This window comes from Brevundimonas sp. P7753 (assembly GCF_013386595.1).
GTDB lineage: Bacteria > Pseudomonadota > Alphaproteobacteria > Caulobacterales > Caulobacteraceae > Brevundimonas > Brevundimonas bullata.
This window is the reverse complement of record NZ_JACARP010000045.1, coordinates 1-55122: the sequence shown is the minus strand read 5'-3', so window position 1 is coordinate 55122 and position 55122 is coordinate 1. Positions and strand designations below refer to the sequence as shown.

The 55122-nt window shown below is 66.6% G+C and carries 58 protein-coding genes and 2 tRNA genes (1 of these 60 only partly in view); 30 read left to right on the top strand and 30 right to left on the bottom strand.

The genetic code is table 11. The features are described from left to right. The 5 genes from HX774_RS10170 to HX774_RS10150 form a co-directional block, all read left to right on the top strand. Nucleotides 1–706, top strand: partial view of a dihydrodipicolinate synthase family protein gene (locus HX774_RS10170; RefSeq protein ID WP_178826526.1) — the 3' portion only. Its footprint begins 224 nt before the window's first position; the window shows 706 of its 930 coding nt (coding positions 225–930); the start codon falls outside the window, past its left edge; its stop codon occupies nt 704–706. 12 nt (nt 707–718) lie between these two features. Further along, a complete protein-coding gene (locus HX774_RS10165; RefSeq protein WP_178826525.1) occupies nt 719–1717 on the top strand; it encodes a 4-hydroxyproline epimerase in 999 nt (332 codons plus the stop codon). Between the two features lie 35 nt (nt 1718–1752). After that, the gene (locus HX774_RS10160; protein WP_178826523.1) at nt 1753–2505 is read left to right on the top strand and encodes a GntR family transcriptional regulator; all 753 of its coding nucleotides are present in this window, start codon (nt 1753–1755) and stop codon (nt 2503–2505) included. A gap of 120 nt (nt 2506–2625) precedes the next feature. Beyond that, nucleotides 2626–3801: a Xaa-Pro peptidase family protein gene (locus HX774_RS10155; RefSeq protein ID WP_178826522.1), complete on the top strand. Its 1176-nt coding sequence runs from the start codon at nt 2626–2628 to the stop codon at nt 3799–3801. Further along, on the top strand, nt 3798–5054 hold the full coding sequence (locus HX774_RS10150) for an FAD-binding oxidoreductase (RefSeq protein ID WP_178826520.1): 1257 nt from the start codon (nt 3798–3800) through the stop codon (nt 5052–5054). Before HX774_RS10155 ends, HX774_RS10150 begins: the two co-directional genes overlap by 4 nt. On the opposite strand, the gene HX774_RS10145 is transcribed toward HX774_RS10150, so the two are convergent. Both HX774_RS10145 and HX774_RS10140 read right to left on the bottom strand, forming a co-directional pair. Then, nucleotides 5051–6844: an aminopeptidase P family protein gene (locus tag HX774_RS10145; protein WP_178826518.1), complete on the bottom strand. Its 1794-nt coding sequence runs from the start codon at nt 6842–6844 to the stop codon at nt 5051–5053. The genes HX774_RS10150 and HX774_RS10145 overlap by 4 nt on opposite strands. A gap of 33 nt (nt 6845–6877) precedes the next feature. Further along, nucleotides 6878–7879, bottom strand: coding sequence for a proline racemase family protein (locus HX774_RS10140; RefSeq protein ID WP_178826516.1), 1002 nt, complete (start codon nt 7877–7879; stop codon nt 6878–6880). A 252-nt stretch (nt 7880–8131) separates the two neighbouring features. Here HX774_RS10140 and HX774_RS10135 point away from each other — a divergent pair, with 252 nt between their 5' ends. The 4 genes from HX774_RS10135 (at nt 8132) to HX774_RS10120 (ending at nt 10970) form a co-directional block, all read left to right on the top strand. Continuing rightward, nucleotides 8132–9574, top strand: coding sequence for a peptide MFS transporter (locus tag HX774_RS10135; protein ID WP_178826514.1), 1443 nt, complete (start codon nt 8132–8134; stop codon nt 9572–9574). A gap of 106 nt (nt 9575–9680) precedes the next feature. Next, on the top strand, nt 9681–10211 hold the full coding sequence (locus tag HX774_RS10130; RefSeq protein ID WP_178826513.1) for a MarR family winged helix-turn-helix transcriptional regulator: 531 nt from the start codon (nt 9681–9683) through the stop codon (nt 10209–10211). Then, entirely contained in the window at nt 10211–10552 is a 342-nt protein-coding gene (locus HX774_RS10125) for a DUF6616 family protein (protein WP_178826511.1), read from the top strand. Before HX774_RS10130 ends, HX774_RS10125 begins: the two co-directional genes overlap by 1 nt. Nucleotides 10553–10580: 28 nt before the next feature. Then, entirely contained in the window at nt 10581–10970 is a 390-nt protein-coding gene (locus HX774_RS10120; protein WP_178826509.1) for an SH3 domain-containing protein, read from the top strand. A gap of 30 nt (nt 10971–11000) precedes the next feature. On the opposite strand, the gene HX774_RS10115 is transcribed toward HX774_RS10120, so the two are convergent. The 6 genes from HX774_RS10115 to HX774_RS10090 form a co-directional block, all read right to left on the bottom strand. Continuing rightward, a complete protein-coding gene (locus tag HX774_RS10115) occupies nt 11001–11342 on the bottom strand; it encodes a hypothetical protein (RefSeq protein WP_178826507.1) in 342 nt (113 codons plus the stop codon). 21 nt (nt 11343–11363) lie between these two features. Further along, complete coding sequence (locus HX774_RS10110) at nt 11364–12125, bottom strand: class I SAM-dependent methyltransferase (protein WP_178826505.1); 762 nt, start codon at nt 12123–12125, stop codon at nt 11364–11366. A 68-nt stretch (nt 12126–12193) separates the two neighbouring features. Beyond that, nucleotides 12194–12796, bottom strand: a complete 603-nt coding sequence (locus HX774_RS10105) for a TetR/AcrR family transcriptional regulator (protein WP_178826503.1) — start codon at nt 12794–12796, stop codon at nt 12194–12196. Between the two features lie 174 nt (nt 12797–12970). After that, a complete protein-coding gene (locus HX774_RS10100; protein ID WP_218650365.1) occupies nt 12971–14224 on the bottom strand; it encodes a hypothetical protein in 1254 nt (417 codons plus the stop codon). A 201-nt stretch (nt 14225–14425) separates the two neighbouring features. Further along, nucleotides 14426–14515, bottom strand: a tRNA-Ser gene (locus HX774_RS10095). A 119-nt stretch (nt 14516–14634) separates the two neighbouring features. Next, nucleotides 14635–15564: a DMT family transporter gene (locus tag HX774_RS10090; RefSeq protein ID WP_178826499.1), complete on the bottom strand. Its 930-nt coding sequence runs from the start codon at nt 15562–15564 to the stop codon at nt 14635–14637. A 131-nt stretch (nt 15565–15695) separates the two neighbouring features. Here HX774_RS10090 and HX774_RS10085 point away from each other — a divergent pair, with 131 nt between their 5' ends. The 5 genes from HX774_RS10085 to HX774_RS10065 are packed head-to-tail and all read left to right on the top strand — an operon-like array spanning nt 15696 to nt 19740. Further along, nucleotides 15696–16511: a septal ring lytic transglycosylase RlpA family protein gene (locus HX774_RS10085; RefSeq protein WP_178826497.1), complete on the top strand. Its 816-nt coding sequence runs from the start codon at nt 15696–15698 to the stop codon at nt 16509–16511. A 37-nt stretch (nt 16512–16548) separates the two neighbouring features. Continuing rightward, the gene (tmk, locus tag HX774_RS10080) at nt 16549–17175 is read left to right on the top strand and encodes a dTMP kinase (RefSeq protein WP_178826495.1); all 627 of its coding nucleotides are present in this window, start codon (nt 16549–16551) and stop codon (nt 17173–17175) included. Continuing rightward, nucleotides 17172–18152 (top strand): DNA polymerase III subunit delta', encoded by a 981-nt coding sequence (locus tag HX774_RS10075; RefSeq protein ID WP_178826493.1) that lies wholly within the window; start codon nt 17172–17174, stop codon nt 18150–18152. Before tmk ends, HX774_RS10075 begins: the two co-directional genes overlap by 4 nt. Next, nucleotides 18149–18934 (top strand): TatD family hydrolase, encoded by a 786-nt coding sequence (locus HX774_RS10070; RefSeq protein WP_178826490.1) that lies wholly within the window; start codon nt 18149–18151, stop codon nt 18932–18934. Before HX774_RS10075 ends, HX774_RS10070 begins: the two co-directional genes overlap by 4 nt. Beyond that, nucleotides 18931–19740, top strand: a complete 810-nt coding sequence (locus HX774_RS10065) for an MBL fold metallo-hydrolase (RefSeq protein ID WP_178826488.1) — start codon at nt 18931–18933, stop codon at nt 19738–19740. Before HX774_RS10070 ends, HX774_RS10065 begins: the two co-directional genes overlap by 4 nt. A 107-nt stretch (nt 19741–19847) precedes the next feature. Here HX774_RS10065 and HX774_RS10060 read toward each other — a convergent pair whose 3' ends face one another. Both HX774_RS10060 and HX774_RS10055 read right to left on the bottom strand, forming a co-directional pair. Continuing rightward, nucleotides 19848–20036 carry a DUF4169 family protein gene (locus HX774_RS10060; protein ID WP_178826486.1) on the bottom strand — a complete coding sequence of 63 codons (189 nt, stop codon included), beginning with the start codon at nt 20034–20036 and terminating at the stop codon, nt 19848–19850. After that, nucleotides 20036–20629 (bottom strand): glutathione S-transferase family protein, encoded by a 594-nt coding sequence (locus HX774_RS10055; protein ID WP_178826484.1) that lies wholly within the window; start codon nt 20627–20629, stop codon nt 20036–20038. The genes HX774_RS10060 and HX774_RS10055 overlap by 1 nt, the downstream gene beginning before the upstream one ends. 88 nt (nt 20630–20717) lie before the next feature. Here HX774_RS10055 and HX774_RS10050 point away from each other — a divergent pair, with 88 nt between their 5' ends. Then, the gene (locus HX774_RS10050; RefSeq protein WP_114817012.1) at nt 20718–20951 is read left to right on the top strand and encodes a DUF2171 domain-containing protein; all 234 of its coding nucleotides are present in this window, start codon (nt 20718–20720) and stop codon (nt 20949–20951) included. A gap of 99 nt (nt 20952–21050) precedes the next feature. Next, nucleotides 21051–21443: a YccF domain-containing protein gene (locus HX774_RS10045; protein ID WP_178826482.1), complete on the top strand. Its 393-nt coding sequence runs from the start codon at nt 21051–21053 to the stop codon at nt 21441–21443. A gap of 6 nt (nt 21444–21449) precedes the next feature. Here HX774_RS10045 and HX774_RS10040 read toward each other — a convergent pair whose 3' ends face one another. Together HX774_RS10040 and fumC are read right to left on the bottom strand one after the other, a co-directional pair. Further along, nucleotides 21450–21767 (bottom strand): hypothetical protein, encoded by a 318-nt coding sequence (locus HX774_RS10040; RefSeq protein WP_178826480.1) that lies wholly within the window; start codon nt 21765–21767, stop codon nt 21450–21452. A gap of 5 nt (nt 21768–21772) precedes the next feature. After that, nucleotides 21773–23176, bottom strand: coding sequence for a class II fumarate hydratase (gene fumC / locus HX774_RS10035; RefSeq protein ID WP_178826478.1), 1404 nt, complete (start codon nt 23174–23176; stop codon nt 21773–21775). 85 nt (nt 23177–23261) lie between these two features. Between fumC and HX774_RS10030 the strand changes: the two genes are divergently transcribed. After that, complete coding sequence (locus HX774_RS10030) at nt 23262–23864, top strand: peptidylprolyl isomerase (protein ID WP_218650364.1); 603 nt, start codon at nt 23262–23264, stop codon at nt 23862–23864. Beyond that, complete coding sequence (locus HX774_RS10025) at nt 23861–24214, top strand: RusA family crossover junction endodeoxyribonuclease (RefSeq protein ID WP_178826475.1); 354 nt, start codon at nt 23861–23863, stop codon at nt 24212–24214. Before HX774_RS10030 ends, HX774_RS10025 begins: the two co-directional genes overlap by 4 nt. 141 nt (nt 24215–24355) lie before the next feature. On the opposite strand, the gene gltA is transcribed toward HX774_RS10025, so the two are convergent. Together gltA and gltX are read right to left on the bottom strand one after the other, a co-directional pair. After that, nucleotides 24356–25657: a citrate synthase gene (gltA, locus tag HX774_RS10020; RefSeq protein ID WP_114817016.1), complete on the bottom strand. Its 1302-nt coding sequence runs from the start codon at nt 25655–25657 to the stop codon at nt 24356–24358. A 65-nt stretch (nt 25658–25722) separates the two neighbouring features. Continuing rightward, a complete protein-coding gene (gene gltX / locus HX774_RS10015) occupies nt 25723–27138 on the bottom strand; it encodes a glutamate--tRNA ligase (protein WP_178826473.1) in 1416 nt (471 codons plus the stop codon). Nucleotides 27139–27217: 79 nt separating this feature from the next. Between gltX and HX774_RS10010 the strand changes: the two genes are divergently transcribed. Next, nucleotides 27218–29311, top strand: a complete 2094-nt coding sequence (locus tag HX774_RS10010) for a ComEC/Rec2 family competence protein (protein ID WP_178826471.1) — start codon at nt 27218–27220, stop codon at nt 29309–29311. Here the strand turns inward: HX774_RS10010 and lexA are convergent. Continuing rightward, nucleotides 29292–29984: a transcriptional repressor LexA gene (gene lexA, locus HX774_RS10005; protein WP_178826469.1), complete on the bottom strand. Its 693-nt coding sequence runs from the start codon at nt 29982–29984 to the stop codon at nt 29292–29294. The genes HX774_RS10010 and lexA overlap by 20 nt on opposite strands. A gap of 208 nt (nt 29985–30192) precedes the next feature. Here lexA and HX774_RS10000 point away from each other — a divergent pair, with 208 nt between their 5' ends. Then, the gene (locus HX774_RS10000; RefSeq protein WP_178826467.1) at nt 30193–30609 is read left to right on the top strand and encodes a hypothetical protein; all 417 of its coding nucleotides are present in this window, start codon (nt 30193–30195) and stop codon (nt 30607–30609) included. 40 nt (nt 30610–30649) lie between these two features. On the opposite strand, the gene trpC is transcribed toward HX774_RS10000, so the two are convergent. Genes trpC through HX774_RS09985 form a run of 3 tightly spaced genes read right to left on the bottom strand, consistent with a single transcriptional unit; the run spans nt 30650 to nt 33073 of the window. Continuing rightward, nucleotides 30650–31447 (bottom strand): indole-3-glycerol phosphate synthase TrpC, encoded by a 798-nt coding sequence (trpC, locus tag HX774_RS09995; RefSeq protein ID WP_178826465.1) that lies wholly within the window; start codon nt 31445–31447, stop codon nt 30650–30652. Beyond that, complete coding sequence (gene trpD, locus HX774_RS09990; protein ID WP_178826463.1) at nt 31444–32478, bottom strand: anthranilate phosphoribosyltransferase; 1035 nt, start codon at nt 32476–32478, stop codon at nt 31444–31446. The genes trpC and trpD overlap by 4 nt, the downstream gene beginning before the upstream one ends. Before the next feature lie 4 nt (nt 32479–32482). Beyond that, nucleotides 32483–33073 (bottom strand): aminodeoxychorismate/anthranilate synthase component II, encoded by a 591-nt coding sequence (locus tag HX774_RS09985; protein WP_178826461.1) that lies wholly within the window; start codon nt 33071–33073, stop codon nt 32483–32485. A gap of 109 nt (nt 33074–33182) precedes the next feature. Between HX774_RS09985 and HX774_RS09980 the strand changes: the two genes are divergently transcribed. Further along, nucleotides 33183–33371 carry a hypothetical protein gene (locus HX774_RS09980; protein ID WP_114817024.1) on the top strand — a complete coding sequence of 63 codons (189 nt, stop codon included), beginning with the start codon at nt 33183–33185 and terminating at the stop codon, nt 33369–33371. On the opposite strand, the gene trpE is transcribed toward HX774_RS09980, so the two are convergent. After that, a complete protein-coding gene (gene trpE, locus HX774_RS09975) occupies nt 33368–34909 on the bottom strand; it encodes an anthranilate synthase component I (RefSeq protein WP_178826459.1) in 1542 nt (513 codons plus the stop codon). The genes HX774_RS09980 and trpE overlap by 4 nt on opposite strands. Then, nucleotides 34906–36834 (bottom strand): peptidylprolyl isomerase, encoded by a 1929-nt coding sequence (locus HX774_RS09970; RefSeq protein ID WP_178826457.1) that lies wholly within the window; start codon nt 36832–36834, stop codon nt 34906–34908. Before HX774_RS09970 ends, trpE begins: the two co-directional genes overlap by 4 nt. A 131-nt stretch (nt 36835–36965) precedes the next feature. Between HX774_RS09970 and tpiA the strand changes: the two genes are divergently transcribed. The 3 genes from tpiA to HX774_RS09955 all read left to right on the top strand — a co-directional run bounded on the left by tpiA (nt 36966) and on the right by HX774_RS09955 (nt 40014). Next, complete coding sequence (gene tpiA / locus HX774_RS09965) at nt 36966–37715, top strand: triose-phosphate isomerase (protein ID WP_178826455.1); 750 nt, start codon at nt 36966–36968, stop codon at nt 37713–37715. A 105-nt stretch (nt 37716–37820) separates the two neighbouring features. Then, on the top strand, nt 37821–38240 hold the full coding sequence (gene secG, locus HX774_RS09960; protein WP_370523470.1) for a preprotein translocase subunit SecG: 420 nt from the start codon (nt 37821–37823) through the stop codon (nt 38238–38240). Nucleotides 38241–38361: 121 nt separating this feature from the next. Continuing rightward, the gene (locus tag HX774_RS09955) at nt 38362–40014 is read left to right on the top strand and encodes a CTP synthase (protein ID WP_178826453.1); all 1653 of its coding nucleotides are present in this window, start codon (nt 38362–38364) and stop codon (nt 40012–40014) included. Nucleotides 40015–40023: 9 nt separating this feature from the next. Here HX774_RS09955 and HX774_RS09950 read toward each other — a convergent pair whose 3' ends face one another. The 5 genes from HX774_RS09950 to HX774_RS09930 all read right to left on the bottom strand — a co-directional run bounded on the left by HX774_RS09950 (nt 40024) and on the right by HX774_RS09930 (nt 43259). Further along, on the bottom strand, nt 40024–40581 hold the full coding sequence (locus tag HX774_RS09950) for an RNA polymerase sigma factor (protein ID WP_178826451.1): 558 nt from the start codon (nt 40579–40581) through the stop codon (nt 40024–40026). Nucleotides 40582–40589: 8 nt separating this feature from the next. Beyond that, entirely contained in the window at nt 40590–41030 is a 441-nt protein-coding gene (locus HX774_RS09945) for a Spy/CpxP family protein refolding chaperone (RefSeq protein ID WP_178826449.1), read from the bottom strand. Continuing rightward, nucleotides 41027–41302 (bottom strand): hypothetical protein, encoded by a 276-nt coding sequence (locus HX774_RS09940; protein WP_178826447.1) that lies wholly within the window; start codon nt 41300–41302, stop codon nt 41027–41029. The genes HX774_RS09945 and HX774_RS09940 overlap by 4 nt, the downstream gene beginning before the upstream one ends. A gap of 131 nt (nt 41303–41433) precedes the next feature. Next, on the bottom strand, nt 41434–42843 hold the full coding sequence (gene glnA / locus HX774_RS09935) for a type I glutamate--ammonia ligase (RefSeq protein WP_114817033.1): 1410 nt from the start codon (nt 42841–42843) through the stop codon (nt 41434–41436). A gap of 77 nt (nt 42844–42920) precedes the next feature. After that, nucleotides 42921–43259: a P-II family nitrogen regulator gene (locus HX774_RS09930; RefSeq protein ID WP_114817034.1), complete on the bottom strand. Its 339-nt coding sequence runs from the start codon at nt 43257–43259 to the stop codon at nt 42921–42923. A 119-nt stretch (nt 43260–43378) separates the two neighbouring features. Here HX774_RS09930 and HX774_RS09925 point away from each other — a divergent pair, with 119 nt between their 5' ends. After that, entirely contained in the window at nt 43379–44203 is an 825-nt protein-coding gene (locus tag HX774_RS09925; RefSeq protein WP_178826445.1) for an NAD(P)H-hydrate dehydratase, read from the top strand. A 7-nt stretch (nt 44204–44210) separates the two neighbouring features. On the opposite strand, the gene HX774_RS09920 is transcribed toward HX774_RS09925, so the two are convergent. Both HX774_RS09920 and HX774_RS09915 read right to left on the bottom strand, forming a co-directional pair. Beyond that, a tRNA-Leu gene (locus HX774_RS09920) sits at nt 44211–44295 on the bottom strand. 191 nt (nt 44296–44486) lie between these two features. Further along, nucleotides 44487–46145, bottom strand: coding sequence for an amino acid permease (locus tag HX774_RS09915; RefSeq protein WP_114817036.1), 1659 nt, complete (start codon nt 46143–46145; stop codon nt 44487–44489). A 160-nt stretch (nt 46146–46305) separates the two neighbouring features. On the opposite strand from HX774_RS09915, the gene hrpB reads away from it, so the two are divergent. Together hrpB and HX774_RS09905 are read left to right on the top strand one after the other, a co-directional pair. After that, a complete protein-coding gene (gene hrpB, locus HX774_RS09910) occupies nt 46306–48741 on the top strand; it encodes an ATP-dependent helicase HrpB (RefSeq protein WP_178826443.1) in 2436 nt (811 codons plus the stop codon). A gap of 63 nt (nt 48742–48804) precedes the next feature. Further along, nucleotides 48805–50094 carry an MFS transporter gene (locus tag HX774_RS09905; protein WP_370523469.1) on the top strand — a complete coding sequence of 430 codons (1290 nt, stop codon included), beginning with the start codon at nt 48805–48807 and terminating at the stop codon, nt 50092–50094. A 4-nt stretch (nt 50095–50098) separates the two neighbouring features. Here HX774_RS09905 and HX774_RS09900 read toward each other — a convergent pair whose 3' ends face one another. The 3 genes from HX774_RS09900 to HX774_RS09890 are packed head-to-tail and all read right to left on the bottom strand — an operon-like array spanning nt 50099 to nt 53258. Then, nucleotides 50099–50911, bottom strand: coding sequence for an RNA methyltransferase (locus tag HX774_RS09900; protein ID WP_178826439.1), 813 nt, complete (start codon nt 50909–50911; stop codon nt 50099–50101). Beyond that, nucleotides 50911–51807: a class I SAM-dependent methyltransferase gene (locus tag HX774_RS09895; protein ID WP_178826437.1), complete on the bottom strand. Its 897-nt coding sequence runs from the start codon at nt 51805–51807 to the stop codon at nt 50911–50913. Before HX774_RS09895 ends, HX774_RS09900 begins: the two co-directional genes overlap by 1 nt. 17 nt (nt 51808–51824) lie before the next feature. Beyond that, the gene (locus HX774_RS09890) at nt 51825–53258 is read right to left on the bottom strand and encodes a glycosyltransferase (protein WP_255500332.1); all 1434 of its coding nucleotides are present in this window, start codon (nt 53256–53258) and stop codon (nt 51825–51827) included. Between the two features lie 142 nt (nt 53259–53400). Between HX774_RS09890 and HX774_RS09885 the strand changes: the two genes are divergently transcribed. The 3 genes from HX774_RS09885 to HX774_RS09875 all read left to right on the top strand — a co-directional run. Continuing rightward, entirely contained in the window at nt 53401–54033 is a 633-nt protein-coding gene (locus HX774_RS09885; RefSeq protein ID WP_178826435.1) for a TetR/AcrR family transcriptional regulator, read from the top strand. A 29-nt stretch (nt 54034–54062) separates the two neighbouring features. Further along, nucleotides 54063–54824 (top strand): ABC transporter substrate-binding protein, encoded by a 762-nt coding sequence (locus tag HX774_RS09880; protein ID WP_178826433.1) that lies wholly within the window; start codon nt 54063–54065, stop codon nt 54822–54824. Further along, nucleotides 54821–55122, top strand: a 302-nt coding sequence (locus HX774_RS09875) for an iron chelate uptake ABC transporter family permease subunit (protein WP_178826431.1), incomplete at its 3' end; no start/stop codon positions are given. The genes HX774_RS09880 and HX774_RS09875, both read left to right, overlap by 4 nt.

Sequence of the window (55122 nt, the reverse complement as noted above, 5' to 3'; positions counted from 1 at the left end):
CCGCGTGCCGATCATCACCGGCGTCAGCGAACTGACCACCGCGCGCGCGGAGCGCTACGCCAAGGACGCCGAGGATATCGGGGTGGACGCCCTCATGGTGCTGCCGGCCATGGTCTATATGCCTTCGGCCGAGGAGTTGGAGGCTCACTTCCGCGCCGTGGCGGCGGCCAGCGGCCTGCCCAATATGCTCTACAACAACCCGACCATGTACCGGATCGCGCTGACCAACGCCGACCTGATGCGCTTGGCAGACGTGCGCAATATCGTGGCGTTGAAGGAAAGCGCGCCGGATTCGCGGCGTATCACCGACATCTTCAACGAACTGGGCGACCGTTACGCCGTCATGGTCGGTCTGGACGACGTGGCGCTGGAAGGCCTTTTGCTGGGCGCCACTGGCTGGGTTTCTGGCCTGACCAACGCCTTCCCCGAGGAATCGGTGGCCTTGGTCAGGGCGGTGAAGGACGGCGATCTGTCCCGCGCGGTCGAGATCTATCGCTGGTTCATGCCTCTGCTGCACCTCGACGCCGTGTCGGACCTGGTCCAGTCGATCAAGCTGTCCGAGGCGATCATGGGCCGGGGGACCGAACGGGTCCGTATGCCGCGCATGCCCTTGACGGGCGCACGCCGGGCTGAAGTCATCGCCATGGTCGAAAAGGCGGCGGCGACGCGGCCTGTCGGGTCGGGCCAGGCCCTCAAGATCGTCTGATCGGGTGTTTTGATGCGCGACGTCTTCTTCTGCATTGACGGTCATACCGCCGGCAACCCGGTTCGCCTGGTCGCCGGCGGCGCGCCCCTGCTGTCAGGGACGAGTATGGCCGAGCGGCGGCTCGATTTCCTCGACCGCTACGACTGGATACGGACGTCGCTGTGCTTTGAACCGCGTGGACACGACATGATGAGCGGCGGATTCCTGTACCCGCCGACCTTGCCCGACGCCGATGCGGGCATCCTCTTCATCGAGACCAGCGGCTGCCTGCCCATGTGCGGGCACGGGACCATCGGCATGATCACCTTCGGCCTGGAGCATGGCTTGATCCGGCCGCGTACGCCGGGACGGCTGAAGATCGAGGTCCCGGCCGGGGTTCTGGACATCGCCTATGAAACCAAGGGCGACCGCGTCACCTCGGTGCGCATCCGCAATGTCCCCAGTTATCTGGCGGCGGAAGGCATAGAGATCGAGGTGCCGGGCTTCGGCCCCTTGCGCGTCGATGTGTCCTACGGCGGCAACTACTACGCCATCGTCGAGCCGCAGGGCCCTTACACCGGGCTGGATGACCTGGGCGCCGGCCGTATCATCGAACTGAGCAGTCTGGTGCGTGAGCGTGTGCGCGAGGTCTTCCATCCGGTCCACCCTGACGAGCCGTCGATCAACGGCGTCAGCCATGTCCTGTGGGCAGACGCGCCGAAAGGCGAGGGGGCCGACGGCCGCAACGCCGTCTTCTATGGCGACAAGGCTATCGACCGCAGCCCCTGCGGCACCGGCACCTCGGCCCGGCTTGCTCACCTGCACGCCAAGGGGCGGCTCAAGGTCGGCGACGCCTTCGTCCATCAAAGCTACATCTGCAGCCGCTTCATCGGCCGGGTCGAGGCCGAAACGACGGTGGGCGCCTACAAGGCGATCGTGCCTTCCATCGAAGGCTCGGCCGTGGCTACGGGGTTCAACACCCTCTGGGTGGACCGCCGCGACAGGTTTTGGGAGGGTTTCCAAGTTGTTTAACGTATTCCACATCGTAATTGCGGTCATCGCAAGCTATGGCTTGGCGTGGGCGTTCGGCCCAATCATTCGACTCGATGACCTGCATGGCCGCATCCCCATTTGAAGTTCGAACCCTGTCCGACCGCCTGATGGAGGTGGTGAGGGACATGATCTTGACTGGGGTCATAGAGCCGGATGTGCCGATCCGTCAGGATGCTCTTGCCGCTGACCTGAACGTCTCCAAGATCCCGTTGCGCGAGGCTCTGGTCCGTCTGGAGCAGGACGGCCTGGTGGTGTCGCACGCCAACCGCGGCTTCTTCGTGCGCAGCATGAGCGCAACCGAAGCTGAAGAAATCTATGAACTGCGCCTGAAGCTGGAGCCGGACGCCGCGGCCGAGGCCTGTCTGGCGGCTGATGACGACCAGCGGGCCGCAGCCCAGCGCAGCCTGGCTGAACTCGACGCCGCCGCCGCCGCCCATCTGCCCAGCGTAGGACCGTTGAACCGCGCCTTTCACATGGCCCTTATCCGGCCCGGCGGACGCCTGCTGACCACTGACATCACGGCGCGTCTGCATGTCATGGCCGACCGCTATGTGCGCAAGCATCTTGAGCACAATGATCGCCACCTGACGGCGGCGACCGAGCACCAGGAGATCCTGGCGGCCTGGCTAGACCGTGACGCCAAGGTCGTGCGTCGCATGGTGGCCGCGCACCTGGAGCACACCCTGCGAGACCTGCGCGACGAGTTCGGCCTGAGCGCCGATTCCTCGAAGCGGAAAACCACGCTGCGAAGCCGCCAGCGCGCCTAGAGGCGACGCTGCAAACCGGCACGGTGTTCAGCTTTTGCGAAGGCCAGCCCAGCTCTTGCTGGATGCCCCAAGTCGTGAAAGAAGTGTGGCTGTAAATCGAATACGATATACGTTGAGCCCATGACCTTCTTCGCACCCTCCGCCGCCCCCATCACCGCCGATGAGCGGCGTTGCCGCATTCAGACGATGGCCGCGCGACTGAGAGCAGAGGGGCTGTCCGCCCTGCTGCTCGGTCCGACGGCCTCGCTGCGCTACTTCACCGGCCTGGACTGGTATCCGTCCGAGCGCCTGACCGGCGCCCTGATCCACGCTGACGGACGGCTGGAGTACGTCTGCCCCCGGTTCGAGCTGGACAAGATCGGGGGGCTGACCTCGGCGTCGAACGCGCTCGCGGGCGAGCTTCTGACCTGGGAGGAGGAGGAAAGCCCCTATGCGCTGGCGGCGACCCGTGTGCCGTCGGGCGGCAAGCTGGCGGTTGACGATCAGGCGGCGGCCTTTATCTGGCTGGGCCTGAGCAAGGCCCTGGGCGCGGAACGCGTGGTCGACGGCGGCCCGCTGATCACAGCGATGCGCAGCCGCAAGTCCTTGGCCGAGATCGCCCTGTTGACGCGCGCCAAGGCCATCACGCTCGAAGTGCAGCGTCGTACGCGTCACTGGTTGAAGGCGGGCGTCCTGACCTCCGAGGTCAAGCGCTTCATCGACGCCGAGCACCGCAAGCTGGGCGGGGAGGGCGGCTCCTGGTTCTGCCTGGTCTCGTTCGGCGACGACACCTGCCTGCCGCACGGCGGCGAGGGCGACCGGGCGCTGAAACTCGATGACGTGGTCCTGATCGACACCGGCACCCTGGTGGACGGCTACCACTCCGACATCACCCGCACCTACGTCTTCGGCACGCCGACGGACGCGTTCCGCAGGGTCTGGGAGCACGAGAAGCAGGCTCAGGCGCGAGCCTTCGAGGCGGCGCAACTGGGCGCGCCGTGCGAGCGCGTGGACGCTGGCGCGCGCGACTATCTGACCGGGCTCGGCTACGGCCCTGACTACCAGCTTCCGGGACTGCCGCACCGCACCGGCCACGGCATCGGCCTGGATATCCACGAGGCGCCCAATCTGGTGCGCGGCGACACGACGCCGCTTGAGCCCGGCATGTGCTTCTCCAACGAGCCCATGCTGGTCATCCCGGGCCAGTTCGGCGTTCGTCTGGAAGACCATTTCTACATGGGCGAGGCAGGGCCCGTCTGGTTCACCCAGCCGTCGCACAGCCTGGACGACCCCTTTGGCGAGGCCGCCTCGGCGTGACGACGTCTCAATCCTGGGCGGTGGTTGGAGGCGGTCTGGTCGGGGCGGCGATCGCCCTTCGACTACAGGCGGCGGGGTTTCAGGTGGTGCTGATTGACCGGGGCGATCCCAGGCGCGGCGCCTCCTTCGGCAACATCGGTCACATCGCCGCCGAACAGTGCGAGCCCATGCCGTCGCCCGCCACGTTGCAGAGCGCCGTCGGGCGGCTGTTCGCCTTCGGCGGGCCGCTGGACTTCCGAGCGCGCGATGTCGGCCTGTGGGGACCCTGGGCCTTGCGTTTCCTGGCCGCTTCAAGGCCCGCCTCTGCGGTGCATGGGGCGGACATGCTGGCGCGCCTGCTGCAAGATCCGCTAGGGGCCTGGGGGCGGCTGACCGCCCTGGCTGAGGCTCCCGAGGGTCTGATCCGCCCGACCGGCCATGCCGTCGTCTGGTCGACGCCGGAGGCGGCCCGGCGGGGTCTTCAGGCGTGGCGCGCGGCTCGCACCGGAAGCGCGACCTTCCGACCGATGGATGCGGACGACCTAGCCGCTTACGACGGCGTGCTGGCCGTGCGCCCCGCCGGCGGAATCCGCTTCAGCGGCACCGGCCAGGTCAGCGAACCTCAACGGGTGCGAGACGCCCTTTTGAGAGGCTTTCAGCGACTCGGCGGGCGCGTGGTGCATGGCGACGTGACGGCTGTGCGGCCCGTAGCCGAGGCCGCTGAGGTGGTGCTGGCGGACGGAGCGGTCGTGGACGCGGATAAGGTGGTGGTCGCCGCTGGGGCCTGGTCCGCGCACCTGATGGCGCCGCTGGGCGTGCGCGTTCCGCTGATCGGAGAGCGGGGCTATTCGGTGCAGTCCGCTGTTCATGACTGGCCTGAAGACCTGCCCCTGACGGTGTTCGAAGACCGTGCCCTGGCCGTCGCCCGCTTCGACGGCGGTCTGCGCGCCTCCAGCCACGTTGAGTTCGGCGATCCGTCGGCGGCGCCGGACCCGCGCAAGTGGCGTCACATTGAGGCGCACCTGAAGGCCCTCGGCGTCGTTTTCGCCGACACGCCCGACCGCTGGTGTGGGCCGCGACCGACGCTGGCCGACTATCTGCCGGCGATTGGACGGCTCCAGGCGCATCCGGCGATCCACTATGCTTTTGGCCATCAGCATCTGGGGCTGACGCTGGCGGCCTCGTCGGCCGAGATTCTGGAGCAGATGGCGCTGGGACGACCGGCCCCAGTCTGGCTGGACGCCCTGCGGATCGAACGGTTTTCCTGTCGCTAGAGCGGCGCCGTATTGGCGATCAGCCAGTCGTTTGCGAGCGGATCGGAGATCAGGTCGGCCAACTCTGACCGCACGCGGGCATGATAGCCATCGACCCAGGCGCGCTCTTGCTCGGTCAGCAGATCTGCGTCGATCAGGCGACGATCCAGCGGAACCAGGGTCATGTCGCGCAGCCGGATGAACCCGGCGCCGTCCTCGACCACCTCGCAGAGATTCTCAATGCGGATGCCGTAGCGCCCGGCCTCGTAGTAGCCCGGCTCGTTGGTCAGGGTCATGCCCGCCGTGATGGGCGCCATGACCGGGTCCTTGCCGATCCGCTGGGGGTGTTCATGCACCGACAGGAAGTGGCCGACGCCGTGGCCTGTGCCGTGGTCATAGTCGAGACCGTGCGCCCAAAGGGCCTCGCGGGCGAAAGCGTCGATCTGATAGCCGCGCGTGCCGTCTGGAAAACGCAGGGTCGCCAGGCGGATATGGCCCTTGAGCACCAGGGTGTAGTGTTTTTTCCAGATGGCGGGCGGTTCGTCGAAACAGACGGTGCGCGTCGTGTCGGTGGTGCCGTCCAGATACTGTCCGCCGGAATCGATCAGGAACAGGCTGTCACGCCGGATCATCGCGCCGCCGTCGGCGGGGGCGTTGTAATGGCACATGGCGCCATTGGCGTCGGCGCCGGCGATGGTGCGGAAGCTGGGGCTGACGAAATGCTCCAGTTCGCCGCGATAGCGCAGGATTTCCTCCTCGGCGTCCATTTCCGAAATCGGCGTCGCGGCGATCTTGGCGTCCAGCCAGGCCAGGAAACGGACCCAGGCGATGCTGTCGCGTTTTGACGCCGCACGCAGTCCGGCCAGTTCGACCGGATTCTTGACCGCCTTGAGCGCGGTCAGGGGGTCGGGTTCGATGAGGACGGTCGCGCTGGCCTCGCGCGCCGTTGTTGCGGCGCCGACCGGCGAGAATCTGGGGTCCATCGAGACCCGTTCGCCACGTTTCAGGCGTTCGCTCAGACGCTGAAGGAAGGCTGAGGGCGCGTGCAGGGTCACGCCGTCCAGCTCGAACTCAGCGACCGCGTCGCCCAGCTTGCGGGCGTCGACAAACAGGTCGATCGCGCCGGTGGCGTCGACCAGCATAAAGGCTTGGACGACAGGGTTGTCGGGGACCTCGTCCCCGCGCCAGTTGAGCAGCCAGGCGATATTGTCGGTCTGGGTCTCGACCAGCAGATCAATGCGCGCCGCGCGCAGACGCTCGGCCAGGCGCTGGCGCTTCGACAGCGAGGTCTCGCCCGAGAATGCGACTGGGAAGGGGAAGGCCGGCTTGACGGGGGTGTCGGGCCGATCAACCCACGCGCGGTCGATCGGGTTCGGCGAAACCGCGCGCAAGGATGCGCCCTGCTCGATCATCGTCGGTTCGATCTGGGCGTAGAGGGCTGGGTTGAGGATCAGCGGGTCATAGCCGAACACAGCGCCGCGCGCGGCGGCGCCGGCCAGCCAACGCTCGACCGGCTCGTCGTAGAGGTGCTGCAGCTCGAAATGCGCGGTCGAGACCTCGGCGGCGGCTTGCACCGTATAGCGGCCATCGACGAAGACCGCCGCGCGATCCCGCGTGACGACGGCCAGCCCCCAGGTTCCCGAGAAGCCGGTGGCCCAGGCCAACCGTTCGTCGGCGACCACCACATACTCGGACTGATGCGCGTCCCAGCGAGGGATGATGAAGCCGTCGAGGCCGCTCTGGGCCATCTCGGCGCGGAGGCTGGCGAGCCGCGCGGGGGTCCAGCCGGCGGCGATCTGCAATCTGTCCATCACGTATCCTTGGGTTTCAATGCGCGCGGGCGGTCAGGCCGGCAGGAAATCGCCGAAGCGGGCCGGTAGGGTGAAGCCGTGGATGAAGGGGTCCTGCGCCTCGAGGATCAGCTCTGAGCGCGCCATGTAATAGGCGCGGCCCGAGACGGCGGCGGTGATGCCGTGCTCGGTCGGTCGGGCGACAGCGCCCTCGAAAGTCTGCCCTGAAGCGCCGGCGAAGGGGATGCTGTCGCCGGGCGCGATCTGGCCACGCGCATGGGCGACGGCGAGGCGGGCGGAAACGCCGCTGCCGGTGGGGCTGCGATCAATCTGGGCCTCGCCGAACCAGCAGAGGTTATGCGTCAGTCGGCCTGGCGCCAGGCGATCACTGTCAGTCAGGATGGCGCCGTAGAGGAAGGAGAGGTCCGGTTCCTCGGGGTGGCGGAAACTCCGCGTCGCGCGCAGTTCAGCGACCAGTTTTCCGGCGGCTTCGACCAACTGGATGAGGGGCGTCTGATGGAAGTCGAGGCCGAGCCTGTAGCTCGGCAGGATGGCGTAGAAGGCGCCGCCATAGCCGACATCGAACTGGACCTGCCCAAAGCCTTGCAGATCGATGCCGTCGTCAAGCGTGAGAGCAAAGGATTCGACGCTCTCGAACCGCACAACGGGCGCGGCTGCGGGATCGGTATCCGGGGTGATCTCGATGGCGACCGGACCGCAGGGGCATTCTAGCGTGAAGCGGGTCTGCGTTCGGCCCTGAACACGCGCCTGGTCATAGAGAAAGCGACCAAGGGCGACTGTGGCGTGGCCGCACATCGTCGAATAGCCTGAGTTGTGGGTGAACAGGACCGCAGCGTCGTAGGCGGGGTCGCCGGGCGGCGTCAGGATCGCCCCGTACATGTCGGCGTGGCCGCGCGGCTCCAGCATCATGGCGCGGCGCAGGTGATCGAAGCGGTCGCCCATGTCGCGGCGCTTCTGAAGGATTGTCGCGCCTTGGACCCCTAGCCCGGCGGCGTCGAAGATGCGCACCGGCTCGCCCGCTGTGTGCATGTCCATGACGGGGATGCGGTGCGCCCCTAGCCCTAACGCGTTCCCCTTGACCAATGACGTTCCCTCCGACGGCGTTGCTAGATCAGATAACGTATACTATGTCCTTGTGAAGAGCTTCAATGCTTGACGCGTGGCGCCGATGGGGCGGCGTCGCCGCGTCCGCTCAGTCTGAGTTATTCTGGAGGGGATAATGAAGCATCAGTCAGTCCTGACAGGGATGTCCGCCGCGAAGCCGGCTTGCCGCGCCGGGGGCAGGTTATGACCGAGCAGGCGGGCGCGCACACGCCCGTCAGCGCGGCTGCGATATCGGCGACCGCGCCCGTCGCTGGCTGCCCGTCGGGACGACGCCTGTTCGGCCATCCGGTCGGCCTCTGGTATCTGGCGTTCGCCGAAGCCTGGGAGCGGTTTTCCTACTACGGCATGCAGACCCTTCTGGTCCTCTACATGGTCGGGCAACTGCTTCAGCCGGGGCATATCGAGAGCGTCGCCGGGTTCGCACAATTCCGCGCCGTGGTGGAAGGCGTTTACGGCCCGCTGTCGATCCAGGCCCTCGCATCGGCGATTTTCGGCATCTACACGGGTCTGGTCTACCTGACGCCGGTTCTGGGGGGGGTGATCGCGGATCGCTGGCTGGGGCGGACTCGGACGATCCTGCTCGGCGCCACGCTGATGACGCTCGGCCACTTCCTGATGGCGTTCGACGTATCCTTCCTGTGGGCGCTGGCCTGCCTTGCGATCGGGACGGGCTGCTTCAAGGGCAATATCGCGGTCCAGGTCGGCAGCCTGTACGCTCCTGAGGACAATGCGCGCGCCGACGCCTTTCAGATCTTCTATCTGGGCATCAGCGCGGGCGTCATCGCCTCGCCGCTTGTCTGCGGCACGTTGGGCGAGGTCTACGGCTGGCACTACGGCTTCGGGGCGGCGGGCATCGGTATGGCGGTTGGGCTTGGCGTCTATCTGGCCGGCGCGCGTTTCCTCCCCGTCGATCCGCCCGTCGCCGGCAAAAAGCATGAAGCCCGCCATCGGTTGTCGAAGACCGATTGGCGCGTCCTGGGCCTGCTGTTGGCCATGCTGCCCGTGCTGGCGCTGGCGCTTCTCGGCAATCAGCAGATCTTCAACGCCTATATGATCTGGGCGCAGAACAGCTTCGATTTCTCGCTGCTTGGCCACACCATGCCGACCAGCTGGCTCATCACCTTTGATGCGGCCGCCTCGGTGGTGATGCTCGCGCTTTCGGTCCTGTTCTGGCGCCTCTGGTCGCGCCGCTTCCCCGAGCCGGATGAGATCACCAAGCTGGTCATCGGCGCCGGCGTCACGGTGTTGGCCTTCGTGGTGCTGGCGGCGGGGGCGGCGCAATCGACGAACGGCGCCAAGATCAGCCTGTGGTGGGCGGTCGCCTTCCACATCATCAACAGCATCGGCTTTGCGCACCTCGTGCCTGTGGCTCTGGCGCTCTATGTCCGCATGGCGCCGAAAGCCGTCGGGGCGACGATCGTAGGGATATTCTACCTCCACCTCTTTGTGGCGAACAATCTGGTGGGCTGGGCCGGGACGCGGTTCGAGACCATGGCTGCGGATCGCTTCTGGATGGCGCACGCCGTCGTAGCGGGCGTCAGCGCCGTGATCCTGTTTGGGCTGCAACGACCCATCAAACGCGCGCTGGCGAAGGCCGCCGCAGAGTCTTCGCAGCAAGGCTTCTGAGCCGTCCTGGCGGTGCGGGGCAGGGAGGTGTTCGCTTGCTCCACGAGCGGTGACGACGCTGGGGGAGTTGACTCTAGTCTGTAGGCTTATAATAAGCCGCCTTATTATGTTTCTTCAGGCCAAACACCACGCCGTTCTCGCGAAAGCTCGGCAGCAAGACGTGCCAACGGGCGGCTTGAACGCCTGCTTCGAGGTTCTGTCCCTGGCTGCGGCCATTGATCAGGATTGCGCGACTCGCCTTGGGGTTCACGGGCTATCGGAAGCGCGTTTCGTGCTCATCTGCATCCTTGAGGGGCGAGGCGAGGCGGCTGCGCCCCATGTGCTCGCCGAGCAACTCGGGGTGAGCCGCGCCACCGTCACCGGACTGCTCGATGGACTGGAGCGGGACGGTCTGGTCCGCCGAGCCCCTGATCCCCAAGACCGTCGCAGCCTGCAGGTGTGGCTCACGCCGCGCGGCGAGGCTGCGGCCAGGGCGGTTTTCGTTGAACACGCCGCATGGATCGACGCCCTGTTCGGCGACATCGACCCAGGCGAACGCGAGAGCCTCGCCCGGCTTCTTCACAAGATCTGGCTGCGCACAGACGCTGGACGTCGAACTGAGCGCCTTTCAAATTCCAACGTCGAGGACCCTGGCTGATGTCGCTGTATCTGGCTGAACTCTACTCGCCCAAACCTGCCTGGCTGGCGCTTGATGCGAGCCAGCGCGCCGCCTTCTTCGCTTTGGTCGGCGGAGGAATGGAGGCTTTGGCCGCGATGGGCGTCGAAGTCCTGGCCATCGGCGCGCGCGATGCAGGGAAGATCCATGCCGCTTCCCATGCCTTCTTCGCCCTCTGGCGTTTCCCGGATGAGGCGGCCTTGGACGCCTTGCTTGCAGGAATCGCCGCCACCGGCTGGCATGACTATTTCGACACGATCAACGCCGCAGGCGCGGATGTGGGGTTTGAGGCCCATCTGGCGCAACTGGCCGCTCTGTCCTGAGGTCGCCGAAATTCAGCGAGAGGAAAACGTGACGCACGATCAGAGCTACATCGTCATTCAGCCGCATGTCAGCGAATTCCCCGCGCCGCTGGCCCTGAAGAAGGGGGACCAGGTTTGGGTTGGCGCGCTTTACGACGGTCCCGAAGGCTGGCCCGACTGGTATCTCTGTTCGGCTCCGGGACAGGAACCGGGCTACGTGCCGGGGCAAATCCTTGATCGCCATGCAGACGGCTCGGCCACGATGCTGGAGGATTTCACCAACCGGGAACTCACTGTCCTGGAAGGCGAGGAACTGCGTGGACAGCGTCAGTTGAACGGCTGGCTATGGGCCGTTCGCATTCCCGACGGCGAGACAGGGTGGGTGCCTCTCGACAACATCCGCGCGAACCGCCCGGATTTGAAATCGCGGAAATCCTGAAGCGGCGACGTGTCGCTTTAGGGCGGCGGTTTAGCCGAACACGGGCGTTCCCGTCGCCTGACGACTGATCATCCCGACCAGGGTGAGCGCATAGACCGCCGCCGTCATCAGTCCGGCTGTCGAGAGCAGCCCCGCAAGGCGGCGCAGGGAGCGTTGAAGCGGCAGGGGCGAGGCCGTCGAGGCCGCCAGCGCTCGTGAGAGCTCCAGGCCGACGCCCCCTACAAGCGCCGCCGTCAGTGCGAACAGAGCCGCCACGATGGCCGTCACCAGATAGGTCGAGGTCAGCGCCACAAGGTCGTAGATCAGCACCAGTGCATTGAGCCCGCCCAGAAGGGCGGCGAGGCTGAACAGAATAAAGACAATGCGCGACATGACGTCTCCGACGGCGTCGGTCTAGGCCGGACGCCGGGCTTCGAAACTGATGATCTGGTCGTCCCGATCCGGGGCTCGACCGTGTTGATACCCGCCGCAGGCCGACACGTCCGTGAAGCCTGCGGCCCTCAAGGCCAGTTCGAACTCATGGACGCCCCACCAGCGCAGCTTGAACAGGTCCAACTCCGTCGCCGCCAGGACACCGTCCCGCCAGTGTTCATAGCGAAGGTGGGACAGGGTGGTCTGGGCGATGTAGTCCGTTTCCACCCGGCGGGCGGTGAGGGTCAACAGGTCGCCTTCATCCGTGGTCCATGAGCGGACGGACTCGGGGCTGTCCAGAAAACCGCCGATGGGGTCGAGGTCGAGGATCAGTCGGCCGCCTGGGGCCAGGTGATCGTGAAATCGCCTGAGCACGGCGGTGGCCGACGCCGTGCTGGTGATCAATTGAAACGAGCCGGCCGGGATGATGATCGCGGAAAAGCGGGTCTTGGAGACATAGCTTTCAAACGACTGCTGCGTCAGCGGGGCGGAAAGACCCCGCTTGCGGCACTCTTCCCGGCAATAGCCCAGCATTTCAACCGAGGCGTCGAAGCCTTCCATCTCAAACCCCGCCTCGATCAGGGGGATGAACAGGCGTCCGTTGCCGACTGCGGGCTCCAGCACGGGTCCGCTGTCGCACTGCGACAGCCGCGCCCGATAGAATTCCTGATCTCCGAACGAATGGCCGACGGGCTTGTCCAGGTCATAGACCCATGAGGCGAGTTTTCCGTATCGATTCTGCATATCAGGCTCCCGAGCGCCCTGTGGTGGCGCGCGAGGTCTGGTCAGGTCAAGGGCCGCGCTTGTCAGTCTCAGGATGTGACGGCGCGGTTCAGCGGCGGCGCGATTGATTGCGATATAGGCTTGGGCGAAGACGTCAGAAGCTGTTCGATGGAGGCCTCGAATGCCTGCGCCAGAGCGGCGGCTCTGGCCTCCTTCAATGGAAAGTCGCCGCTCAGGTCGCGGGCGAACGCCATGCCGCCAATCAGCGCGATCAGCAGGCGGGCTCGCACATCAGCGTCCGGGCCATCAAGCCAGCTCTCGACTTGGCCGAACATGCTGGAGCCCAGCGTTTTGTCGACGAGGTGTCGTGCGCGCTCCGAGCCGGTCACTCTCAGCAGGATGAGGAGGCCCTGGAGCACCTTTCCGTCGTTCCCGCCCTGAAGCACCTCCCTTGCGACGCGGGCCGCAAAGTCCGTCTTTTCGCCCCACAGGCGGCGCCAATCGGCCTCGCAGGCCTTCACCACCTCGATGAAGAGCTCATCCTTGCCGCCGTAGTAGCGATTGACCAGCGACGGATCGACCTTGGCCCGCAAGCCGATGTCGCGCACGCCGACCGTTTCGAAACCCTCCTCGGCGAAGAGCTTCAGCGCCGCGCGCAGGAGGACCTGACGGGTGATCTCGGCGTTTCTCATTCTGGAGCCAAGGTCCGCATGATTTCACTCTAGCCCGAATGTCGATCCAATCCAGACGAGGCGGCGGCGCTCCGATTTCGATCAGGGCGCACTAGCCCAAGTCGGCTCGACCTGGATCGTCTGGCGCGAACCAATATCGGCATTGGGCGCCAGACTGATCCTTATGACATCAGATCAAGGCGTCGCCGCCTTTTCTGCGCCCAGCAGGCTGGAGGCGGTGAGTGTCGGAGCCAGAATGGCGATATCATAGCCCAGCGCCAGCTGACGCCACTCCGCCGGCGCCGAGGCCAGACCGTCGGTTCTCAGCTTCCGGAGATCCACCAGCATCCAGGAGTCTGGCGAGACGTCAGCGGACCGCGCGAGGGTGACATCCTTGCGCCAGTCCGGGCCTTCGTCATCCATCATATCGAATCCGCGAACGACTGCTGGCCGTCCGACGCCATCATAGCCGGCTTCTGTGCCTTTGGCTCCGAGCACGATGATATGCAGGGCCGCGACGCCCTCGCCGTCGGCGCGTTCCGCCACAAAGGCGCCGAGGTCACGTTGATCGAGCGGATTGAGCGACTTGTAGAAGTGCCATGCGCCGAACTTCATCAGGACGCGTGCGCCAGGATTGTCTGCGAGATGAGCGGCGAGGGTGCGCTTCATCAGCCGCGCCCGGCGCCCGTTCGGATCTCCCTGCCTGGTCTGCGACGCCTGATAGATGGCGCGGGTCTCCGTCAGCAGGCCGAACAGATGCTGGACGCGTTCCCCTCCGTCCTGTGAGACGGCGGCGGCGGCCTGATCGAGCGCCTCCTGCGTGACCGAGAACAGGAACAAGTCACCGGGTGAACCTGAAGCGAGCGCTGCGGCGGTCGCCGCCTGATCCTGAGCGGCCAGTTCGCTCAGGGCGGCGTGCGCTCTGGGTCCGGGGCGGGCGGCGAGCATCTCCTGAAGCAGATGGCCGCTGGAACCGAGGAATTCCTGGTCGAGCCCCCACAAGGCGAAATCCGGTCCAGCGACGGCGGCGCAATCGCCCGCCATCTGAACTTCGTCGCGCGCGTTGAAGAAAGCGATCCCGTCGGGGTGACGGCGCATGAAGGCTGCGATCCGTGCTTCGCGGTCCGCCGATCTCATAACGGAATCAACCACGCGGGCGGCTTCGGGACCAGTCTCGATGGCCATGGCGGTCAGCCCGGAAGGCGCCATCAGACGGCAAATCTGGGTCGTGAATGCGGGGATTTCGCGGGTCAGATGGCTCTCGCCGATCAAGACATAACGGCTGGCGGCGACGGCGTCCGTAAGTGTGGCCGCGCCCGCACCAGAGAACCCGGCAGGGCTGACGTCCAGAGGTGCAGTCACTTGAGCGAGCCGCGCCTGAAAAGGCGGAGGCGCTGGCTCCTCGGCGGCGGCGGCGCCTGCAAGGGCGGCCAGACTGCCCAGAAGCATCGCTAACAAACACCAATGAACTCTCGACACGCGCCCCTCCGGAAAAACTCAGTTTTATCGATCCTCGTGTAGAGAGGCGGGAAGAGGATGCCCAGTGAACTCGCGTTCACCTTGGCGCTGCAGTGGAATGCCGCCTCCGCCGCTCGCAGGTTTGGAGGGAGCAGATTCGAGCGGGGAAAGTCCGTTAGAAAACAAGACGGTTGGCGGAAGCGGTGGGATTCGAACCCACGGACGGCTCTCACCGTCGCTGGTTTTCAAGACCAGTGCCTTAAACCACTCGGCCACACTTCCACATCGAGCCGGTCTGGTTCTGGCGACCGGCGGCGCGAGTCGAGACAGCGCGCGGAGGCGTGCATAGCGTCAAGTTCGCGCTCGCCCAAGCATAAAGCGCAGGCGAGGCGCGGAGCGGGTCAGGCCTTCGCGGGTGCGGACGGCCGGGTCACCAGCCAGATGCCGGCGCAGACCAGAACCAGCGCCGCCAGATAGCTCCAACGCAACAGGGATTCGCCCAGGAAGATAGCCGAGAGCGCCACCCCGAAGACCGGGATCAGGAAGTTGAAAGCCGCGATCAAGCCGACCGGATTGTGTTTCAGCAGCAGGCTCCACACGGCGAAGGCGACCGAGGACAGCAGCGCCATATAGAGCAGCAGGGCGCCGGAGTGGAGGCCAAGCGCCTCCAGATGACCGCCGCCGGCCATGCCGATGCCGGTCAGGATCAGGCCGCCAATGAACAGTTGCCAACCCGTCATGACCATGGGGTCCATGGCGGCCGACAGGTGCTTGCCGTAGATCGAGGCCGCCGCCAGGACAAAGGCGGCGATGATGACGAAACCTTCTCCCAGAAGACGGAAGTCGAAGCCCAAGGCGCCGCCGCCCAGGTTGACCACGACGACCCCAAGGAAACCGATCAGACAGCCCATGGCCTTGCGGGCGGTGATCCGGTCGTTCGCATAGACGAAGTGGGCCAGGACCACGCTGAAGAAGACGCCGGTGGCGTTCATGATCGAAGACTTCACGCCGCTGGCGTGGGCCAGGCCGACATAGAAGAAGACGTACTGGATCGCGGTCTGAGTCAGGCCCAGCAGGGCGACCTGGCGCATCTGACGTCCGTTCAGCGCGAAGATGGGCTTCTTCATCGCCGCAGCCACGATCAGCAGGATGGCGCCCGCCAAGGCGAAGCGCCAGCCGGCGAACAGCATCTGGCTGGCGATGTCGCTCGGGGCGATATGCAGCAGGGCATAGCCGTTCTTGATGGCCGGATAGGCGCTGCCCCACAGGATGCAGCACAGGGTCGCCAAGGCGAAGACGCCCGAACGGGTCTGGTAGAGGGAGGGTTTCAAGGTGCTCGCTTCAAAGGGGCGCGGGCGCACAGGCGTCGCCGCGACCGGGCGATAGCCTCAAACGCCTTGTTAACCAAACCGGAAACGTCCTCGGCGATGATCACTTCGAGTGAACCGGAGTGCGTGCGGCCATGATGGCGAAATTGTTGAAGGGCGCGGCGGTCGCCGCCGTCTTTTCCACCCTGGCAGCCTGCGCCAGTTTCGGCGGGGGGCGAGACGCTCCGCTGCGTCCGCCGGTTGTGACCGATCCCGCGCCCATCGTGTCGGGCACGATGCGGCCCTATCAGATCCGTGGCCGCTGGTATCGTCCGGCTGAACAGCCCGGCTATGACGAAGTCGGACAGGCGTCCTGGTACGGATCACAGCACCACGGTCGCCCGACCTCGACCGGCGAGCGGTTCGACATGAACGCCCTGACGGCGGCGCATAAGACCCTGCCTCTGCCCAGCCTGGTCGAGGTGACCAACCGCGCCAATGGGCGTCGGGTCATCCTGCGGGTCAATGATCGCGGCCCCTTTGTCGATAGCCGGATCATCGATCTGTCGCGTGCGGCGGCTGAGGAGTTGGGCCTGTTGTCGCAAGGGGTGGGCGAGGTGCGGGTGCGTTATGTCGGGCGGGCGCCGCGCACGGGCGGCGGCACGCCGATGCAACGGGCGGACGTCGCCCCTGCCGCACGACCGACAGCCCCGCGTCAGGCGGCTGCGCCCGCAGCTTTGGAGACCTCGGCCTATTGGGTTCAGGCCGGCGCCTTTTCCGATCGCCGGGCGGCCAAGCGAATCGCTGACCGACTGGGCGACCGGGCTTCAGTTCAGGACATTCGCAGCGACGGACGGCCCCTGTTTAGGGTGATCGTCGGTCCCTGGCCTGACGCCAACGCCGCGGAACAGGCCCGCCAAGCGGTCATCGCACGCGGGTTTGGCGACGCGCTGTTGATATCAGGCGGTTAGGGCTTGCCTGTCGCGCCGCGCTCGCCATTGTGCGCGGGTGCAGCGCGGTAAGTTCATCACATTCGAAGGCGGCGAGGGAGCCGGCAAGACCACGCAGGCGCGCCTGCTGGTCGAGCATCTTCGCTCGCTTGGAATCGACGTCATTCAAACGCGCGAACCCGGCGGTTCACCGGGGGCTGAGGTCATCCGCAACATCGTGGTGGCCGGAGACGCCGAGCGTTGGTCGCCGCGCACCGAGACCCTGCTGATGTACGCCGCGCGCTCGGACCATCTGGAGCGCACCATTCGACCGGCGCTGGACGAGGGCAAGTGGGTCGTCTGTGATCGTTTCGCCGACTCCAGCCGCGTCTATCAGGGCGCTGGCGGCGGCGCGCCGGAGAGCCTGATCGAGGCCCTGGACGCCGCCATCGTGGCGGAGGATCAGCCGGACCTGACCCTGGTGTTCGACCTGCCGGTCGAGGTCGGTCTGGAGCGCGCCTTTGGTCGCGGCCTGTTCGAGACGCGGTTCGAGTCCAAGGGCCTGGCCTTCCATCAAAAGCTTCGTGAGGGCTTCCTCGGCGTGGCGCGCCGTCACCCGGAACGCTGCGTCGTGATCGACGCCACGGGCGAGCTTGAGGCTGTGTCCGAACGCCTGCGGAGCGCCGTCGCCGAGCGGCTGCTGTGAGCGAACACCCGCGCGACCGGTATGATCTGGTCCCGGACGTCGCGGCCGAAGAGGCCTTTCTGGACGCGCTGAATCGGGGCCGGCTGCATCATGCCTGGCTGCTGTGCGGGGTCGAGGGCAGCGGCAAGGCGACCTTCGCCTATCGCGCCGCGCGCCGCCTGCTGGGCGCGGCGCCGGATCTGACGCGCGGGCCGCTGGGGACCGCGCCCTATGATCCGGTCAGCCAGCTGGTTTCCGCCCAGTCCCATCCCGATCTGCTGGTGATGGAGCGGCTGGTCGAGGGCGGCAAGCAGAAGAAGACGATCTCGGTCGATCAGGCGCGCGATCTGCCGGGCTTCTTCGCCAAGAGCCCGTCGCAGGCCCAGTATCGGGTCGCCATCATTGATGCTGCTGATGACCTGAACATCAATGCCGCCAATGCCTTGCTGAAAATTCTTGAAGAGCCGCCTGAGCGTGGCGTTCTGCTGCTGGTGACCCATCCACCGGGGCGGCTGCTGGCGACGATCCGCTCGCGTTGCCGTCGTCTCAGTTTCCCGATCTGGACGCCGGATCAGCTGGAAACCCTGGTGCGCAATCGCACCGGAGCCGACCCTGAGGATGCGCGACTGGCCGCTGACATGGCCGGTGGATCGCCGGGCGCGGCCTTGGCTCTGTCGTCGGGCGCCATGCAGGAAGTCGACGCCCTGGCGCGCAGCTGGGTGCTGGGCGACAGTGTCGATCGGACCGAGCAGCTGGCTGTCGCTGACGGTTTTCGGGGGGCTGAAGGCCAGGCGCGGTTCGAGGCCCTGATGGATCGGCTGATCGCGGCGGTCAAGGTGCGCGCGCTGGAGGCGCCGGCGGGGCAGGGCGCACGCTGGGCCGAGCTGTGGACCCGCCTGGCCGAGTTGCCGGACCGCACGGCGGCCATCAACCTGGACCGCGCCGACGTCTTGGCCGGCGCCCTGGCCGACATCGCCCGCACCAAGGCCCTGAGATGATCATCGACAGTCACGTCAATCTGCACGCCCCTCAGTTCGACGAGGATCGCGACCAAGTCATCGCCCGCGCTCGCCAGGCCGGGGTGCGCCTGATGGTCGAGATTTCGGACAAGCTGTCGACCTTTGAGGCCACCCACGCCCTGGCCATGGCGCACGACGACATCTGGTGCACAGTCGGCGCCCACCCGCATGAAGCCAAGGACCATGTCGAGCTGACCGCCGACGAACTGGTGGCTCTGGCCCAGCGCCCGCGCGTCATCGGCATTGGCGAATGCGGTCTGGACTTCCACTACGACCTCAGCCCGCGCGATGAGCAGGCGGCGGTCTTCCGTCAGCATATCGACGCGGCGCGCCGGACCGGCCTGCCCCTGGTGGTGCATACGCGTGAGGCCGACGATGTGATGGCGGCCATTCTGCGCGAGGAGCACGCCAGGGGGCCGTTCAAACTGCTGATGCATTGCTATACTAGCGGCGTCGAACTGGCTGAAACCGCAGCGGAACTCGGCGCCTGGTTTTCCGTTTCCGGCATCGCCACTTTCAAGGCGGCGGAGGACGTGCGCGAGGTCATTCGCCGGATGCCGGAGGATCGGATCATCGTCGAGACGGACTGCCCCTATCTGGCGCCCATCCCGCATCGCGGACGGCGCAACGAACCGGCCTATGTCGGACTGGTGCTGCAAAAGCTCGCGGAAGTTCGGGGCTGGACGCCACAGGAGGCCGAGCAGCGCACGACCGACGCCTTCTTCGCCCTGTTCGACCGCATCCCCCGGCCTGCCGAATGAGCGAGGCGGGCGAACTGGAGATCGTCATCCTCGGTTGCGGCTCGTCCGGCGGCGTGCCGCGCGGCGACGGCGACTGGGGCGACTGTGATCCGGGCGAGCCCAGAAACCGGCGCACTCGTTGCTCCATGCTGGCGCGGCGTCACGGCCCGGCCGGGACCACCAGCGTCCTGATCGACACCTCGCCCGATCTGCGGCAACAGGCGTTGGCGGCCGAAATTCGTCACGTCGATGCGGTTCTCTATACCCACGACCACGCCGATCAGACCCATGGGATCGACGATCTGCGCGTCTTCGCCATCCATGCGCGGCGGCGCATCCAGGCCTGGATGGACCCGGCCACCCATCACGCCCTGACGACCCGGTTCGACTACATCTTCGAAAGCCATCATGGCTATCCGGCCATCTTGGAGGCGCAACGCATTCCGCCGCATGGCCAAGCCTGGAGCGTCGATGGCGCAGGCGGCGCGATTCCGGTCGTCACCTTCGATCAGGCGCATGGGCCGATCCGTTCGGTCGGCTATCGGCTGGGGCCGGTCGCCTATTCCAGCGATGTGTCCGACCTGGACGAGGCGGCGCTGGAGGCGGTGCGAGGGGCTGAACTGTGGATCATCGACGCCCTGCGCTACACGCCGCATCCCACCCATGCCCATGTCGACAAGGCGCTGGATTGGATTGCGCGGGCCGGGGTCGGTCGTGCGGTGCTGACGAACCTTCATATTGATCTGGATTACAATGCACTGTCAGCGTCTCTTCCCGACAATGTCGAAGTCGCTTTCGACGGCTGGAGCGGCCGTTTCGATCTATAGTCGAACTGGCTCGCGCAAGTTCTGAACCGGCGATCAGCAGCGAATTGTATCGGTTTCGATGAAGCATCGACGCCATGCTTGGCACACCGCCGATGTCGTCCTGGCGCCTAGTCGTCTTTGGCGTCGTCCAGCCTGTGACCATCCAATCTAGCGGCGCCGCGGTCGCGTTCCTTTTGCGTCGTCTGGCGCTCGGCCTTGGTGCGACCGAAGGTCAGGCGGTTGGCGTCAGCGGTGCGTTTGGCCTCGGCCTTGTCGCGGGCTTTGCGCGCCTTGTTCAGGTTGACGATCTCGCCCATCAGACGTGGCCCTCGGGGCTGTCCTTGGCCCAGGCGCGCTTGAGGGCGGGGCGGCCGCCGATGCGCTGGGTGTAGGAATCATAGGGCTCGCCCGCCGACATGGCGGCGCGGAACCATTGCAGCAGGCTACCGAACAGGATGTCGAGGGCCGAGAACTCGCCCAGGATATAGCCGCCGTCCTTGATGGCCGCGGGCCAGCGCTGGTCCAGTGCGGCGTAGCCGGCCTTCCTCAGGTCGTTCCAGCTGTCGGGCGGGCCCGAGGTCAGGACGCTTTCCAGCACATTGTTGTAGAGACCCAGCCACGACAGGTACTCGGCCCGGCGCGGATCATCGGGGCCGGGCGCCAGCTTCGCCTCGGGGAAGCGGTCGGTCAGGAAGAGGAAGATCAGCACGGACTCGACCAGCAACTGGCCGTCGACGCTGACGGAGGGGGCCTGTTTCAGCGGGTGGGGGTTGCTGGGGTCTGCATGAGCTTGGCCGCCCTGTCGCTCGATCTCGACGTAGTGGATGTCGTAGTCGGCGCCCAATTCCTCCAGCAGCCAGAGCAGGCGGGTGGAGCGGGACTGAGGGGCGTGATGGATGGTCAGCGACATCGTGAACTCCCTGAACGGTCATTTGTGATGAACCCGAAAGCGGCGTGCCTCGTTTCACCCTCTCCCGCAATCAGCAATGGAGACAACCATGGTAAGCGCCTCGATGATCAAGGAACATCTCGAAGTCGTGGGTTCGGACGGCGGGCACGTCGGCCGGGTGGACCATGTCATGGGCGATCAGATCGAGCTGGCCAAGTTCGACATGGGCGCAGGCCTGAAGCACCACATGATCCCGGTCAGTTGGGTCGATCATGTCGACGAGCACGTCCACCTGAACCTGACCAAGGACGAAGCCAAGGCGCGCTGGACCGAGAAGCACTAGCGTCGCCTTATCGCGAATTCACCGAGGCCCCGCTGTCACAGGCGGGGCCTTTCGCCATATCAAGGGGTGTCGCGGTGTTCCGCGCGTGGAGAGACGACCTTGATCCGACTGTTCCTGAACCTGCTGTGGTTCTTCCTGGGCGGCTTTGTTTCGGGCCTGGCCTGGCTGTTGGGCGGGTTGTTGCTGGCGTTGACAGTGGTAGGGCTGCCGTGGGCGTTTTCGGCCTGGCGGATCGCCAGCTATTCCTTCTGGCCGTTCGGGCGCGAGATTGTCTGGCGTGATCCCAACCCCGCCGATCTGGGCGTCGGATGTCTGGGCGTCGGGCTGAACGTGATCTGGCTGGTGCTGGCGGGCTGGTACATCGCCCTGGCCCATATCCTGATCGCCGGGGCGCAGTTCGTCAGCCTGATCGGCATCCCATTCGCGTTGAAGAACGTCGAGCTGGCCAAGCTGTCTCTGGCGCCGGTGGGGCGGACGATCCGGGGCAGGTAGCTGCCGCTACTGCGTGATCCACACCTCTTTGACCCTACAGTCGCGGACGCCGATGGTGGCGTGAGCGGTGCCGCCCGGCATCACGTCTGTCGGCGGGTAGAAGGCTATCATGACGTCTTGGTATTGTGCGGAAGCAAGCTTTCCAGGAGGCGAAAACCAAGGATATCGCTCCTTGATGGCCGTCGCAGCGATCGCATCATAGTCGCAAGTGTCGAGCAGCACCGGCCATCCACTTTCGCTGCTTTTCGGCTTCTGCCATGCCTCAACGCAACCGCTCAAACCGATGGCGGCGACAGTTGCGATGAGGACATGGCGTCTGCTCATGGTTGTCAGCCCGGCGAGATCATCTTCTCGGGGCGGACGGCTTCGTCGAACTCGGCGTCGGTCAGGTAGCCGCCGCCGACGGTTTCCTGACGCAGGGTGGTGCCGTTCTTGTGCGCGGTCTTGGCGATCTTGGCGCAGGTGTCGTAGCCGAGCTTGCCGTTCAGGGCCGTGACCAGCATCAGCGAGTTGTTGAGGCCGCGCTCGATGTTGTCTTCGCGGGCCTCGATGCCGACGACGCAGTTGTCGGTGAAGCTGATGGCCGCGTCGGCGACCAGGCGGACCGACTGCAGGAAGTTGTAGGCCATGACCGGGTTATAGACGTTCAGCTCGAAGTGGCCTTGCGAGCCGGCGAACGACAGGGCGGCGTTGTTGCCGAAGACCTGGGCGCAGACCTGGGTCAGGGCTTCGCACTGGGTCGGGTTGACCTTGCCCGGCATGATCGAGGAGCCGGGCTCGTTTTCCGGCAGGGCCAGCTCGCCTAGGCCCGAACGCGGGCCGGAGCCCAGGAAGCGGATGTCGTTGGCGATCTTGAACAGCGAAGCGGCGACCGTGTTGATCGCGCCGTGGCTGAAGACCATGGCGTCGTGGGCGGCCAGGGCTTCGAACTTGTTCGGCGCCGTGGTGAAGGGCAGGCCGGTGATGGCGGCGATCTGCTCGGCGACCTTTTCAGCAAAGCCGACGGGCGCGTTCAGGCCGGTGCCGACAGCGGTGCCGCCCTGGGCCAGTTCCATCAGCTTGGGCAGGGTCTGCTCGATGCGCTCGATGCCGTTGGCGACCTGCTGGGCGTAGCCGCCGAACTCCTGGCCCAGGGTCAGGGGCGTGGCGTCCTGGGTGTGGGTGCGGCCGATCTTGATGATGTGGGCCCAGGCCTTGGACTTGGCGTCCAGGGCGGCGTGGAGGTGCTTCAGCGCGGGCAGCAGGTCGTTGACCACCTGCTCTGCGCAGGCGACGTGCATGGCCGTAGGATAGGTGTCGTTCGACGACTGGCTCATGTTGACGTGGTCGTTGGGGTGGACCGGCTTCTTGGAGCCCATCTCTCCGCCCAGCATCTCGATGGCGCGGTTCGAGATGACCTCGTTGGCGTTCATGTTCGACTGGGTGCCCGAACCCGTCTGCCAGACGACCAGCGGGAAGTGGTCGTTCAGCTTGCCTTCGATCACTTCATTGGCGGCGGCGATGATGGCGTCGGCCAGCTTGGCGTCCAGCTTGCCCAGATCGCGGTTGGTCTCGGCGGCGGCGCGCTTGACGATGCCCAGGGCGCGGACAACCGGCAGAGGCATCTTTTCCCAGCCGATCTTGAAGTTGCCGAGCGAACGCTGGGCCTGCGCGCCCCAGTAGCGGTCCGAGGCGACTTCGATGGGGCCGAAGGTGTCGGTTTCGATACGGATGCCGGCTTTGGCGTTGCTCATGGCTCTGCGCTTCTCATCAGACGTGGCGGGAGGATGCCGGGGGGTGTAGCACGACAGAGCCATGGGACAAGGTGGAGGACGGGTGATGCGTGCAATGATGGTCTTGGCGACGTTCGTCGCTTTCTCCGCCAGCGCGGCGAGCGCGCAGGAGGCCGAGAAACCGCGCGTGGTCCTGCAAACCGACGCCGGTCGCATGGTCGTGGAACTGGCGCCGGAACGCGCGCCGCTGACGGTCTGCAACTTCCTGAGCTATGTGGCGGATGGCGATTATGATGGCGGCAGCTTCTTCCGCACCGTTGTCAGCGCAACCAATCAGAACCCCAATCCCATCGACGTCATACAGGCGGCGACGCCACGCGGATCGGATGATCGTTCGCGTTCGCCTATCAAGCTGGAGCGGACAGGAATGAGCCACGTCTCAGGCACGATTTCCATGGCGCGCGACGGTCCCGACACGGCTACCTCCAGCTTCTTCATCGTGACCCAGGACACGCCTAGCCTGGACTATGGCGGCGGACGGAACCCGGATGGTCAGGGCTTCGCGGCCTTCGGGCGGTTGGTCGAGGGGCTTGACGTCGCGCGTCTGATCCAGATGTCGCCTGCCGACGATCAGGAGCAACTGACGCCGCCTGTCATGATCCAGTCCGCACGCTTGCTGGGCGCTGCGCCGGAGTCCTGCGGATCGTGACAGAAGGCTGGATCGGCACGGGAAAGGTGCGCGGGCGCGAGGTCGGCGACACAGTCGAAATCACCATCGACGGCCTGACCACCCAGGCCAAATACTACAAGCCGCTGGCCTATGAGTTCTTCCGCAAGGAATGGACGTCGCGCCCAGCTTGGGGCGACTACGTCGTCGAGATCGGGATGGAGCACGTCGGGGACGCGCCCTGGATGGACCTGGACAATCTGGCCAAGGCCTTGCTGGACGCCATCAAGGGCTATCTGTTCCACGACGATAGCCAGGTGGCGCGGTTGCTGGTCGAGCGCTTTGAGGGGGAGCGCGAGCGGATCACGATCCGGGTGTTTCCGAGGAAGTAGGCAAAGAAAAACGCCGGGGCATGACCCCGGCGTTCTTCATTCTTGTTGGGACGCGGTCAAAAGGCTCCGCCTTTTCGACCCGACGCGGCCATTCTGATCGGCCGTGGTCAGGAGACGAAGTCTCCTCGACCCGACACGGCCTCAGCCGCGTTGTTCGATCGGCACGTAGTCGCGTTGCGTCGGGCCGGTGTAGAGCTGACGCGGGCGACCGATCTTCTGCGAGGGATCGGCCATCATTTCCTGCCACTGCGAGATCCAGCCCACGGTGCGGGCCAGGGCGAACAGGACGGTGAACATGGTGGTCGGGAAGCCCATCGCCGACAGGGTGATGCCCGAGTAGAAGTCGACGTTCGGGAACAGCTTGCGCGAGGTGAAATACTCGTCCGACAGGGCGACGCGCTCCAGTTCCTTGGCGACCTGGAACAGCGGGTCGTTCTCGCGGCCCGTGGCGGCCAGCACTTCATAGGCCGACTGCTGCATGACCTTGGCGCGCGGATCGTAGTTCTTGTACACGCGGTGGCCGAAGCCCATCAGCTTGTACTTCTTGTCCTTAACGCCCTGAATGAACTCAGGAATGCGGTCCGGCGTGCCGATTTCCTTGAGCATGTTCAGCGCTTCTTCGTTGGCGCCGCCGTGCGAGGGGCCCCACAGGCAGGCGATGCCGGCGGCGATACAGGCGAACGGGTTGGCGCCCGACGAGCCGGCCAGGCGGACGGTCGAAGTCGAGGCGTTCTGCTCGTGGTCGGCGTGCAGGGTGAAGATGCGGTCCATGGCGCGGACCAGGGCCGGATCGACCACATAGTCCTCAGCCGGGACGGCGAAGCACATACGCAGGAAGTTCTCGGCGTACGACAGGTCGTTGCGCGGCGAGATGAAGGGCTGGCCGATGTGGTATTTGTAGGCGCGCGCCGCGATCGTCGGCATCTTGGCGATCAGTCGGATGGCCGAGATGTCGCGCTGCACCGGATCATGGATGTCCAGGCTGTCGTGATAGAAGGCCGACAGGGCGCCGACGGTGCCGACCATGATCGACATGGGGTGGGCGTCGCGGCGGAAGCCTTCGAAGAAGCGATCAAACTGGGCATGCAACATGGTGTGCATGGTGATGCTGTTTTCGAACTTCTCGTATTGCGCTGCGGTCGGCAGTTCGCCGTGCAGCAGCAGATGGCAGACTTCGATGAAGTTCGATTGCGAGGCCAGTTGGTCGATCGGATAGCCGCGGTGCAGCAAAACGCCTTCGTCGCCGTCGATGAAGGTCAGGGCGCTTTCGCAGGCGGCCGTCGAGGTGAAGCCGGGGTCAAAGGTGAAGGCGCCGGTCGCGCCGTACAGCTTGCGGATGTCGATGACGTCCGGTCCGGTGGAGCCCGCGAGGACGGGAAGTTCGACGTTCTTGTCGCCGTAGGTGAAGGTCGCCGTACCGGCGGGTTTCGCTTGTTCAGTCATCTAGGCCCCTTATTTTTCTTCCGGCCGGGCGCGGGGAGGCGTCCAGCCTGCATGGTTATGGGTGATCACTTAGTCTGTTGCAGCGCATCATCCAAGCGTCCGAGCGCTTCATCTCGCCCCAATGCCGCCAGAATTCGCGCAATGTCGGGCGACACTGATCCGCCGGTCAACGCGCCGCGCATGGAAGGCCCTATTTTTCCGAAGCCTACGCCTTCTTCCTCAGCAAAGGCCTTAAGCTCGGCTTCGAGGGCGAAAACGTCCCAGCTCTGGAAAAGACGGAGACGTTCACGGAGTCGTGAAATTCTCTCGCCACCCTCGCCGGTCAGCAGAGCCTGGGTTTTTTCGTCCAGGACAAGGGGGCGGGCCTTCAGCACGAAGTCAGTCTGAGCCGCCAGTTCGAGGATGGTCTTGGCGCGATCCTTGACGAAGGGCATGGCGCGCAGCAGGCGGGCTTCGTCGTCGGGTTGCAAGGCGCGCCCCTTGGCCAGGTGCGCGTCCAGCGTCAGCTTGGCCAGACGGTCGTCCTCGGCCAGTCTGATCCAGTGGGCGTTGACGTGGGCCAGCTTGTCGAAGTCGAGGCGAGCGGGCGCCTTTCCGATGCCGGGCAGGTCGAACCACTCAATGGCCTGCTCGTCGCTGAACAGCTCATGGTCGCCGTGCGCCCAGCCCAGACGCGCCAGATAGTTGCGCATGGCCTCGGGCAGATAGCCCATCTCGGCGTATTCATGCACCGCCTGGGCGCCGTGACGCTTGGACAGCTTGGCGCCGTCGGGGCCGTGGATCAGCGGGATGTGGGCGAAGGTCGGCCGGGTCCAGCCGAGCGCGTCGTAGATCAGGCTCTGGCGGGCGGCGTTGTTCAGGTGGTCGTCGCCGCGAATGACGTGGGTCACGCCCATGTCGTGATCGTCCACCACCACGGCCAGGTTGTAGGTGGGGGCGCCGTCCGAGCGCAGGATGACCAGATCGTCCAGTGAGCCTGAGTCCCAGCGGACCGCGCCCTGAACCGCGTCCTCGACCAGGACCGCCTGATCCAGCGGGCGGCGGAAGCGGATGGTGTGCGGCTTGGCCAGGTCGTCGACGCCGGGCTCGCGGTCACGCCAGGGCGAAACGAAGTCCTTGCCAGAGGCCTTGGCCTGATCGCGCAGGGCCCCGGTTTCCTCGGCGGTCAGGAAGTCTCGGTAGGCGTGGCCAGAGGCCAGCAACTGCTCGGCGACCTCGTGGTGGCGGTCGGCGCGGGCGAACTGGAAGACGGGCTCTTCATCGCCGAACAGCTCCAGCCAGGACAGGCCGTCGAAGATGGCCTTCACGGCGTCGTCGGTCGAACGCTCGCGGTCCGTGTCCTCGACGCGGATCAGGAATTTCCCGCCCCGGCTCTTGGCGTACAGCCAGTTGAATAACGCGGTTCTCGCCCCGCCGATATGCAGGTAGCCTGTGGGCGAGGGGGCGAAGCGGGTGACGACAGTCGAGGAGGGGGAGGTCATAAACAAGGGGTCCGTTGCGGAGGCCCTTATACGCCCGCGCGCGCCAAAGCGAAGCCTTGCCTTAAGGGTTCTTGACGCTGTGCGCGATGAAGTCGCGGCGCAGACGGATCGATGGCGGTTGTGGGCGCCGGTCTTCTTCGGCGGCGGCTGCGCGGCCTATTTCGCCTTGAAGAGCGAACCGGCGCTCTGGCCGTTGATCGTGGCGGCGGTGCTGAGCGCCGGGGCCTGGCTGACGGCGCGGGGGTTTGGGCTGGCGAGGCGCTGGACCTTGATTCTGCTGATGCTGGCCTGTCTGTGCGGCGGGGCGGCGGTCGCCAAGCTGAGGACCGAGGCGGTCAACGGGCCGATTGCGCCGGCCTTGGCTGAGCCGACCGTGGTCGAGGCCTGGGTCATGGACGTCGACAGTCCGGGCGAGCGCGGCGCGCGAATCGTCCTGGCCCCTGTGAGGATCAGGGGGCTGGCGCCCGAGGCGACGCCAGTGCGCTTGCGAGCCACGGTGCGCGGCGAGCCGCCGGCGCCGGGGACGGCGGTGCGGCTCTTTGGCATTCTGAACCCGCCGCCGTCGCCGGCCAGTCCGGGGGCCTATGATTTCGGCCGCAACGCCTATTTCCAGGGGATGGGCGGGACGCTGTTCGCCTTGGGGCAGACGCGGCCAACGGTCCTGCCCGAGCCGCCCTGGCGGGTGCGGATGGCGATGAAGATCAATGCGGCCCGCTATGCCCTGGCGCAGAGGATCGTGGCGCGGCTGGGCGAGCGGACGGGCGGGATCGCCGCCGCCATGACCACGGGACACGAGACCTGGATCGGGCGCGAGGATCTGGACGCCATGCGCGATTCCGGGCTGGCCCACATCCTGTCGATCTCGGGCCTGCACATGGCCATCGTCGGCGGCTTCGTCTTCTTCGCCGTGCGGCTGGGCGTGGCGGCCTGGCCGTGGCTCGCGCTGCGGGTGTCAGGAAAGAAGGTGGCGGCGGTCGCGGGGCTGATCGCGGTTGGGACCTATCTGGTGGTGTCGGGCGCGCCGCCGCCGGCGGAACGGTCGGCGATCACGGCCTCCATCGCCTTTGTCGCCATCCTGCTGGATCGGCAGGCGGTGACTATGCACGCCCTGGCGGTGGCGGCCTTCGCGGTGCTGTTGCTGCAGCCCGAGGCCATCGTCACGCCGGGGTTCCAGATGTCGTTCGCGGCGACGGCGGCCTTGGTGGCGCTGGTCGAAGTCTGGCCGCGACGGATCAAGGAGATTTCGGCGCCCTGGCCCATCGTGGCGGCGCAGCGGCTGGGAAGCTGGCTACTGGTGGCCTGCACCGCCAGCCTGGTGGCGGGCATGGCGACGGGACCGTTCGCCATGCAGCATTTCAACCGGACGGCGGTCTATGGCTTGATCGCCAATCTGGGGACGGCGCCGATTGCGGATTTCATCCTGATGCCGGCTCTGGCGCTGGGGGCGGCGTTGGAGCCCCTGGGGCTGGGCGCGCCCTTCTTGTGGCTGGCGGGCAAGGGGGTGGAGATGATGCTGGCCATCGGCCACTGGACCGCGGGTCTGCCGGGCGCGGTGCAGACGGTGGCGAGCGCCCCGGCGGCGGCTCTGCCTGTGGCCTTCCTCGGCATCCTGTTCATCTGTCTGTGGCGGGGGCGGTTGAGGTGGCTGGGCCTGCCGCTGGCGGCGGCGGTGCTGATCTGGCCGCGTCCGGCGGCGCCGGATCTGTGGATCGGCGATGGGGGGACCAATGCGGCCTTTCATCAGGCGGGGGCGGCGGTCGTCGTGCGCCCCGGCGTGCGGCAGTTCGCGGCGGACCTGTGGTCGCGGCGGCGCGGGCTGGAACTGACGCCGAGGCCCGAGAAGGGCTGGACGTGTAAGCGGTCGTTCTGCGCGCCGGAAATGGACGAGGCGGGGCCGGTCGCCCTTTGGTGGGGCAAGAAGGCGCCGACGGCGGAACAGCTGGATGGTCTGTGTCGCTCGGCGGCGGTCGTCAGCAGCCGGGCCGAGCTGGCCTCGCTGCCGACGTCATGTGCAGGGCGGTTGGTGCTGGACGGCGTGGACTATGGGCGCGGCGGCTCGGTCGAGCTGTGGCGCGAAGGGACGGGGTGGAAGGCGGTGTGGGCGGCTGACGTGCGAGGGCGCAGGCCCTGGACGCGTCAGGCCGATCCCGACTTCAGTGATAGCGGCGGATAAGGCCGACCAGCTTGCCCTGAACCGCGACCTGATCCGAACCGTAGATCTTGGTCTCGTAGTTGCGGTTGGCGGGCTCCAGAGCGATTGAGGCGCCCTTCTTGCGCAGGCGTTTCAGCGTGGCCTGTTCGCCTTCGACCAGGGCCACCACGATCTCGCCGGACGAGGCGTCGGCGGTCGATTTGATGATGACCATGTCGCCGTTGAGGATGCCGGCCTCGATCATCGAGTCGCCCTCGATCTCGAGCAGATAGTGCTCGCCGGCGCCCAGCATGGCTTCCGGCACCGGGTAGCGGGCGGTTTCGTGCTCGATGGCGTCGATGGGGGTGCCCGCCGCGATCTTGCCCATCATGGACAGTTCGCGGGTGTCGTTGGCGGGTTCAGCCGCCTTGGGACGACCGCCGCCCTCGATCACGCCGGGCTTGAAGCCCGCGTGGCCGCGCGGCGCGCCCGCCGTGGCCTGTTCCGGCAGCTTGGTCACTTCCAGCGCGCGGGCGCGGTGCGCCAGACGGCGGATGAAGCCGCGCTCCTCCAGCGCCGTGATCAGGCGGTGGATGCCCGACTTGGACGCCAGATCCAGCGCCTCCTTCATTTCGTCGAAGGAGGGCGAGACGCCCGTTTCCTGAATCCGTTCGTGGATGAACATCAGGAGTTCGTGCTGCTTCTTGGTGAGCATGGGCGCAAGGCTTCCAGAACAAGGCGTGAACCGTTGTCGATGTTCTGTAAGTGTTCTTGCTGAATGTCAACTCGGCCCATTCAGCGAGCTCTGCCGCACAATCCTATTGGCGAAGCGATTTCGGCGTCGGAAGGTTTTGCTGCTGAGCAGTCCTTCAGGATGCTGCGCAAGGGTAGAAAACCGATGATATCCAGATCATCCTCTGCGAATGACCACCTTCACCGTATCGTTCGAGCCTGAGCTTCCTAGCGGGGGCGAAACTTCACCGCCGGAGCAGCCAGACTGGTCTCGTATTTACGAGATCACCGGGGGGCTTGAATACCACATGACGTATCATGTCTGCGACCAAGCGTTCGGCTACTACCCCACCGATGTGGTCGGCCTTCTTAGCGATCTGATCGGTGCGAAGGCGGAGTTGGATCGCGGTCAGGATGGGGCGATTAACATGAGCGGATACACCATCCTTGTGGTGGAGATCAGCGGAACCGGCATTGTCTTTTCTGAGCCATCCCCTTCGACGTGGCGGTGCGAAGTTCAAACCATCTTCGTTCGAGAAGCTCTGGATCAGGCCCTTCGCGACGTGTGGTCTTTTGTCACTAGCCTAGATCAATCGAGATCCAGCTAGGGCCGCTTAGGGACATTTACCGCTCAGCCGATATCCGACATTAGCCCAATGACAGCAGGGCCTTCGTCGCCGCTTCTACGTCGTCCTGACGCATCAAGCTTTCGCCGACGAGGATGGCCTGGGCGTGGGCGTCGGCGACGCGCTGGACGTCGTCGGGCGTGAAGATGCCGCTTTCGGCCACCAGCAGAGCCTTGACCGGGCTGAGCATGGACAGGCGCTCGGTGGCGTCGAGGTCGACCTCGAAGGTGCGAAGGCTGCGGTTGTTGACCCCGACCAGATCGCCGCCCAGCTTGCAGGCGCGGGCCATCTCGGCCTCATCGTGGGTCTCGATCAGGGCGTCCATGCCAAGACGCTCCGCCTCGGCCAGCAGGTCGGCGGCCAGGGCGTCATCCACCATGGCGAGGATGATGAGGATGCAGTCGGCGCCCAGGGCGCGGCTTTCCGCCACCTGCCAGGGATCGACCAGGAAGTCCTTGCGCAGGCAGGGCAGGGAGACTGCGTCGCGCGCGGCGGCCAGGAAGGCGTCGTCGCCCTGGAAGCTGGGGCCATCGGTCAGGACGGACAGGCAGGTGGCGCCGCCGCGCTCATAGGCTTTGGCCAGCGCGGGCGGGTCGAAGTCGGCGCGGATCAGGCCCTTGGACGGGCTGGCCTTTTTGATCTCGGCGATCAGGGCAGGGCGGCCCGTTTCCTCGGCGACGCGTTCCAGGGCGGCGCGGAAGCCGCGCGGGGCCGAGGCCTGGGCGGCGAGCCTCTCGATGGCGTCCTGAGAGGTTTCAAGCTTGCGGGCGGCCACGTCTTCGCGCTTGTAGGCGGCGATCTTCGCCAGAACGTCGGTCATGCGGCCTCAGGGTCGATGGGGGTGTTGGTGACGCGCACCAGGGTGTCGAGCGCGGCGGCGGCGCGGCCGTCGTCGATGATGGCGGCGGCCAGTTGGGCGCCTTCACGCAGGTCGGCGGCGCGGTCGGCCACGACCAGGGCGGCGGCGGCGTTCAGCACGACGATATCGCGATAGGGGCCGGGCGCGCCGGCCAGCAGAGCCTTCAGCGCCGCTGCATTATATTCGGCGTCGCCGCCGCGCAGGTCGTCCAGCGTCGCCAGCGGCAGTCCGGCGTCGGCGGGCGAAACAGTGAAGCGGCGCACGGCGCCGTCCTTCCACTCGGCCACCTCGGTCGGGCCTGTGGTGGTCAGTTCGTCCAGACCCTGACCATGGACGGTCCAGGCACGCCGGGCGCCGAGACGGCCCAGCACCTCGGCCAGAGGCTCCAGCAGGGCGGGGTCATAGACGCCCATGACCTGACGGTTCGCATGGGCTGGATTACAAAGCGGCCCCAGGAGATTGAAAACCGTACGGAAACCAATCTCGGCGCGGACCGGGCCGACGTGACGCATGGCCCCGTGATAGGTGGGGGCGAACAGGAAGGCGATGCCGGCCTGATCCAGGGCGCGGGCCTGTTGCGGTATGGTGGCGTCGAGGTTGACGCCGAGCGCGGCCAGCACGTCCGACGAGCCGGACTTGGAGCTGATGGCGCGGTTGCCGTGCTTGGCGACCTTCAAGCCGGCGCCCGCCAGGACGAAGGCGGCGGCGGTCGAGACATTATAGGTGTGCTGGCCGTCGCCGCCGGTGCCGCAGGTGTCGATCACCTCGTCGAACGGATGATCCAGCGACAGGGCGGCGTCGCGCATGGCGGTGGCGAAGGCCACGATCTCGTCCACCGTCTCGCCACGGATACGCAGGGCGGTGACGGCGGCGGCGACCTGGGACGGGGTCGGTTCGCCGCGCAGGCAGGCGGAGAAGAAGGCGTGGGCCTCATCCGGCGTCAGGACGCGCCCGTCCACCAGCTTGGCCAGCAAAGGCTTGAAACCATCCATGGCCTCAGACCATCGCCAGACGCTTGACGCCCGCCAGATCGAGGAAGTTGGCGATCATGTCATGGCCATGCTCGGTGGCGATGGATTCCGGGTGGAACTGGACCCCGTGGATCGGCCGGGTGCGGTGGGCCAGGCCCATGATCTCGCCGTCGGCGGTCCAGGCGGTGACTTCCAGCTCATCCGGCAGGGTTTCGCGACGCACGGCCAGGGAGTGATAGCGGGTGGCGGTGAAGGGCGAGGGCAGGCCCTTGAACAGGCTGCGGCCCTCATGCTCGATCGGCGAGGTCTTGCCGTGCATCAGGGTCTTGGCGCGGATCACCTCGCCGCCAAAGGCCTGACCGATGGCCTGGTGGCCCAGGCAGACGCCGAAGATCGGCATGTCCTGCGGCGCGGTCGTGATCAGGGGCAGGCAGATGCCGGCCTGATCCGGGGCGCAGGGGCCGGGGGACAGCAGCACGGCTTCAGGCTTCAAGGCCCAGGCTTCTTCCACCGTCAGGTCGTCGTTGCGGACGACATGCGTCTGGGCGCCCAGCTCCGCGAGGTAGTGAACGAGGTTGTAGGTAAAGCTGTCGTAGTTATCGACGACGAGGATCATGACGAGGTTCTTAAGGTGGGAGGGACGACGCGCCAAGCGAAGGCGGGAGGAAAGCGGACGTTAAGCAGTCCGCGCGATACAGGAGCATCGCCATCGGAAGAAATCCGTCTTGACCCGCTTAGAAGCCATCCGCGACGCCCAGGCCCTGCTCGATGAGCCGGCCACAGAGCAACCCAAGCCGCTGCGCCTGCTGGCGGCGGCCGCCTTCGCCGCGACGGCGGCGGTGATGCTGGCGGGGACCATGGTCGTGGGCCCCGGCGTGTCGTTCGACCAGGGTTCCACGGTTTCCAATCCTTAGATCTTGCCGTCGGCGCCCTGGCCGCGAGTCGTCGCGTTGAATCGCCACGCGTCCTCGGCCGCCTTCATCGGGGCGCGGGCCTTGGCCAGGGTTTCGGCGTATTCGGCCGCAGGATCGCTGTCGGCCACGACGCCGGCGCCGGCCTGAACGAAGATCTGATTCTGGGCGAACATGGCGGTGCGCAGGACGATGCAGATGTCCGCCTCGCCATTAGCCGAGATATAGCCCACGCCGCCGCCGTAGCCGACGCCGCGCTTTTCGGCTTCCAGTTCGTCGATGATGCCCATGGCCCGGACCTTGGGCGCGCCGGACAGGGTGCCGGCGGGCAGGGCGGCCAGAAGCGTGTCAACCGCGTCCAGCTTGGGATCAGCGGCGCCGTGCACGTTGGAGACGATGTGCATGACCTGACTGTAGCGCTCGACCATGAAGCTCTCGGTCACTTCGACGGTGCCGGGGGCCGAGACACGACCCACGTCGTTGCGGCCAAGGTCGAGCAGCATCAGGTGTTCGGCGCGTTCCTTCGGGTCGGCCAGAAGCTCGGCTTCAAGCGCCCTGTCTGCCTCGGGCGTGGCGCCGCGCGGGCGGGTGCCGGCCAAGGGGCGGATAGTGACGCGACCGTCCTTCAGCCGGACCAGGATTTCGGGGCTGGACCCGGCCAGCTGGAAATCGACGTAGTCGAGGAAGAAGAGATAGGGCGACGGATTGCCCCGACGCAGCGAGCGATAGAAGGCGAAGGGGTCCTGGCTCCACGGCGCAGAGAAGCGGTGGCTGAGGACGACCTGGAAGATGTCGCCCGCCGTGATGTAGTCCTTGGCCTTGGCGACCATGGCGTCGAAGCCCTTGGCGTCGACCGGCGAATGGAAGTCGGGCGCGGGCAGGGGCTCGGCCTCCCGCTGGATCGGCAAAGGGCTGCGCAGACGGTCTTCGAAGTCGTCCAGGCGCGCGACGGCGGCCGAGAAGGCCGTGTCGGGGTCGGCTGCGCTGTCGGGATAGGCGGCGGCGATCAGGACGATCTCATGCTTCACCGAATCGAAGATGGCGACCAGCGACGGGCGCGCCATGACGGCGTCGGGCAGGTTCAGCGGGTCGGGATTCGCGGGGCCCAGCGGCTCCAGCAGCCGCACCATGTCGTAGCCGAAGACCCCGAACAGGCCGGCGGCCATGGGCGGTAGGTCATCAGGAAGGTCGAACTTCGTGGCGGCGATCAGGGCGCGGAGGGATTCGAGCGCGGGCCGGTCTTCCGCTGTGAATCGGTCGGACAGGACGGCCTCGCCGCGCGCCATCTCGGCCTTGCCGTCGCGGCAGCGCCAGACCACGTCGGGCGCCAGGGTGACGATCGAATAGCGACCGTTGACCGCCCCGCCTTCAACCGACTCCAGCAGGCTGGCGTAGGGCCGTCCGTGCCCGACCTTGAGGAAGGCCGAGACGGGCGTCTCCAGGTCGTCGATCAGGCGACGCACGACGACCTGGGGGCGGCCTGATTTCAGGCCCGAGACAAACGCGGCGCGTTCAACTTCCTGTCCGGCGCCTTGGCTCATTTCTTGGCGGGCGCGGGGACGGCCGGAGCCGCCGGAGCGGCTGCGGGGGCTTCGATGCCCAGGGCGGCGATGGCGGCGGCCGGGTCGTTCTTGGCCTTCACGCGGGCGGCGGCGGCGTTGAAGCTGGTCTCAACCATGGCGTTGGCCAGTTCCTGGGTCAGGCGCGGGCGAACCTGCTCGACCAGGGGCGCGGCCAAGGCCGGGCTGGCGCCGTGGATGGCGTCGACGCGGCCCACAATGAAGCCGTTCTGGGCCTGGCCGGTGAAGACCTGATCCTTGCCCTGACCGAACAGGCCGCGCAGGACGCCTTCGCCGAGCTGAGCCTGGGTTTCACGGCTCTGCTGGACGCCGGCGCGGGTCACCAGCGGGGCGTTGACCGAGGCGGCGACCTTGGCGATGTCCTCGCCGGCGCGGACGCGACCCGCCAGTTCCTCGGCCTTGGCCGACAGGCGGCGAGCGTTTTCACGCATCGTCCATTGCTGGGTCAGAGGGGCGCGGACCTCGTCCAGGGTCGGCAGCGACGACGGGCGGATGTCGTCGACGCGCACGGCGAAATACTGACCTTCACCGGCGTCGATGATGTCGCTCTCGCCGCCCTTGGACAGGGCGTAGGCGGACTCGAAAATCTGACGCGGCGCGTTCAGCGGCTGACCGTCAGGCAGGCGGCCATCGGCGGTGAAGGGCGGTAGCTGGACAATGCGGGCGCCGACGGCCTGGGCGGCGTCAGCCAGGTTCTTGCCTTCCTGACGGGCCTTTTCGTACTGCTCGACCTTGGCATAGGTCGCGCCCTTGACGTCTTCGGCGCGCAGTTCCTCGATCAGGGCGCTGCGGACGCTTTCCAGCGTGGCGGGGGCGCCGGCGGTGACGCTTGTGACCTTGGCGACGGTAAAGCCGACGCGGCTCTGGATCGGGTTGGAAACCTGATTGGCGGGCAGGGCGAAGACCGCCGCACCGACAGCCGGGTCGCCCAGGGCGCTTTGCGGCGTGTCGTTATAGGCAGCGGCTTCGATCTTGTTGGCGGCGGCGACTTCAGTCGGGGATTTACCGGCGCGCAGTTCAGCGGCGATGCGGTCAGCGGCGGCCTTGGTCGGAACGGTCAGCGTCACGAAGGAGCGCTTCTCGGCGTTCGACAGGGCGGCCTTGCGGAACTCGAAACGCTCACGGATGCGCTCTTCGGTGATCGGTGTCGCCTGGCTGTTGGGGCCGGGGTTGAACAGCGCGATCGAGATCATGCGGAATTCGGGACGACGCAACTGGGCGGCGTTCTCATTGATGAAGGCGGTCAGCTGGGCGTCGGTCGGGGCCGGCGTCGTGCCGGCCATGGCCTGGGTCACGTCAAACCAGCGGCCATCGCGCGTTTCCAGAGCCTGACCCGCGAGCAGGGCGCCGTAGATGCGCGGCACGCGGGCGCCAGCGAAGACGGCGGCGCCGAACTGGCTGGCGACGTACTGGTCGCGCAGGTCCTGTTCCAGCATTTCCGAGGTCAGACCCTGAGCGGCCAGAGCCTGCTCGTAACGGTCCTGATCGAACTGGCCGGAGACCTGGTTGAAGAAGGCCGGGATCTGACGGATTTCCTTCAGCACCAGTTCCTTGCCGGGACGGATGCCGGCGTTCCAGGCCCAGGCGAGGAAGCCCATGCGTTGGGTCTGGCTCTCCAGGTACTGGGTGTGGATGTTCTCCTTGACCATGTCCTCGAAGGACACGGGGCGACCGGCCTGCTCCTGCAGGTTGTTGCGGACGCGCTCGAAGTCAGCGCGGAACTGCGGGGCGCCGATGCTGCGGTCGCCGGCGTCGATGACGTGTTTCGGGCCGAAGCTCGAGAAGACGTCGGACTGGGCGCCCACGATCAGGAAACTGAGGATGATCAAGGCGAACAGGCCCGCAGCCCATTTCGACTTGGAGAAGTTGCGGAACAGCGTGATCATCGAGAAAGAACCTGACGAGGGCCGGCGTCAAAGGGGCGCCACGCTCGCCTATACGGGCAGTCCCTAGGGCGCCGCAAGCGGACGCACCCCAACATCTTGGCTTCCGCGACAACGGGACCTAAACAGGCCCCATGAAACAATCTGTGAAGCTGGTCGCCGGCAATTGGAAAATGAACGGTCTGGGCGCGAGCCTGGGCGAGGCTGAAGCTCTGGTAAAAGCCTTGCAGGAACAGGCTGCTGCCTGCCGCGTGGCCCTGTGCCCGCCGGCGACGCTGACTGAAAGGATGGCGCGCATCCTGGTCGACGGGCCGGTGGAACTGGGAGGGCAGGACTGCCACGCCGAAGCGTCCGGCGCCTTCACCGGATCGGTGTCCGCGGCCATGCTGGCGGACGCCGGCGCCAAGCTGGTGATTCTCGGCCACTCGGAACGTCGCGCCGGATTCGGCGAGAGCGACGCCGATGTCGCCGCCAAGGTCGAGGCGGCGCTGGTCGCCGGTCTGGAGCCGATCATCTGCATCGGCGAGACCCTGGCCGAGCGTGAGGCCGGGCAGGCGGTCGAGGTCGTCAGCCGTCAGGTGGCGGGTTCGCTGCCGTCGTTGCTGTCGGGCAAGGCCTTCGCCGTCGCCTATGAGCCGGTCTGGGCCATTGGCACGGGCCTGACGCCGACGCTGGAACAGATCGAGGAAGTCCACGCCGCCGTGCGCGCCGCCATGGTGGCCAGGCTGGGCGAGGGCGGACGCGTTGCGCCGATCCTCTATGGCGGCTCGGTCAAGCCGTCGAACGCGGCGGAAATCCTGGCGGTGGCCGAGGTGGGCGGCGCTCTGGTGGGCGGCGCCTCGCTGAAGGCCGAGGATTTCCTGGGCATTATTCGCGCCGCCTAGGCGAGGATTTCGCGCCACATTTCGTTCGGCGTTTGCCCCGGTCCCGCATCGGTGTTAGACGCCGCCGCTTGATCGGCGCATCTGCGCGCCCACATGATTGACACCATGCTCCAGACCATCTTGCTCGTCGCCATGATCCTGATCTCGGTCGCCTTGACGGCCGTGATCCTGCTGCAACGTTCTGAGGGCGGCGCCCTGGGCATGGGCGGCGGACCTTCGGGCTTCATGACCGCACGGGGCGCGGGCAACCTGCTGACGCGGGCGACCTCGATCCTGGCCGTGCTGTTCTTCGTGTGCGCCATCAGCCTGACGATCGCGGGCAACTTCGCACGCGGCTCGCGTTCGGTCATCGATGCCGACGCCGTGGGCGCCCTCGCCATCGGTTCCGACCAGCAAACGGCGCCCGCTGAACAAGCGGCCCCGACGCCGGCCGCTCCGGTCGCGCCGTCGCTGGACGATCTGGAAGCCAGCCTTCCGGCCGCTTCCGGTTCGGCGCCGACCCCGGCTCCCGCTCCGGCGCCATAAACCGCCGACAGCCTCGAAATCCCCGAAAGCGCGCCGCAGGGCGCGCTTTCTTATTATGTTCAACAGTTGTTTTGCGTCGGGCCATGCTCCCGCCGCGAATCATGGAGTAAGGTGTCCGCCCATGGCTCGCTATGTGTTCATCACCGGCGGCGTGGTTTCCTCGCTAGGAAAAGGCCTCGCCTCCGCCGCTCTCGGCGCTCTTTTGCAGGCACGAGGTTACAAGGTCCGCCTGCGCAAGCTGGACCCCTATCTGAACGTCGATCCGGGAACGATGAGCCCCTATCAGCACGGCGAGGTCTTCGTGACCGACGACGGCGCCGAGACCGACCTCGATCTGGGCCACTATGAGCGCTTCACGGGCGTGTCGGCGGCCAAGTCCGACAACGTCACGACCGGGCGTATCTATTCGACCATCCTGGAGAAGGAGCGTCGCGGCGACTATCTGGGCGCGACCGTCCAGGTCATTCCGCACGTCACCGACCAGATCAAGCAGTTCTGCCTCAGCCCGGCCAAGACCGACGACGGCGAGGACGTGGATTTCGTCCTGGTCGAGATCGGCGGCACCGTCGGCGACATCGAGGGCCTGCCCTTCTTCGAGGCGATCCGCCAGCTGGGGCAGGACCTGCCGCGCGGCCAGTCCTGCTTTGTCCACCTGACCCTGCTGCCCTTCATCAAGACGGCCGGCGAGATGAAGACCAAGCCGACGCAGCACTCGGTGAAGGAACTGCGCTCCATCGGCATCCAGCCCGACATCCTGCTGTGCCGCTGCGAACAGCCGATCCCGGCTGAGGAAAAGCGCAAGATCGGCCAGTTCTGCAACGTGCGCGAAAGCGGCGTGATCCAGGCGATGGACTCCGCCGACATCTACGCCGTGCCGCTGGACTATCATAACGAAGGGCTGGACAGCGAAGTCCTGGCCCACTTCGGCATTACGGATGCGCCCCAGCCGGACCTGACCAGTTGGGAAGAAATCGTGCGTCGTCGGCTGCATCCGGACGGCGAAGTCACCATCGCCGTGGTCGGCAAGTACACCGTGCTCAAGGACGCCTATAAGTCCCTGATCGAGGCGCTGCATCACGGCGGCGTGGCCAACAACGTCAAGGTCAACATCGACTGGGTCGAGGCCGACACCTTTGCGGGTGATCCCGAGGCCTGCCAGGAGCGCCTGCAAGGCGCCCATGCGGTGCTGGTGCCCGGCGGTTTCGGCGAGCGTGGGGCCGAGGGCAAGATCGAGGCGGCGCGCTTCGCGCGTGAGCGCAAGATTCCTTACTTCGGCATCTGCTTCGGCATGCAGATGGCGGTGATCGAGGCGGCGCGGAACCTGGCGGGCTTCCCCAAGGCGACTTCGACCGAGTTCGGCCCAGCCGAAGAACCCGTCGTCGGTCTGATGACTGAGTGGACCCAGGGGAATGAGCGGGTCAAGCGAGAGCAGGGCGGCGATCTGGGCGGGACCATGCGTCTGGGCGCCTATGATTCGACGCTGATCGCGGGCTCCAAGATCGCCGAGATCTACGGTGCGACCGAGATCAGCGAGCGTCACCGTCACCGCTATGAGGTGAACATCAACTATCGCGACGCGATCGAGCAGAAGTCGGGACTGATCTTCGCCGGCCTGTCGCCTGACGGGGTCCTGCCGGAAACGGTGGAGCGTGCGGACCACCCTTGGTTCATCGGCGTCCAGTACCACCCGGAACTGAAGAGCCGTCCGTTCGCGCCGCATCCGCTGTTCGCCAGCTTCATCGGCGCCGCCGTGGTGCAGAGCCGCCTCGTCTAGGACGAGAGGCTAGGGCGAGCGGTCTAGCGCCGCCGCCAGCGCCCGGCGCGCCCGGGCGATACGGGTCTCGACCGCCTTGGGCGTCGCACCGATCAGGCGGGCGACCTCGGCGTGCGAGCGGCCCTCCAGCGTGGCCAGCAGCAAGGGCGTCTTCAGCGCGTCGGGCAGCGCCGCCAGGGCGCGATCCAGCAACGCCATGCGCCGACGGTCGTCCAGTTGAGTTTCGGCGGCGGGGGCGTCCTCGCCGACAGCCAGGGCCTCGGGTGCATCCAGGCCCATGACGCCGCGCACGGCGCGTCTGACGGCGCGCTTGCGGCTCCAGTCGCGACACTTGTTGATGGCGATGGCCCTGAGCCAGACCGGGAAGGGCCGCGCGGGGTCATAGCGGCGAATGGCCAGCCAGGCCGCGACATAGGTTTCCTGAACCAGATCATAGGCGTCGTCGTCTTCGCCCACATAGCGGCGGACGAAGCGATGCAGGTCGCCCTTGGTGGCCTCCATCAGCACGGTGAAGGCTGCGCGGTCGCCGCGCGCTGCGCGCGACGGCAGGGAAGCCTCGTCTTCCACCCTCGGACCTATCGGGTTTCTTGCAGCAGGGCGTCGGAGATGCCGCGATCAAAGACGCGGGTCTGTTCGGACGTCAGGACGGCCCGCATCTCGAAGACGTGGGCGATGGTCGCCTTTTGCAGCGCGCCCATGGCGTCATGGAAATGATCCACGGCGGCCTGGACCTGGGGGCTGTCGCCTTGATTCGCGGCGATGGCGGCGGCCAGTTCGCGGTTGGCGGCGCGGACGTCTTCTTCGAGAGCGGGGCGGGTCGTGGCGAAGCGGTCTTCGATGACCTTGAGGCGGGCGGCCTGTTCGGGGGTCAGGTCTAGGTCGTTGTGGATGATGTCGTGCAGGCTGGGCGCGGCGCGTTGCTGCGACACCCATCCGGCCCCGAGCCAGACGCCTGCGCCGCTGACCAGGGCGGCCAGAAGGGCGGTCAGGGCGATGGATTTCCAGCCGGCGATCATTGGCCCGCCTCCAGCCGGAACAGGGGCGAGGAGGCGCTGGCCAGGCTGAACACCTGAATCTCGGACGGCGGGGCGGGGCGGGTGAGGGCGAACAGGCCCCCGTTGGCCGCGCCGACGACCAGGGCCATGGCCAGCGCCGCGAGACGCACCTGACCCAGCCGCCGCTCGGACTGCTGCTGTTCGATGCGGCGCCAGACGTCGGCCTCCAGATTTCCCAGCCGGGAATTCTCGATCCGTGCGGTTCCGATCAGCCTGTCGATATCGTGCGTCATCGCTCGCCTTCGCCTGCCCTGCATTCCCTATACGCGGCTTTCGGAAGCTTCCCTCCATTGGCGGGCTCAGCCCACGAAAAAGGCGCCGGACGTTGCCGCCCGGCGCCTTGATCGTCAGGCCGATCCGAGGATCAGCAGCTGTAGTACATGTCGAACTCGACCGGGTGCGGGTGCAGTTGCAGACGGGCGACTTCTTCCGACTTCAGCGCGATGTAGCTGTCGATGAAGTCGTCATCCATGACGCCGCCCTTCTTGAGGAAGGCGCGGTCGGCGTCGAGGGCGTCGAGGGCTTCCTTCAGCGAACCGGCGACTTCGGGGATCGAGCCGCGCTCTTCCGGCGGCAGGTCGTAGAGGTTCTTGTCGGCGGGCGCGCCCGGATCAATGCGGTTCTCGATCCCGTCCAGACCGGCCATCAGCAGGGCGACGAACGTCAGGTAGGGGTTGCCCATCGGGTCGGGGAAGCGAGCTTCCAGACGCTTGGCCTTGGGCGACGAGACGTGCGGGATGCGGATCGAGGCCGAACGGTTGCTGGCCGAATACGCCAGCTTCACCGGGGCTTCGTAGCCGGGCACCAGGCGCTTGTAGGAGTTGGTGGTCGAGTTGGCGAAGGCGTTGATGGCCTTGGCGTGCTTGATGACGCCGCCGATGTACCACAGACATTCCTGCGACAGGCCGGCGTACTTGTCGCCGGCGAACTGGGGCTTGCCGTCCTTCCAGATCGACATGTGGACATGCATGCCCGAGCCATTGTCGGCGAACATCGGCTTGGCCATGAAGGTCGCCGACTTGCCGTAGGCCGCGGCCACGTTGTGGATCACGTATTTGTAGAGCTGCAGGCGGTCAGCCATGGTCAGCAGGTCGCTGAACTTCAGGCCTAGTTCGTGCTGCGCCGGGGCGACTTCGTGGTGATGCTTCTCGGGCTGCATGCCGAGGTCCTTCATCACGGCCAGCATTTCGCCGCGCAGGTCCTGGGCGGAGTCGACCGGGTTGACCGGGAAGTAGCCGCCCTTGTGACCCGGACGGTGGCCCAGGTTGCCCTCGGCGTATTCGGCGCCGGTGTTGGCCGGCAGTTCGGTCGAGTCGAAGCTGTAGCCGGTGTTGTGCGGCGCGGTGTTCCAGCGCACGTCGTCGAAGATGAAGAACTCGGCTTCCGGGCCGAAATAGACCACGTCGCCCACGCCCGAGGACTGGACATAGGCCAGGGCCTTCTTGGCCATCGAGCGGCTGTCGCGGTTGTAGGGCTCGCCCGTGTCGGGGCTGACGACGTCGCAGAAGAGGAACAGGGTGGTCTGCTGGTAGAAGGGGTCGATATAGGCCCGCTCCAGATCCGGCTTCAGCAGCATGTCGCTTTCGTTGATGGCCTTCCAGCCCGCGATCGACGAGCCGTCGAACATGGTGCCTTCTTCCAGGAACTCTTCGTCGACCAGGTCGATGTCGAAGGTGACGTGCTGCAGGCGACCACGGGTGTCGGTGAAGCGGACGTCGACGTACTGGACGTCCTTGTCCTTGATCTCTTGAAGGATCTTTTGGGCGGCGCTCATGCTCGAAGTCCTGTGGGTTCGGGGAGGAGAAGGAACGAAAAGCGGCCGCCCGGAAGGGACGGCCGTGAGGGTGGTGGTCAGATCGCCTGGGCGCCGGTTTCGCCGGTACGGATGCGGATCACGTCTTCCAAAGCGGAGACGAAGATCTTGCCGTCGCCGATCTTGCCGGTGCGGGCTGCGGTCTGGATGGCGTCGATCACGGCGGGAGCCAGATCGTCGGCAACGACGACCTCGATCTTGATCTTGGGGAGGAAGTCGATGACGTACTCGGCGCCGCGATAAAGCTCGGAATGACCCTTCTGGCGGCCATATCCCTTGGCTTCCAGCACGGTCATGCCCTGCACCCCGATATCCTGGAGAGCATCTTTTACTTCATCCAGCTTGAATGGCTTGATGACGGCTTCAATCTTCTTCATGGCGAGTCCCGAGCCGGCTCCCTGGTTGGTCCGACGCTCGGGTCGTAAAGGGACATTGCATTGCACAATAAGGCAAGCAATTTTCGTGCTCAGAGGCCATCCGTGAACGGAATTCGATCATGAACCCGATCAACGACCCCATGACATGGCGAAGCCGGCTGCCCTGGCCGGGCGCGGAGGCGCACAAGCACGCGCGCGGCCGGCTGGGCGTGGTGTCCGGCGGCGCCCTGTCGACTGGGGCGGCGCGACTGGCGGCGCGGGCCGGGCTGCGAATCGGAGCGGGTCTGGTGAAGGTGTTTTGCCCGCTGGACGCCGCGCCTGTGCTGGCCCCGACGCTGGAAGCCGTCATGCTGGCCAGTTTCGCCACAGCCGACCAACTGGCGACGCTGGCCCAACCCATGGACGCCGTGGTGATCGGCCCCGCGGCGGGCCTTACAGACGCCACAGCGGCCAATGTCGCGGCGCTGGGGCGGACGGGGGCTGATCTGGTGATCGACGCGGACGCCCTGACCCTGTTCCGGGATCGACCCGGCGACCTCTTCGCCTGTCTGGATCGCGACGACGTGCTGACGCCGCACGAAGGGGAGTTCGAGCGGCTGTTTCCCGGCTTGCTCGCTGAAGGACGGGAGCCCGCAGCCATAGAAGCCGCCACGCGTGCCGGCACGGTCCTTGTGTTGAAGGGCGGCGCAACGGTCATCGCTGCGCCTGACGGGCGCTGCGTCGTCAACGGCAACGGTTCGCCCTGGCTGGCGACGGCGGGCAGCGGCGACGTGCTGGCGGGCATGATCGGCGGACTGCTGGCCCAGCATATGGACAGCTTCGACGCGGCCTGTGCGGCGGTCTGGATGCACGCGGACGCCGCGCATCGTTTTGGGCCGGGACTGACCGCTGAGGACCTGCCGGATTTGATCCCGGCGGTGCTGGCCGATCTCTATCCTTGGTGAAGACCTGTGGTGCGGATGAGAGGACTCGAACCTCCACGCCTCTCGGCGCCAGAACCTAAATCTGGTGCGTCTACCAGTTCCGCCACATCCGCATAGGTAGGCGAAAGCCTGTAGGCGAGGGCGCGGAATTGGGCAACCGGCATAAGTCGCACCGCATCAAAAAAGGCCCCGGATCGCTCCGGGGCCTTTCTCGCTTTTGTGGCCTATCGCGCTTGCGCTGCTTGAGGCCATGTTTTTGTTGGCCTATCGCTTACGCCGCTTAAGGCCGGAACTGATCCGGGGATCAGTCCTTCTTGTTGTCGACGCCGTGGCCGAGAGCTTCCACAGCCGTTTCCAGCGTGGTGTCCTCGGTAATGTCGATGCCCTTGGCCAGCTTCGAGTTCCAGAAGCCATAGACGCCATAGATGATGGCGCCGATGACGGCGTAGCCGCCAAGCAGCATCAGCGGCAGAGGATTGTCCTCGGCTGCATGCTGGAACATCGGGATCAGGTTCTGGCTGGCCAGGAACAGGCAGGCGCAGATGCCCAGAACCGCCGTCACGATACCGCCAGGAACCTTGAACGGGCGGTGCATTTCGGGATGCTTCACGCGCAGCACGATGACCGACAGACAGACGATGGCGAAGGCCGTGGCCGTGCCCAGAGACACCAGGTCGCCCAGAATCGAGATCGGCAGGAAGGCGGCCGCGATGGCGATCAGGATGCCCAGAACGATGGTGCCGATCCAGGGCGTGCGGAACTTGGGGTGAACCTGAGCGAAGGCCTTGGGCAGGAGCCCGTCGCGAGCCATGGTGTAGAAGACGCGCGTCTGGCCGTAGCAGAGCACCAGCATGACCGAGGACAGGCCGGTGACGGCGCCGATCTTGATCAGGAAGGCGATCAGGTTCAGCTGGCCGCTGGGCGAGGCCGCCAAGGGCACGTTAGCCCACTCCAGACCCATGCGGTCGATGGCGACGGCGATGGGGGCCGGCGAGGCCAGTTCCAGGTAGGGGACGACGCCGGTCATGACGGCGGCGACGGCCATGTAGATCAGGGTGCAGACGAACAGGGCGCCCAGGATGCCGATCGGCACGTCCTTGGACGGGTTCTTGGCCTCGGCCGCAGCGGTCGAAACCGCCTCGAAGCCGACGTAGGCGAAGAAGATGATGGCCGCGCCGCGGAATATGCCGCCCACGCCGAACTGACCTGCCTGGCCCGTGGGCTCAGGGATGAAGGGGACCCAGTTGTCGGGGTTGATGTACTGGATGCCGACCGCGATGAAGGTCAGCAGAACGATGATCTTGATGACGACGATGGCGTTGTTGATGTTCGCCGATTCCGACACGCCCAGCACCAGCAGACCACAGACGGCGGCGATGCCGACGGCCGCCACCAGGTTGAAGGTGCCCGTCATCGGGAAGGAGGTCGCGCCGGCGTTCTGGACCAGTTGCACCAGAGGCGTGGCCCATTGGGGACCTTCGCCGCCTGCGTACTGTATGGACGGGAATATCTGCTGACTTATGCCGAAGTCGCTGAGGATCGACACGACATAGCCGGACCAGCCGACCGCCACGGTCGAGGCGGCGACCCCGTATTCCAGCACCAGAAGCCAGCCCATGATCCAGGCGAAGACCTCGCCGAGGGTGCCGTAGGCATAGGTATAGGCCGAGCCGGACACTGGCATGGTCGAGGCCAGTTCCGCGTAGCAGAGACCGGCGAGACCGCAGGCGATGCCCGCGACCACGAAGGACAGCATGATGGCCGGACCGGCGTTGGCCGAGGCCACCTGACCCGTCAGCACGAAGATGCCGGCGCCGATGATGGCGCCGATGCCCAGGCTCATCAGATTGATTGGACCCAGCGTCCGTTTCAGCTCGCTCTTGGCGGCTTCCTTCTGGATCTGGGCAATGGACTTTCTAAGGAAAAGTCGGTTGCCGGTTGGCTTTACGCCGTTTGCGGACATGTAGTCGCGCCCCCATCGATGTACACGGCAGGCCCTCCCCGGGCTGCCTTCTTGGGGGCGGACGCTAACCATCCGAAGGGCCGCGCGCAACGCGGTTTCGGTTGGATGAAGCAGAGACGACGCTTTCGTGAACCGGGGCGTTGCGGCTAGAGCCCATGTGATGCTGCCGATTCACGCCGTACTTGAACCGCTGAAAGCGGCCTTGGCCGCGACCCATGCGGTCGTGCTGGCCGCCCCGCCGGGGGCGGGCAAGACTACGGTCGTGCCTCTGGCCCTGCTGGATCAGCCGTGGCTGGGCGACCAGAAGGTGCTGGTGCTGGAGCCGCGCAGGCTGGCGGCGCGGGCGGCGGCGGACCGGATGGCGGCGACCCTGGGCCAGAAGGCGGGCGGCACGGTCGGCTATCGCACCCGTCTTCAGAGTCGGATCGGGCCCGAGACGCGGATCGAAGTCATCACCGAGGGCGTCTTCACTCGGATGATTCTCGACGATCCGGGGCTGGACGGCGTCGGCGCGGTCCTGTTCGACGAGTTTCACGAGCGCAGTCTGGACGCCGATCTGGGCCTGGCCCTGGCGCGCGAAAGCCAGTCGGTGCTGCGCGACGACCTGCGGCTGCTGGTCATGTCGGCCACGTTGGATATCGCGGGGGTGTCGAAACTTCTCGACGGCGCGCCGGTGATCGAGGCCGAGGGGCGGATGTTCCCGGTCGAGACCCTCTATCTGGGCCGCAACGCCGCCGAGCGATTCGAGGACGCCGTGGCGCGGGCGGTCATGCTGGCCCTGGGGGAGCAGACGGGGTCGGTGCTGGTGTTCCTGCCGGGACAGGGCGAGATCCACCGCACGGTTCAGCGTCTGAACGAGCGGTTGCGCGACCCATCGGTCGATGTGGTCGCCCTTTATGGCGCGCTGGACAAGGGCGAGCAGGACCGGGCCATCGAGCCGGCGCCGCCCGGACGGCGCAAGGTGGTGCTGGCGACCTCGGTAGCCGAGACCAGCCTGACCATCGAAGGCGTGCGGGTGGTGATCGACGGCGGCCTGTCGCGCGTGCCGCGGTTCGAGCCGTCTAGCGGACTGACGCGGCTGGCGACGGTCAAGGTCAGCCGGTCGTCGGCCGAACAGAGGCGGGGCCGCGCCGGTCGCGTCGAGCCAGGCGTCTGCTACCGCCTTTGGGACGAGGAGCAGACGCGGGGGCTGGTCGCGCATCAGCGGCCTGAAATTCAGGAAGCCGACCTGACCGGGTTCGCGCTCGATCTGGCGCGTTGGGGGGCGAAGTCGGTCGAGGGCCTGGCCCTGCTGGACCCGCCGCCCGCCGGGGCTATGGCCGAGGCGCGGAAGCTGCTGACCCGGCTGGGGGCGCTGGATGGGAAGGGCGACCTGACGCCGCACGGGCGACGGCTGACGCGGATTCCCCTGCCGCCGCGACTGGCGCACATGGTCGCCGTGGCTTCGGATCAGGACGACGCCTTGGGCGGGGCGAAGATCGCGGCGGTGCTGAGCGAGCCGGGGCTGGGCGGGAACGCCGTTGATCTGCATGACCGGCTGAAGGGGCTGGAGCGGGATCGCTCGCCACGGGCGCGGGACGCCATGAAGCTGGTCGAGCGGTGGGCGCGGGCGGCGGGCGGTGGGGAAGGCGGCGAGGCGGACGCGGGCCTGTTGCTGGCCGAGGCCTTCCCCGAGCGAATCGCGCGGGCGCGCGGCAAGCCGGGCGAGGTGCTGCTGGCGTCGGGGCGCGGGGCCTTCCTTGATCCAACCGAACATATGACGCGCGAGCCTTGGCTGGCGGTGGCGGAACTCGGCGGCGGCGACGCGCGCGACCGCATTCGTCTGGCGGCGGCGCTGGACGCGGCGACGCTGGAGACCGATCTGGCCCACCGGATCGAGGTCGAGGACCGACTGGCGCGTGAACCCTCGGGCAAGCCGGTGATCCGTCGCATTCGCCGGATCGGCGCCTTGGTCCTGGACGAGAAGGTCGTCGGCGCGCCGGATCGGGCGACCATGACGGCTGCCCTGAAATCAGAAGTCGAGGCGGGCGGGCTGAAGGCCCTGAACTGGGGCGAGCAGGCGGGCGCGCTGCGGGCGCGGCTGGCCTTCCTTCATAGGCTGGATGCGACCTGGCCAGATGTATCGGACGAAGGTCTGCTGGCCCTACGTGAGGACTGGCTGTGGCCGCTGTTGGATGGCGCGCGGTCGCTGGGCGACATCGGCGACGGCAAGCTGGCCGAGGCGCTGCGCGGGCTGGTCCCGTGGGACTTGCAGCGCAAGCTGGACGACCTGGCCCCGCCGCGTCTGACCACGCCGTTGGGTTCGGCCAGCATCGATTACGCCGCCGAGGGCGGGCCGCGCGTCGAGATCCGGGTGCAGGAGCTGTTCGGGGTCAAGACCCATCCAACGGTCGGCGGCGGGCGGGTTCCGCTGACGCTGTCCCTGCTGTCGCCGGCGCGGCGGCCAGTGCAGGTAACGAAGGACCTGCCGGGGTTCTGGACCGGGTCCTGGGCGGCGGTGCGCAGCGAGATGCGGGGCCGCTATCCGCGTCACCCGTGGCCGGAAGACCCCGCCAACGCCACGCCTACAAACCGGGTCAAACCGCGCGGGACCTGAGGCTCCGCTTGACGGAGGTTGGCGGCGCACCGCAATGACCTTGCATCAATGCAAGGATTTCGCGTGGCCGACGCTGTACTCTCACCGCCTGTCGCCTCCAAACGGAGAATTCTGTTCGCTAGCCTGATCGGCACGACGATCGAGTTCTTTGACTTCTACATCTACGCTACGGCGGCGGTGCTGGTGTTTCCGGCCCTGTTCTTCCCCGGCGAGGATGCGACGACGGCCATGCTGTCGTCCTTCGCCACCTTCTCCATCGCCTTCTTCGCGCGGCCGGTCGGCGCAGTCGTCTTCGGGCATTTCGGCGACAAGGTGGGACGCAAGGCGACCCTGGTCGCGGCCCTGATGACCATGGGGCTGTCCACGGTGGCCATCGGCCTGCTGCCGACCTACCAGTCCGTCGGCGTGATCGCGCCCCTGCTGCTGGCCTTTTGCCGATTCGGGCAGGGCCTGGGGCTCGGCGGCGAATGGGGTGGAGCGGTGCTGCTGGCGACCGAGAATGCGCCGCCGGGCAAGAAGGCCTGGTTCGGCATGTTCCCGCAACTGGGCGCGCCGATTGGCTTCATCCTGTCGACCCTGAGCTTCATCATTCTGACGGCGACGCTGAGCAATGAGCAGTTCCTGACCTGGGGCTGGCGCATTCCCTTCATCGCCAGTTCTCTGCTGGTCATCGTCGGCCTGTGGGTGCGGCTGCGCATCACCGAGACGCCGGAATTCAAGACCGCCATCGACAAGGCCGAGCGAGTCGAGACGCCGATCTTGACCCTGCTGGCGCGGCACAAGTTCGCCTTGCTGACCGGGACCTTGGCCGGTCTGGCGACCTTCGTCCTGTTCTATCTGATGACGGTCTTCGCCCTGGGCTGGGGCACGACGGCGATGGGCTATAGCCGCGAACAGTTCCTGCCGATCCAGCTGCTGGGCGTCTGCTTCTTCGGCCTGTTCATTCCGCTGTCGGCCCTGGCGGCGGATCGCTGGGGGCAGGGGAGGACGCTGCTGGTCACGTCGGTCGCCATCGCTCTGTTCGGCCTGGCTCTGGCCCCGCTGTTTGGCGGCGGCGGGCTGGCGGGGGTGGTGGCCTTCTTCATCATCGGTTTCAGCCTGATGGGCTGCACCTATGGGCCGCTAGGCGCAGCCCTGGCGCGGCCCTTCCCGACGGCGGTGCGTTATACCGGGGCGTCGATGACCTTCAATCTGGCCGGGATTCTCGGCGCGTCGCTGGCGCCCTTCGCGGCGACCTGGCTGGCCGGGCGCTACGGTTTGCAGGCGGTGGGGGCCTATCTGGCCGTGGCCGCCGTCCTGACCATTCTGGCCCTGTTGGGCATGAACCGGATCAAGACGGAAGGCGAAACCTGATAGTCTAGATGTCCGTGCCGTAGGCCGCGTCGGTCACGGCATAGACCATGATGCCCGTGGCGATCGCCAGGTTCAGGCTGTCGGCCCGGCCGCGCATGGGAATCTTGACGTTCAGGTCGCAGGCGGCGGCCATTTCGTCGGTCAGACCGGCCTGTTCATTGCCCATCATGATCAGGGCCGGATGGCGCACGGGGCTGTCGCGATAGCCATGTTGGGCGTCCAGACGGGTGCCGATGACGCTGCCCGGCCACTGGGCGCGCCAAGTCAGGAATTCCTCGCGCGACGCCTTGCTGATGGTGACGGCGAAGACCGAGCCCATGGTGGCGCGCACGGCCTCGACCGAGAAGGGATCGACGCAGTCGCCGATCAGGATGACGCCGCCGCAACCGGCGGAATCCGCCGTGCGGATGATGGTGCCGAGGTTGCCCGGATCACGCACCTGCTCCAGCGCCACCCAGCAGGGCTTGGCGTCCGGCTTGATGGCGTCCAGCGGTGTATAGACCTGTTCGAACACGCCCAGCACCGTCTGGGGATTGTCGCGACGGCTGATCTTTTCGAGGATGGCGTGGGTGACGACGATGATCTGGCCGCCGGCCTTGATCGTCTCGGCCTTGGCGCGGTCCAGCAGGGGATGTGGCCGGGCCTCTTCGCCGACCAGCAGCATGACCGGAGCGCGGCCTTGGTCCAGAGCCTCGCCGATGAATTTCAGACCCTCGGCCAGGAAGCGCCCGGTCAGGTCGCGTTCCTTGCGCATGTGCAGGGCGCGGACCGACTTGATCGTGTCGTTGGTCAGGGAGGTGATGACGCGCTCGTACATCAGGCGCTCCATCTGGCGAAGAAGCTGAGGCCGATGGCGCGGGCGTTCGGGCCGTCTTCCGACAGGGCCAGTTCGCCCCAGTCGATGCGTCCGCCGCGATCATGCGTGGCCTCGGCCATGGCGTGCGCCAGCGACAGGCCGGAAATGCGGGCGGCATAGGCGTTCAGCAGCAGGAAGGAGGCGTCGTCGGACAGAAGCGCGGCGCAGTCTTTCAGCAACTCGGGCATGTCCTCGAACAGGCGCCAGACCTCGCCGTTGGCGCCGCGACCGTACTTCGGCGGGTCCAGGATGATGCCGTCGTACTTCGAGCCACGGCGCACTTCGCGGGCGACGAACTTGCGGGCGTCTTCGACGATCCAGCGGATGGGGTGGTCGGACAGGCCCGATTGTTCTGCGTTCTCGCGAGCGTAGGCGACGGACTTCTTGGATGCGTCGACGTGGGTGACGTGCGCGCCCGCTGCTGCGGCGGCTAGGCTGGCGACGCCGGTGTAGCCGAACAGGTTCAGGATCTTGGGCTGGCTCAGCGTGCGAACGCGGGCGTCCATCCACTCCCAGTTGGCCGCCTGCTCGGGGAAGAAGGCCAGGTGGCGGAACGGGGTGAAGCGGCCGGTGAAGCGCACGTCGCGCCATTTCAGCGGGAAGGCGTCGACGGGGCCGTGGGCGTCAAAGCGCCAGCGACCGGCGTCCTCTTCTTCCTGCTGCGGATCGAAGACAGCAGTGGCGCGCTCGAAGGCCGCCGGATCGCGCGGCGCCCAGAAGCACTGCGGCTCGGGTCGGACGACGGTGTAGCGGCCGTAACGCTCCAGCTTGCGACCATGACCGCTGTCCAGCAGCGCATAGTCGGACCAGCCTCGCGTGACGAGGGTTTCGGGCGTGGAAGAGAGAACGGGAGCCATCTGCGGCTGATAGGCGCTCAGGCGGCTGCTCGTCCAGCGTCGGCGACCAAGGGCTGAAGGAACTGTGCGGATTCTTCGCGGGCGATGTCGGGTCGATGGGCCGTCTTGTCCCAGCGATGAGGCTCCGCGATCAGGCGAACGAAGGCATGGACGAAGGCCAGGCTGAGCAGCGACCAGTAGAAGGGGGCGACCAGCATATCCCATGGGTTGAAGGGCGCTCCGGCGCGGCGCGCTCCGATGGCTGTCGTCAGGATGGCCGCCGACGCGCCGCACAACAGAACGCCCAGGCCAAGCCAGGGCGTCGCGAGCAGTTGGCCCGTCATCAGCGTCATCAGAAGGAAGGCGCCGACCCAGGCGATGGACAGGGCGTGCAGGCCCGCCGACGCCAGCCCCGCGCCGAGCGTCAGGGTCATCGCGGTCCATCCCCGCCAGCCCATGCCCCAAGCGGAGCGGGTATGAACCAATAGGGTCTGCATATAGCCCTTCAGCCAGCGGGTGCGTTGCGGCAGCCAGTGGACCAGGTCGCCCGGCGGGGTCTCATAGGTGGGACGGCCGAGCACGCCCAGCCGCCAGCCGCGACGCCAGATGCGAAAGCCCAGGTCGGCGTCCTCGGTCACGTTCCAGGCGTCCCATCCGCCAAGCGCGCGCAGGGCTGAAACCCGGAAATGATTGCTGGTGCCGCCCAAGGGGAAGGGCAGTCCCATCCGCGCCATGGCCGGCAGGGTGATCTCGAACAGGGCCGCATATTCAGCAGCGAACTGGCGATCCAGGAAGGGCGAGGTGTCGCGCCCCTTGTGCAGACGACGGATGCGCAGCGGCGCCTGCAAGCAGACCAGTTCGCCGTCCTCGACCGCGAAACGGGCGGCGGCTTCACGGAGTTGAAGCGGGTCGGGATCGTCTTCGGCGTCATAGACGGTCAGCAGTTCCCCACGCGCGACGCTCAGGGCGTGGTTCAGGGCTCGTGGTTTGGTCGTCGGCACGCCGGGCGGGACCACCAGCACATGAAGCCAGTCTGGCAGGGCCAGGGCTCGTGCGGCGTTGATGGTCGCCTGATCGTGAGCTTCCAGCGCGAGATAGCCGTCCAGAAGGTCCGGCGGATAATCGAGGTTGGCCAATCGCTCGACCAGATGCGGCAGTATGGCGGCTTCGTCATAGAGCGCCACCACGATCGAGTAGCGCGGCAGAGGGGCCGCAGTGGACGCCGCCGCAATGGGCGCCGCGCGGTGACGCAGACTGACGATCACCGTCAGAAGCCGCCATGCCACAATGGCCAGAAAACCGACCTGCACGAACAGCAGCAGAAGGGACCCGACGCGAGGCCAAGCCATGATGGAAGCCGCCAAGGCGACGCAGAGCGACGCCGCCGCCAGCAACTGCACGGGTGTCGCTGTGATCTTCGCAGCGTCAGCCGATTTGACGGCGCCCAGCCCCCCGGGGAAACGTCCGTGCATTCCAGGCCTTCCCCCTGAAGCGTAAAAAGTTAACCGATATTAAGAATGACGTTACTAATACCTTCGTTATTCGAATGGCAAGTGATTGGTGATTCGCAGCGGTTGCGGCTATGCAGTGGGCGTCCCGTCATGGAGTTCTGGATTGCCCGGCGACTCGACCCCCACGCCACGTTCGGCCCGCAAGCCCAAGGGCGAGGGCCATGTTCGGCGCGCCGAGATTCTGGCGGCGGCGGAGCGCATCTTCGTCGAGCATGGCTATGAAGGCGCGACGATCCGCAAGATCGCCGATGAGGTCGGTCTGTCGTCGACGGCGCTCTATATGCATTTCGCCGACAAGAGCGAGATGCTGCATGAAATCTGCCGTGGGACCTTTGAGGCGCTGATCGCGTCTCACCAGCAGATTCTGGCCGAGGATGAGCCGCCCGAGGCGCGGCTGCGGCGAATGATCGAGGCCTATATCAAGTTCGGCTTCGAGAACCCCAACGCCTATCGGCTGACCTATCTGACCCGGCCCGTCGAGGCGCGCGAGGGCGCGCAGTCGGTGGCGCAGGAGACGGGCGCCGAGCTGTTCCGGGCCTTTGTCGCCGTCGTCGAAGAGGCGGTGGCGGCTGGTCGGATGCAGGGCGATCCCGCGACCATTGCCCAGGTCATCTGGGCGTCGGGCCACGGCATTGTCTCGCTCCGGATCACCAAGCCCTATTTCGAATGGGCGGATCGTGACGATCTGACCCGGACGATGCTGGACGCCCTGTTCGCGGGCCTGCTCAGGCCGTGAGGGCGGTTCTCGGGGCCTTGGCGGCTCTTATGGTTCTGACGCCGGCTGCGGCCGAGGCGCGGCCGTTGCGGGTGCTGTCGCTGGATCAGTGCGCCGACCAGTATGTTCTCGCCCTAGCGCCCGAGGCCGAACTGGCCCTGTCGTCGCGGGCGGACGACCCGGATTCCTGGATGCGAGACGCGGCGCGGGGTCGGCCTCGGGTTCGCCCGACGCTGGAGGCGGCCATCGGGTTCCAGCCAGACGTCGTGGTCCGCTACTGGGGCGGGGAGCCGCGCCTGTTAGCGGCCTTGGACAAGCGCGGGACGCGGGTGCTGGCCATCAGTGACGCCACCGACATGGACGGCGTCCGCGAAAACCTGAGGTCCGTTTCGCGGGGGCTGGGCCAGGAGACGCGAGGCGCGGCCCTGATCGCCCAAATGGACCGGCGGCTGGCCCAGGCGGCAGGCGCGGGGCGCGGACGCGAGGCCGTCTATGTCACGCCGGGCGGCTATACGACCGGGTCCGGGTCGCTGATCGATTCCATTCTGAAGGCGGCGGGGTTCCGCAACGGCGTGAGCGGGCCGGGCTATCAGCCGCTGGGGATCGAGAAGATCGCGCTGAGCCCGCCGGCCTTGTTCGTGCGCGGGTTCTTCCAGCAATGGCGGGCGGACTGGCGCGGGCCGGGGCGGCATCCCGTGGTGGCGCGCGCCGCGCAGGGGCGGACGGTGGCGGACCTGCCGGCCGCGACCTTGAGTTGCCCCGCCTGGTTCGCGGCGGACGCGGCGGCCCTGCTGGCGGAGGCTGCGCGATGAACAGACATTTGAGCCTGAACCTCGGACTGGCGGCGGCCATCCTGCTGGCCCTTGTCGGGGCGGTGCTGTTCGGCGAGACGGCCCTGTCGGCGACCCAGTATGGGCAGGCCCTGGCCGATCCGGCGTCGGGGCCGGGCGAGGTGCTGTGGCAGGTGCGGGCGCCGCGCGCGGTCTGCGCCCTGATGGTCGGGGCGGCCCTGGGGCTGGCGGGGGCGGTGCTGCAAGGCCTGCTGAGGAACCCGCTGGCCGATCCGGGCGTGCTGGGCGTGTCGGCCACGGCGGCGCTGGGCGCGGCGGG

Excerpts from the sequence above, each read along its gene's own strand:
- HX774_RS10165 (WP_178826525.1), top strand. The coding sequence starts at position 719 with ATGCGCGACGTCTTCTTCTGCATTGACGGTCATACCGCCGGCAACCCG.
- HX774_RS10160 (WP_178826523.1), top strand. The coding sequence starts at position 1,753 with ATGGCTTGGCGTGGGCGTTCGGCCCAATCATTCGACTCGATGACCTGC.
- HX774_RS10155 (WP_178826522.1), top strand. The coding sequence starts at position 2,626 with ATGACCTTCTTCGCACCCTCCGCCGCCCCCATCACCGCCGATGAGCGG.
- HX774_RS10145 (WP_178826518.1), bottom strand. The coding sequence starts at position 6,844 with ATGGACAGATTGCAGATCGCCGCCGGCTGGACCCCCGCGCGGCTCGCC.
- HX774_RS10140 (WP_178826516.1), bottom strand. The coding sequence starts at position 7,879 with ATGGACATGCACACAGCGGGCGAGCCGGTGCGCATCTTCGACGCCGCC.
- HX774_RS10135 (WP_178826514.1), top strand. The coding sequence starts at position 8,132 with ATGACCGAGCAGGCGGGCGCGCACACGCCCGTCAGCGCGGCTGCGATA.
- HX774_RS10130 (WP_178826513.1), top strand. The coding sequence starts at position 9,681 with ATGTTTCTTCAGGCCAAACACCACGCCGTTCTCGCGAAAGCTCGGCAG.
- HX774_RS10125 (WP_178826511.1), top strand. The coding sequence starts at position 10,211 with ATGTCGCTGTATCTGGCTGAACTCTACTCGCCCAAACCTGCCTGGCTG.
- HX774_RS10115 (WP_178826507.1), bottom strand. The coding sequence starts at position 11,342 with ATGTCGCGCATTGTCTTTATTCTGTTCAGCCTCGCCGCCCTTCTGGGC.
- HX774_RS10110 (WP_178826505.1), bottom strand. The coding sequence starts at position 12,125 with ATGCAGAATCGATACGGAAAACTCGCCTCATGGGTCTATGACCTGGAC.
- HX774_RS10105 (WP_178826503.1), bottom strand. The coding sequence starts at position 12,796 with ATGAGAAACGCCGAGATCACCCGTCAGGTCCTCCTGCGCGCGGCGCTG.
- HX774_RS10100 (WP_218650365.1), bottom strand. The coding sequence starts at position 14,224 with ATGCTTCTGGGCAGTCTGGCCGCCCTTGCAGGCGCCGCCGCCGCCGAG.
- HX774_RS10085 (WP_178826497.1), top strand. The coding sequence starts at position 15,696 with ATGATGGCGAAATTGTTGAAGGGCGCGGCGGTCGCCGCCGTCTTTTCC.
- HX774_RS10070 (WP_178826490.1), top strand. The coding sequence starts at position 18,149 with ATGATCATCGACAGTCACGTCAATCTGCACGCCCCTCAGTTCGACGAG.
- HX774_RS10065 (WP_178826488.1), top strand. The coding sequence starts at position 18,931 with ATGAGCGAGGCGGGCGAACTGGAGATCGTCATCCTCGGTTGCGGCTCG.
- HX774_RS10060 (WP_178826486.1), bottom strand. The coding sequence starts at position 20,036 with ATGGGCGAGATCGTCAACCTGAACAAGGCGCGCAAAGCCCGCGACAAG.
- HX774_RS10055 (WP_178826484.1), bottom strand. The coding sequence starts at position 20,629 with ATGTCGCTGACCATCCATCACGCCCCTCAGTCCCGCTCCACCCGCCTG.
- HX774_RS10050 (WP_114817012.1), top strand. The coding sequence starts at position 20,718 with ATGGTAAGCGCCTCGATGATCAAGGAACATCTCGAAGTCGTGGGTTCG.
- HX774_RS10040 (WP_178826480.1), bottom strand. The coding sequence starts at position 21,767 with ATGAGCAGACGCCATGTCCTCATCGCAACTGTCGCCGCCATCGGTTTG.
- fumC (WP_178826478.1), bottom strand. The coding sequence starts at position 23,176 with ATGAGCAACGCCAAAGCCGGCATCCGTATCGAAACCGACACCTTCGGC.
- HX774_RS10030 (WP_218650364.1), top strand. The coding sequence starts at position 23,262 with ATGCGTGCAATGATGGTCTTGGCGACGTTCGTCGCTTTCTCCGCCAGC.
- gltA (WP_114817016.1), bottom strand. The coding sequence starts at position 25,657 with ATGACTGAACAAGCGAAACCCGCCGGTACGGCGACCTTCACCTACGGC.
- gltX (WP_178826473.1), bottom strand. The coding sequence starts at position 27,138 with ATGACCTCCCCCTCCTCGACTGTCGTCACCCGCTTCGCCCCCTCGCCC.
- lexA (WP_178826469.1), bottom strand. The coding sequence starts at position 29,984 with ATGCTCACCAAGAAGCAGCACGAACTCCTGATGTTCATCCACGAACGG.
- HX774_RS10000 (WP_178826467.1), top strand. The coding sequence starts at position 30,193 with ATGACCACCTTCACCGTATCGTTCGAGCCTGAGCTTCCTAGCGGGGGC.
- trpC (WP_178826465.1), bottom strand. The coding sequence starts at position 31,447 with ATGACCGACGTTCTGGCGAAGATCGCCGCCTACAAGCGCGAAGACGTG.
- trpD (WP_178826463.1), bottom strand. The coding sequence starts at position 32,478 with ATGGATGGTTTCAAGCCTTTGCTGGCCAAGCTGGTGGACGGGCGCGTC.
- HX774_RS09985 (WP_178826461.1), bottom strand. The coding sequence starts at position 33,073 with ATGATCCTCGTCGTCGATAACTACGACAGCTTTACCTACAACCTCGTT.
- trpE (WP_178826459.1), bottom strand. The coding sequence starts at position 34,909 with ATGAGCCAAGGCGCCGGACAGGAAGTTGAACGCGCCGCGTTTGTCTCG.
- HX774_RS09970 (WP_178826457.1), bottom strand. The coding sequence starts at position 36,834 with ATGATCACGCTGTTCCGCAACTTCTCCAAGTCGAAATGGGCTGCGGGC.
- tpiA (WP_178826455.1), top strand. The coding sequence starts at position 36,966 with ATGAAACAATCTGTGAAGCTGGTCGCCGGCAATTGGAAAATGAACGGT.
- secG (WP_370523470.1), top strand. The coding sequence starts at position 37,821 with ATGCTCCAGACCATCTTGCTCGTCGCCATGATCCTGATCTCGGTCGCC.
- HX774_RS09955 (WP_178826453.1), top strand. The coding sequence starts at position 38,362 with ATGGCTCGCTATGTGTTCATCACCGGCGGCGTGGTTTCCTCGCTAGGA.
- HX774_RS09945 (WP_178826449.1), bottom strand. The coding sequence starts at position 41,030 with ATGATCGCCGGCTGGAAATCCATCGCCCTGACCGCCCTTCTGGCCGCC.
- HX774_RS09940 (WP_178826447.1), bottom strand. The coding sequence starts at position 41,302 with ATGACGCACGATATCGACAGGCTGATCGGAACCGCACGGATCGAGAAT.
- glnA (WP_114817033.1), bottom strand. The coding sequence starts at position 42,843 with ATGAGCGCCGCCCAAAAGATCCTTCAAGAGATCAAGGACAAGGACGTC.
- HX774_RS09930 (WP_114817034.1), bottom strand. The coding sequence starts at position 43,259 with ATGAAGAAGATTGAAGCCGTCATCAAGCCATTCAAGCTGGATGAAGTA.
- HX774_RS09925 (WP_178826445.1), top strand. The coding sequence starts at position 43,379 with ATGAACCCGATCAACGACCCCATGACATGGCGAAGCCGGCTGCCCTGG.
- HX774_RS09915 (WP_114817036.1), bottom strand. The coding sequence starts at position 46,145 with ATGTCCGCAAACGGCGTAAAGCCAACCGGCAACCGACTTTTCCTTAGA.
- hrpB (WP_178826443.1), top strand. The coding sequence starts at position 46,306 with ATGCTGCCGATTCACGCCGTACTTGAACCGCTGAAAGCGGCCTTGGCC.
- HX774_RS09900 (WP_178826439.1), bottom strand. The coding sequence starts at position 50,911 with ATGTACGAGCGCGTCATCACCTCCCTGACCAACGACACGATCAAGTCG.
- HX774_RS09895 (WP_178826437.1), bottom strand. The coding sequence starts at position 51,807 with ATGGCTCCCGTTCTCTCTTCCACGCCCGAAACCCTCGTCACGCGAGGC.
- HX774_RS09890 (WP_255500332.1), bottom strand. The coding sequence starts at position 53,258 with ATGCACGGACGTTTCCCCGGGGGGCTGGGCGCCGTCAAATCGGCTGAC.
- HX774_RS09880 (WP_178826433.1), top strand. The coding sequence starts at position 54,063 with ATGGTTCTGACGCCGGCTGCGGCCGAGGCGCGGCCGTTGCGGGTGCTG.